This window comes from Streptomyces africanus (assembly GCF_030816955.1).
Taxonomy (GTDB): domain Bacteria; phylum Actinomycetota; class Actinomycetes; order Streptomycetales; family Streptomycetaceae; genus Streptomyces; species Streptomyces africanus.
This window is the reverse complement of sequence record NZ_JAUSYP010000001.1, coordinates 1-54,292: the sequence shown is the minus strand read 5'-3', so window position 1 is coordinate 54,292 and position 54,292 is coordinate 1. Positions and strand designations below refer to the sequence as shown.

Here is a 54,292-nt window from a genome sequence, read left to right as displayed (position 1 = left end):
GCGTCGATGAGGACTTCGCGAGTCGGGAAGTGCCGGTAGAGCGTGCCGACACCGACGCCCGCCTGCCGGGCGATGGCGGCAGGCGCGGTGTCCAGCCCCTGTTCGGCGAAGACCTGCGCGGCGACCTCCAGCAGGCGCTCCCGGTTTTGCAGCGCGTCACTCCTGGTGCGGCGGGGTGTGGCGGGCACGCGGGTTCCTCCGAGGCCTGACTTCTGGTTGATTTCCGGAACGTGTTCCGCTTAAGTTCTAAGCGGAACAGATTCCGGTATTACTCTACTCCAGGGAGACTCCCATGCCCGCCCCCTCCGACAAGGCCTCACGTCACTGGTTCGTCACCGGAGCCTCCGGTGGCCTGGGCCGCCATCTCACCGAGCACGCCCTCCGCAATGGCGACCGCGTCACGGCGACAGTCCGCCGCCCCGCGGCTCTGGAAGACCTGCGTGAGACGCACGGCGACCGGCTGACTGTCGAGATCCTCGACCTCACGCGGCCGGCCGACATCGACAAGGTGGTCGGCAGGACTCTCCGGTCCGGGCCGGTGGACATTGTGGTCAACAATGCCGGATACGCGGTGGTGGGCGCCGCCGAGGAGATGACCGTCGAACAGATCCGCGACCAGATCGAGGTGCTCCTGCTCGCGCCGATGATGATCACCCGAGCCTTCCTGCAGCCGATGCGCGAGCAGGGCGGAGGCCGGATCATCCAGATCTCCAGCATGGGCGGCCAAGTCGGCATCCCCACGCACAGCTCCTATCACGCGGGCAAGTGGGGTCTGGAAGGCTTCACCGAGAGCGTCAGCCGCGAGGCGTCCGACTTCAACATCCACCTCACGTTGGTCGAGCCCGGCGGCACCCGCACCGGCTTCGCTTCGGCCCTGCAATACACCACCGAAAGCGCCGTCTACCGCGACAACGCCGTCGGCCAGACCCGGCGCTACCTGGAGACAGCCGACGAGAGCGTCTTCACCGGCGACCCGGCCAAGATCGCCGCCGCCATCTATGACACCACCCGCCACCCGAGCCCGCCCCTGCGCCTGACTCTCGGCTCCGACACCTACACCGCAATCCACGCCGCACTCACTGAACGTCTCACCGCGCTCGAGGCCCAGAAGGACCTCGCTGAATCGATCGCCTTCACCCACTGATCCGCCCCCGGCGCCGCACGCGAGCGCCAGATGGCGAAGTTCCGGGAGCCCGTCGATTCCGGCAAGAGACATGCCCTCAGCCATCTGCCGCAGGGAGAGGAAGGTGATTCCGAGGCCGCGCGGTGGGACGAGACCGGCCACCGGGGGAGGGGCCCGCAGGCCGCGCGGCAGCTCACCGTGCACCCGTCGTTCCCGGCACCGGTGTCGCCGGCTTCGGCAGCGGCCGGACCGGATCGCTCACCAGCCCCGCGCCGGGCTTCGGCGTCAGCAGGGACGTCGCCAGGGCAGAAGCCACCGTCACCGCAGCGGGTTCGCCGGGTGGGCCTGCTGAGGGCACGCTGGGAGGCGTGAGCAGCGCGCCGATCGTCGTACACCCGCCCTCCGGCACGGCCGCCGGAGAGTCACCGTGCATTCCCAGGGCCGGGACGAGATCCTCGGCACTGCCTACAGCGATCACGATCTGGTGGTGTTCCTCGAGGGCGCGGGCGTCCAGGATCCCGACAGCCTCCTGGACGACGACCGGTGGATCGAGTGGCGCGGCGGCCGCGCGCACCAGTGGAGTGCTGCCTGAGCTGTTCTCTGGCACCGGTTGGCACATAGGGGCATCAACCTCAACGTCCACAAGGCCGCCGACCTGCGGCAGTGGGCGGCAGCCCGGGAGTGGCTGACCATGTACTGCCTGCCGCCCTACGCACCCGACCTCAACCCCGTCGAAGGCATCTGGTCTCTCCTGCGACGCGGATGGCTCTCCAACGTCGCCTTCAGCACCCCCGAACACCTCGACCAGCGCATCCGACGCGGCTTACGCCTCATCCAGTACCGCAGTCACCTCATAGACGGCTGCCTCGCCGAGACCGGCCTGACCATCGGACACCCGCCTGATCAGCGACACGACACCACGAGTTCAACCTCAAGTAGAGGAGTTCGAGAGGCCGATGGAGAAGCAGCCGACCGAAGTCCATGCGGCCCGAGGGGCCCCTCAGGCCGCCATCAGCGCCGCTAGGGCGCGGTCCATTGCGGCGTTGAATTCTTCCGGCGTCAGTGGCAGACGGGACTTGATGTCCCGACTCCACTGGTCGGCGAGGACCTCGGCGGAGCCCGCCTCGACACCGTCGAGCGCCGCGTCGGCCAGGTCCGACGGCGCGATCTTGGCCACGGGCCAGCCCGCGGCCATGTCGGTGTCGGCCAGGCCGAGGTGTACCGCTGTGACGAGGGTGCCCTGCTCGGCGAGCTCCAGGCGGACGCCGTTGGTCATGGCCCAGGCGGCGGCCTTGGTCAGGTGGTAGGCATTGGCGCCCTTGCCCCCGAACCACGACATGGCGGAGAGGACGTTGACGATCGCGCCCCCGCCGTTCCTGGCGAGCGCCGGCGCGAACTCCCGGATCATTCCCAAGTGGCCGAACATGTTGGTTTCCAGCTCGTGCCGCACCGCGTCCAGCGAACCGGTCACCAGGTCGGTCCCCGTACTGATTCCCGCGTTGTTGATGAGCAGCGAGACGTCCGGGGCGGCCTCGGCGGCGGCCCTCACGGATGCGGGATCGGCGATGTCGAGGGGCAGCACCTCGACCCCGGGCAGGTCCACGGTCTCCGGTCGGCGAGCCGTCGCGTAGACCGTGCGGGCGCCCCGTTCGAGCAGGCGCTGGGCGAAGGCGCGGCCCAGGCCGCGGTTGGCTCCGGTGACAAGGGCGACGGAGTTGTTGATATCCATGTCGCGTACGCTAAAACCTGACGCTAGCGTCAGAGGCAAGCGCTGGTCGTCAGGCCCAGGGGGGAATCACCATGACTGTCAAGGTGGCCGCGGCCGAGCGGTTGATCCGCATCGGCGAGGTGGCACGGGGTGCCGGCGTCTCCGTGCGCGCCGTGCGCTACTACGAGCAGCAGGGGCTGCTCGTCGCGGAGCGCAGCCCATCCGGCCAGCGCCTCTACCGGCAGGATGCCGTCCCCCTGGTCCGTTTCTTCCAGCAGATGTTCGCCGCCGGCCTGACCAGCCGAAGGATCGCCGAACTCCTTCCGTGCTGGGACTCCGGGCACACCGACGCCGAGCAACGAGCCATGCTGCGAGCCGAGCGCGAGCGCATCCAGGCCAAGATCGACGACCTGCAGGCCACCCTGGACCACCTCGACGAGGTCATCGCGATCACGGACACGCACCCGTAGGCGCGGTCGGCCAGACGTCTCATCAGCGATCTTGAGCCGTCATCACGACAAGAACGGGTGTCAGCAGCCCAGCCGCCTCACTGACTCCGAGCCCTTGAGCGACGAGGTCGAGCTGTCCCGTCAGGACGTATTCGGCGACTCCGGCCGTGAACGTTGCACAGCTGAGCACGGCAGTGATCAGCGCGGGAAGGTGTCTTCCTGGGTTTCCAGGATTGCGCATGGTGCTCAATTTCGTTTCGCTGAGAAGTGCTTGAGAGCGCCCGCCGGGCGCTGGTGGGGTCGAGGGGGCCTCGTGGCTGTGCGGAACCAGATCGTTCGTTTCAGGCACGAGGCCCTCGCCGTGCCGGGCCGCTTCAGATCGCCGACCTCGGCGGCCGGGTGCGGTTACTGGTGCGTGGCCAGGAACGGCAGGAGGACGTCGGCCATCTCCTCGGGTACTTCCTCTGCGAGGTCGTGGCCGGCGTCGAAGGTGTGTCCGGTGACGTCGTGGGCCATGAGTCGCATCTGGGACTCGTTGCGGTCGCCGATGAACGCGGATCCGCCGAGGGCCAGGACCGGGACGTCCAGTTTCTTCTGTGCGGTCTGCCGGTTCTGTTCGGCGTTGACGAGCATGGCCCGGTAGATGGAGAGCATCGCGCGGATTCCGCCGGGCATGGAGTAGCAGCGCACGTATTCGTCGACCGCGTCGGGGGTGGCGCTGTCGGGCCGGCTGCGCTCGTACTTGATCATGTAGGTGATCAGCTCGCGCTCGTGTCCGGCGATCAGCATCTCGGGTATGTCCGGCTGGAAGTAGAAGCCCAGGTGCCACAGGTGCATGCCGCTGGAGATGTTCTCGGGGGTGAGGGCTGTGTGGTCCTCGAAGCCGAATCCGGGGAACAGGGCCTCGGCGAACACGAGAGCGGTGACGTGGTCGCGGTGGCGGGCGGCGAGCTGGTAGCCGATCACCGCTCCCCAGTCCTCGCCCGCCACGGCGTATGTCTCGTGTCCGAGGTGGTTCATCAGCTCGGCGATGTCGTCGCTCATCGTCGCGGAGTCGTAGCCGTCCGACGGGCGGGCGGAGTCGCCGAGACCGCGAAGGTCCGGGACGACGACGGTGTAGTGGGGCGTCAGCTTCGGGACGAGGTGGCGCCAGTGGTAGCTGGTCTTGGGCACGCCGTGCAGGAGCACCACCGCGGGGCCGGACCCGGCTGTGCGGTAGTGCAGACTCGTTCCGTTGACGGCGGCTCGGCCCGTGCGGACGGGTGTGCCGTCATGGTCGAACATCATGTTTTTCAACCTTCTCGGTGTACGTCGCGATGCGGGTGTCAGTGGGCTTGCGCGGGGTCGACGAGGGTCGCCAGGCGGCTCGGTCCGGTGCCGTCCGCGGTTGTCCGGGCAGCGGGACGGCCGGCTGGGCGCAGGGTGACGTTCTCCGGGTAGAGCCGGCCGAGCAGGGCCAGTACGACGAGGTCGTCCTGACCGGTGGCGTCCAGGGTGACGTCACCGCTCCGCGTCCACACCAGCCTGGCCGCGCACGTCCTGCACTCCCGCCGCGGCCGTGACGCGAGTGCCGTACCCCTCGCGCAGGTGCGCGCCGAGGCCGTCCTGTTACAGGCCGCGCGGTCGGTCGCGGCGGACCACGGCCGTCTCGACGGTCCGGTCGGCCGCCTGGCGCGCGTCGACGAGCAGCAGGGATCGCAGCTGGTGGAGACGCTGCGGTGCTGGCTGGACGCGTTCGGCAACACCGCGGCAGCGGCGGCACAGCTGCACGTGCACCCCAACACCCTGCGGCAGCGACTGCAACGCGTCCGCGCGGTGAGCGGCCTCGATCTCGACGATCCACAGCAGCGGTTCGCCGCCGAAGTTGAGCTGCGCCTGCTGGAGACCCCGGCCCCATAGGGCCTTCGACAGCCGCTTTCCGCACACTCTTCCCGGCCGAAGAGTGTGCGACTGCCCATGCCGCCGGTGCACGGGCGAGGCGAATCCTTGCGCACACGGGGAGTTGTGCCGCGCCCCGTCACGCACCAGAGAGAAGGCCGTGCCCATGTCCCTTGACGCACCCACCCGCGACGCCGGAGTCGGAGTCGATCTGTCCGGCGTACCGCAGCTGGACGATCTCCAGCTCGGCCATCTGCGCCACTTCGAGAACCTGTCGCTGCTGCCGGACGGTGAGTGGAGGCACATGGGCGGGATCGACCCCGGCCAGGAGGCGATGGACGCCTACCGCTACCAGCTGGCGTACCTGGCGTACTCGCTCGGCCTGGCGCACTACCACCACCTGCCGGCCGCTCCCGCCGCGGTGAAACCGGCCTTCGAACGGATCGTGGCGAAGATGCTGCGCCGCGAGGTGTGGGCCTACTGGAAGGAGACCAGCCGCAGCGGCCCCTTCCTCGACCCCGACCTCACCGAACTGCGCGAGGGCTGGACCGACCCGGTAGCGCGCGAAAACATCATGTACAGCGGTCACCTGTACGCGATGACCTCGATGCACGCGGCCCTGTTCGACGACGACCGCTACGACGAGGAAGGCGCCCTCACCTTCGAGTGGCGGCCGATGTTCTACGGCATGGGCCCTCAGACGTATCGCTACTCCCGCTCCTCGTTGGGCGAGGCCATCCACTGGCAGTTGGTGGAGAACGGCTACCTAGGCGTGGCGTGCGAGCCGAATTGCATCTTCATCGTCTGCAACCAGTTCCCGCTCATCGGCTTCCGCTTCGAGGACCTGCGCAAGGGCACCACGTGCGCGGACGAGGCCACGGAGTCCTACCGGGCGGCCTGGGAACGCAAGGGCATGTTCGACGAGAGCGGCTTCCCCATCCAGTGGTGGCGCATGCGGCAGGACACCTTCATGCTCAACCCGTACGACCTCGCCAACGCTGGGTGGACCGCGTCCGCGATGAACACCTGGAACCGTGACGTCGTCCGCGAGGTCTTCCCCCGCATGCTGCGCGGCGCCCTGCGCAAGGGCCCGGCGGGCACCTTGATGCCGTACTCCGCCGAAGTGCTGGCCAAGGTGCAGGCCGCCCTCGACGCGGGCGAACCGGCCGACCTGCCGGACAACCCCGAGTACCGGTGGGCCCTTTCGACCTTCGGCTACCTCGCCACCGGCCTGTCCGAACTCGGCGACGAACGCCTGCCGGGCCTGCTGGCCCACGCCGACCGCTTCATGCACCCGACCTGGGAGAACGGTGGCCTCTACTACCCCCGCAACGACGCCTCCTGGGACGCCGACGGCAACATGGTCTACATGGACCCGCTGACCGGGAATTCCATGCTCGGATACGCCTGGCTCAATGTCTCCGACGGCCTCTGGGCCCTCTACAACAAGCCCTGGCAGGCGGACAACTTCGCCGAACCCCGGCTGACCGGCATGGAGGGCGCGCTCGACGTACGACGGGCCTTCTACGACCGCGACAGCCGCACCCTGCTGCTTGGACTGCGGTCCCGCGAGGCCGCCGGCGTCGACGCGCGGCTGCATGTCACCGGGGTGCCGGGAGGCCGGGACTGGACCCTGTACCGCGACGGAGCCGCGATCCGGACGGGCACGGCGGACACCGAAGGCACCCTGCGTATCGCTCTCCCCGTAGAGGGAGAGACCACCCTCGCGCTGCGCTGGCAGTAACCCCTTCGGCAGGAGTCGCCATGAGCACACCCACCGCCGCCCCCGGCGGCCACTTCGACGTGACCGACCACCACGGCGACAGCGTCACGCCCGAGACCTACCGGGGCCGGTTGCTGCTGGTCTTCTTCGGCTTCACCCACTGCGCGGAGGTCTGCCCGCGCGTCCTGGGTCGCAACACCCGGGCGCTGACCCTGCTCGGCACGGACGCCGACCGCTTGCAGCCGCTGTACGTGAGCGTGGACCCCGAACGCGACACCCCCGAGGTGATGCGCCGGTATCTCGCCGACGCGCACCCAGGGCAGGGATCCTGCTGCTGTTGACACGACCCACCCCATGCACGAGCTGATGGCCTTCACGATGATCGGGCTCGGCCTCGCGAACCTCATGGCGGCGATCGCCGAAGCCCGGCGCGGCGCTCCCCGTCACCGCTGGGTTCCCCATGCGGCGATGGGAGTGGCCATGGCCGGCATGCACATCGTGAACCCCACCCTGCTGTGGGCCGGTGGAGCGGTGCTCGCGGCAGTCGCCTTCTGGGCCAGGGCCTGCCGCACCGACCTCGCGTCGTGCGCGGTTCTCCTGTGCGCATGGGCGGGTCGGCAGAGCGCGGAGGGAATGCCGATGGCCATGGGCACCCGCCACGAGGGAAACGTCCACAGTTCCCCGGCTCTGTACGCCGTCCTCTCCCTCGTCGCGGTACTTACCATGTTGGCGTGGAGCGTGACTCGCTCGGTCCTCCATGTCCGCCGCTGCGATGCCCCGGACCCCGCTCCCCTCGTCGTACGAACGATGGGAATGGTCATGGTGCCCTTGATGGCAGCCATGGTGCTCTGGGGCTGACGCGGCCGCGGTCTACGCCCGCTTGAGCAGCGGCGGAACGGAGGGAACCTTCAAGGCGTCCCGCGATCTCCTGGGCGGTCAGCTTGAAGTGGTCGGGATGGGCATCAGCCCGCACGCGGCGGGCGGGCTCGGTGGTGCGGTACGTGTAGCGGCGGGGGCGACTTCCCGTCAGGGAACCGGGAGCTGGGGCGGTTCGCTGTGGGTGGCGGCGTCGGCCAGACAGGAGCGTACGATCTTCAGCACCGCGCCGCCGGGGTCGGCGAGCCCTGCCACGGTCGCTGAGCGGGTGAGCAGGCCGCCGAGCACCATGTCGACGAGACTGGCGCCGACCTCCTCGGCCGTGTGTGGTCCGGACGGGTCGAACCAGGTCCAGGCCCATTGGGCGGAGCCCATCATCAGCAGGCTCTGGAGGTTGGGATCACCCTGACGGAACTGGCCGCTCTCCATTCCCTTGCGCAGGATGCCCCGTACGAGCCCCAGGTACTCCCCGCGCAGGCGCACACCCTCGCTCAAGGTCTCATGGTCCGCGAGCCTGGAGATCTCCCGTTGGAAGGCGACCGTGGCGTCGCGGTCGTGCTCCTGGTACAGCATGAAGGCGAAGAGCATCCCGCAAGTTGCTCCGACTGCGAGGACAGCCGGTTCGTGATCAGGTACGCCTCGGCTAGCCTGCGCCGCATGTAGGACTCGTGCAGCGCGGCGAGCAGACGGTCCTTCGTGCCGTAGTGGTGGACGATGGTGCCTTTGGAGATGCCCAGTTCCGCCGCGATGTCGCTGAAGTTGGTGCCGTCGTAGCCGGACTGGGCGACTCGGCGGGTGAACGACTCGAGGATGTGGCCCGACCTGCCCGGGACGCCCGCACCCGCGCGCCTGCTCGGCCGGGTCGACGGTCAGGCCCCACTGGAGTTTCATGGCGGTCCAGTTGGCCAGGTAGTGGCAGCGTTCGGCGGGGTTGTCGGGCACGAGCCAGGTGGTGGGGTCCTGGTCGGCTTTTTGCCGGTTGGAGCGGGCGCTGACCGCCTCGAGGTGGCGTTCGTCGTCGAGGTGGTTGGCGTAGGTGACGCGGCGTTGCCGGGTCCAGGCGGAGGCGCCGGAGTCTCAGGCTTCGGCGAGCGGGACCAGGTGGTCGATGTCGAGGCCGTGGGGGCCGTCGATCCAGGTGTCGTACCAGGAGTACCAGCGGCCCCCTGCCAGGGTGCACCGGCCGGTGACCGCCGGCGCCTCCACCGCTTCTGCGAGGAGGACTTCCATGCGGGTGTTGCAGCCGTCGCGGTCGGTGTCGATCCAGCCGCCGAAGGACTGCTCGCGGTCGTAGCCGGTCCGGTCCTCCGCGGCGACGGGAAGCTGGGCCACCGCTTCCGTCAACGGCAGGGTTTCGGCGGCCTGCGCGGCCTGCGCGGCCGGAGCGATCGCGGTAGGCAGGACGGCGAGAAGAACGGCGGCCAGGACGGTGAGGGCAGGGCGCACGGCGGCTCCTTGGCGAAGAGCACGAGCAGGTCGTGACGCTTCGTAGCGAGCCCGCGCTGCGGCGCGCCCGGGAACTGGGAGCACCGTCCCCCTGACGAGCGGTAAGTCAGATCGTCACGGCCGCCAAGGCCACCAGCAGTAGACGTTTCCCCGTAACCAGCACGTCCGCGAGCGATCACCAGTGGTCAGTCGAGGATGTGGAGCTCGATGTCGGGATGGCAGTGGGGGCAGGAGGCTAGTCCGGAGGCCAGGAGTCGGCGGGCTTCGTCGCGGTCGACGGGGCGGCGGCGGTTGCCTGCGGCGTGGCAGTCGCCAGCATGGGACCTGGACGGCCGGGCGTCCGGTGCCGATGCCGAGCTGGACGATCCACTCCACAACGGAAGGGGGCGCAGACGACCGACTACGCTTCCCCGGTGCTGTGGAGATGGGTTCAGCCAACCGGCCGGAAGGCTGACGTCACAGGAGGGGGAGTGCCGACGGCGGTGAGAAGCCCGTCGGGGGCTGGGTCCGTAGCGCCGTCGAAAGTCACCTTGCCGCCGGAGAAGGTGGCGGCGTTGAAGGCCACTGTGCCGCCGGAGAACCTGGCGTTGCTGAAGTACACCCTGCGCCGTCTTCGACGGCGCCGTCTTGGGGGCGGTCTTCTTCGCGCCCTTCGAGGCGGGCTTCCGGGCCGTCTTGCGGGCCTTGCCTGTCTTTTTCTGCCGCGTAGTCGCCGCAGGCGGCTCTTCGGTCACCGCGATCTCCTGGCCCTCGGTCGTCGCCTTCAGGCGGTGGCAGAGGACGACGCCGCGTATGAGGCAGGCCTTCGGCGCGGCGGTCACCGCGTCGAAGAAGCTGCCGAGTTGGCCGCAGATGCTGTCGGCCGCCGTACTGCGGAGTTCCGCGCGTCGTCCGGCTCACCGTAGTGGCGCCTTTGACCGACTGCGAGTCCACGATCAGCGTCACTGGATAGGGGCAACGCCCAAGGCCAGTACGCAGACGACGGCGGAGCTGGTCACGGATGAAGGTGACCACTCCGCGGCGGTTCCACCGCCAGAAGAACCCGTAAACCGTCTCCCACGGAGGGAAGTCCGAGGGCAGGGCCGTCCTTATGTGGAATCGAGCCGGGCTAGTAGTGCGGCCGATTGCAGAGGAAGCAGCCGTCCCAGAGCGGTAGCGCGCTGAGGACGCGGTGGCGCACGCACGAGGCCATCGCGGCCTCGTCCGGGCCGGGGAAGCCGCGTGCGGCGCTGCTGTCGGCGGGCGGGGTGCAGGACTCCACCATGGTCGTGAAGCGGTGCAGGTAGTCATGCACGCGGGGCGGGTGGTAGCCCAGCTCGCTCCAGCGATGTCCGCTCGCCGCGAGTGCTGTGGCACGCAGCACGAAGTCCTTCGCGCGGGCGCGTTCCCGCTCCGTCGCACCCCAGTCGAACTCCGCCAGGTCGAACCCGACGGCACCGCGCCCCATGACGTTCTGGTCCTGCAGGGTCAGCAGCGCCGCGAAGCGGAAGTCCCAGTCCTCGGAGGCGAGATCGGACACGGCCAGCATCAGCACGTCGATGAACACCGCGGTGGCGCCATTGGACAGGTCCAGGTCGTGGCTACCGCCGGAGAAAATGTTGCTCACCGACCTATGATGCGATCCCGGCCCTCCACCTGCTTGGAGAAGAGGCATGACGGATGCGAGCACCGGCAAAGTGGTCGTGAACAGGGTGATGTCCCTCGATGGGTTCATCGCCGGTCCCGGCCACACGATGGACTGGATCTTCGAGCACATGACGTCGGCGACGTTCCCGGAGGTCATGGCGGCCACGGGCGCCATGCTCATCGGCCGGGGCACGTACGAGGTCGGCAAGCGCATGTCCGACGAGAACACCGACTACGACGGCGGGGCGCAGTTCGTCCTCACCCACCGCCCGCCCGACGAGCCGGACCCCAACGTCACCTTCCTCACCTGCGACATCGAGGAAGCCGTGGCCACGGCACGCCGCGCCGCCGGCGACAAGAACCTGGAGATCCTCGGCGCCGACGTGGCCGCCCAGTGCCTGCAGCGCGGCCTCGTCGACGAGATCCTGGTGTACGTGCTGCCGGTGCTGCTCGGCGACGGCGTCCGCTTCGCGCCGCCGGGCCTCGACCGGATCGACCTGGAACCGTTCAGCAACGTCCAGTCGGGCGGGGTCACCATGCTGCGCTTCCACGTGCGCAAGTAGGCACGGTCGCAACTACTAGCCTGCTGTCATGGCCCCCATCCCGTGGGGCAAGTTCCCCACTCTCGCTGAACATCAACTGGCCCGACGGTGGCTGCAGTTCATGGCGAACATCGGTCGGGCTTCCAACACGATCGACGCGTACGGGCGGGCGGTCGAGGACCACCTGCGGTTCTGTGCAGTTGAAGGCACAGATCCCGTACTGGCCGGTGCGGACACGGTTGCCGCCTGGATCGGGGACATGATCGACCGTCCCCGCCAGCGATCAGCGAAGGCGCCGCTGCATCCGGAGACGGGACTGGCGAACGCGACCGTCCAGCAACGTGTGGTGGCCGTGCGGTCCTTCTATGAGTACCTGGTGGAAGACGGGCTGCGCGAACGGAATCCCGTACGTCGAGGGCAGTCGAGCCGCCGTGGCCGTCTCCTCGGCAGGGGCTCGTGCGGCGCCTCGAGCAGGCACCTTGGATCCCCAACGAGGACGTCTGGCAGCGGATCCTCTTTGCGTGCGCCGAGCAGTCACTACGGCACTGTCACGTTGGCTGACCGGTGGGATGATCTTCGGATTGACAACCTGGGAAGGGTCGTCCGTGGGGAGCGCGTCGCCGTCGTACAAGGGGCACCGGTATCCGGTCGAGGTCATCTCCCACTATGTGTGGCTGTACTTCCGTTTCCCGCTGTCGTTCCGCGAGGTCGAGGAGCTGATGCTCGAGCGCGGGATCGTCGTCTCCTACGAGACGATCCGCCGCTGGTGCGGCAAGTTCGGGCAGACCTACGCCAACGCGCTGCGCCGCCGGCAGCCCCAGTTGGGGGACAAGTGGCTCTACCTTCTTGAACGGGTTGGTCCTCCCGTTCGTAGGGTGAGGACATCCAGGGGAGTCGGGTGTGGCTGACAATAGGCTGCCGTTCGTGGCTTCAGGTGCTTGGCCGCCCGGCTCCCCACGACGACTCGGCCGCCGATTGGGAAGTGCGAACAAGTCGCTGTGTAGAGCAATGCCGGCGAGGTCGTCCGTGGTACGCAAGGCAAGTACGACGACTGGAGCACAATGAGCCGGATATGGGCGGGGACCGACTGCGGCAAGACCCACCACCATTGCCTGGTCCTGGACAGCGAGGGCGACACGCTGCTGTCGCGTCGGGTGGCCAACGACGAGCCGGAACTGCTGAAGCTGATCGGTGATGTTCTGGACCTCGCCGACGGTGGCAGGACAACCTGGGCGCTGGACATGACCGGCGGCGAGCCCGGCCTGCTGATCGCCCTGCTGGTCAACCATGGCCAGGAGCTCGTCTACATCCCCGGTATCGCGGTCAACCGGGCCACCGACAGCTACCGGGGCCAGGGCAAGACGGACGCCCGTGACGCCCGCGTGATCGCCGATCAGGCCAGGATGCGCCGCGATCTGCAGCCGATCCGCCCCGGCGACGAAGCCACGATCGAGCTGCGGCTGCTGACTGACCACCGCGTCGATCTGGTCGCCGACCGGACCCGCACCACCAACCGGCTCAAGGCCCTGCTGAACAGTATGTTCCCGGCCCTGGAACGGGATCTCGACCTCGGTAACGTCGGCCCGCTGGTGCTGCTGGCCGGATACCAGACACCGGCCGCGATCCGCCGCGCCGGCAGTCAGCGGCTGCCCGCTTGGCTGCGCAACCGCAAGGTCTGCAACGCTGCTGCCCTGGCCGACCAGGTGGTCGAAGCCGCCGATCGCCAGCACACCGCCGTCGTGGGTGAGAAGGCCATCGCGAAGATGGTGCACACTCTCGCCAAGGAGGTGATGGCTCTCAACGAGAAGATCGCCGAGACCGACAAGCTCAGCGAGGGCCGGTTTCGTGACCACGAACTCGCCGAAGTGATCGAGTCCCTGCCCGGCATCGGCACAATCCTCGGTGCCGAGTTCCTCGCCGCCGTCGGCGGCAGCATGGACGCCTTCCCCACGGCCAACCGGCTCGCGGCCTTCGCCGGCGTGGCACCCGCCCCACGCGACTCCGGCCAGGTCAGCGGCAACGACCACCGACCGACGAGATATCACCGTCGCCTGCAGCGCGTCTTCTACATCTCCGCGCTGGTCAGCGTTCAACGCGACCCCAACTCGCGAAAGTTTTACGATCGCAAGCGCGCCGAGGGCAAACGCCACGTCCAGGCTCTCCTCGCGCTCGCCCGCCGCCGCGTCAACGTCCTGTGGGCCTTGATCCGTGACCGACGGTGCTATCAGGTCACACCCCCAGCCACAGCCGCGGCTTGACATCAGCATTGGGAATGCACCTGGACGAGGTCTTCATCAAGATCAACGGGTGGCGGAACGCGCCGGGCAGCGCGACCCGGCCGCCGACGACTACGGCGTCCCCATCGCCGCCGTCGCCCGCCACCGCGGCGAACTCCTCGACACACCCGTCTACGACGGCGCCTACGCCCGCGCCGCCGCCCTCCTACACAGCCTGGGCCGCTGCCGCTGGCTGGAACGCGCCAACCTCACCGTCGCCTGTGCCGTCGCCGTCATGTATCTCGAGGCCAGCAACATTCCGGTCAGCCCCACCCGCGAACAGCTGACCGCACTCGCCCACGAGCTGAGCAGCCCGCGCTGCACTGCCGCCCGGATCGCCTCCTTCATGCGCACCTGGAAACCCTGACCTCGGGCCGGGTGGTGATCGCCACCCGCGACCGCGTCCCGCGCTTTGCCGGAAATCTTCGCAGCGCGTACGAGAAGGCCCTCGCAGGCCGCGAGGAAGGCGGACGCCCTCGTCCGTGGGGCATGAGCAGGTCAGGGACGGCGGGCCAGTAGGACGCCGAATCGGGCCTGCTCGGTGAGACTGCGGGCGGCGGCTTGCTCGGCCGGCAGAGCCAGCGCCCCCTCGGCACTCCCGGCAGCCTGCTGCATGCGGGCAAGGGAGGCGACGTACTGCGCAGCGGCGGCTCCGACTACTACGCTCACGTCCGCCTCGAACTGTGGTCGGCCCGCCTTCGCGGGCCTGCCGGTCGGTCAGGTCCGCGACGAACCGCAACACCAGCAGCGCGAGGCGGCGCGGTGACCAGGGGTTCTCCCGTTACCGGCGGGACGACCTGGACTCGGCGCCGCACATGATGACGTCGGTTGTGGTCAACCCGTACTTCGACTGGGGCGAACAATCCTGCGCTCCCTCGTCCCCATCACCGCGTCGCAGCGAGAGTGCTCATGAGGTCGGCCTTGATGGGCCAGGTCACCTCGCGAATACGTAGATCGGGGCGCCGTCGGGCCGGGCGCCGCCGCGATCCGGGCCCGGGTCACGGCCGTGGTCGACGTCGCCCTGGCGGCCTTCGCCGTCACCGCCACGGTGTTCGTGATGAACAAGGACGGCGGCTTCCACCGCCGTCACCTGCTCGCCGAAGCCCGCCGCCACCTCGCTCTCGTCCAGCGCGGCCGCCGCCGCGAACCCGGCCTGGACGAGACGATCGTGGATACGGCGCTCGCCGCGCACTGCACCGACATCACTGAGGCCCGCAGCGAGCACGGTGAGGAACCCGGCTGCCGTCTCTACACCGCACGCTGGGCACCCGCCGCCCCGCCGCGCTCCCGGACACCGGCCGCCGTCCTTGTCCGGGGCCGGAGGCCGGCCGCCGACCCGGCCGCGCCCTTCCTGCCGCTGGAGCTGGGGGAGTGGGCGATCCCGCGCGTGCCGCTGCGCCACGACCGAGCCGTCATCGCCACCCGCGTCCTCACCGCCCAGCTGCGCACCGCACGCCGCACCGGCCGATCCTTGTACGGCACAGCCGCGCGCACGCCGACCACGCCAGCCGAGCAGCTGCTCCTCACATGCTCCGTCAGCAGCCGGTTCACCTCGTCGGCGACGGGGATGTCCGTGTCCTCCAGCGCCTCCGGAGTCACCGGGCGCAGCGCCTGCGCGCGGTGGTCGTCGATCAGCAGGTTCCGTACGACCGCGAACAGCCACGGCCGCATCGTCTCCGGCGCGGTGCCCAGTGCCACGGCGTGACGCCAGGCCCGGACGACGGCCTCCTGCAGGATGTCCTCGGCCCGGTGCCAGTCGCCTCGCAGCCGCCGGGCCGCGTACTGCAGCAGCACCCTGCCGTGCTGTGCGTACACCGCCCGGATGAACGTCTCGGCGTCCGCGCCGCTCCGCTCCCGGGCCGCCAGGACCCCGCCGCCCACGGTCGGCGTTCCGGCCGACCGGGCCTCTTGCAGCACGGGTGCACGCCCGTGCAGTCGCTCCGTGCGCGCCTTTCGTGCTCCGCGTCCCACGGCACCGCGACCACGAGCGGTGCTGTGGGACGCCGGACGGCTCAGCCGAACAGCGCGTCGTACACGTCGCTCTGCCAGTAAGTGACGTAGGCGGAGCTGTTGAAGTACGTGCCGCCGTTGGGCAGGTTCAGCGTCGCGGCGTTGCCGACCGCGCCGTTCGCCTCCCTGTTGGCGAAGGACACGCCCAGGGTCTTGGCGGTGTGGCCGCTGTGGCCGTCGGGGGAGAAGGTCCCGATGCCGGCGTACCCGGACTCTCCGGGAGCCAGCGTCACGACGGCCTGGGGCTTGCTTGACTCCAGCCACTGGATGGGAGCCTGGGCGCCGGCGCCCAGGTAAGGCGCGTAGTAGAGGTTGCAGGGCTTGGTTCCGGTGTTGGTGGCCGTGAGCAGCAGGTGGTTGATGGGCCGGCGGACGTCCTCGACGGTCAGCTTCGTGTTCTCCGTGGTGCAGGCGGCCTTCGTCGGGGTGGCGGCCGAGGCGGTGTGGGCGGTGGCCTGGACACCGACGAGTGCGAGGGCGGCGGCGACCAGGGAGGAGGCGGCCACGCGGGTGGCGGAGCGACGTGCGATACGCATGGGTGAACTGCTTTCTTCTGAGATCGAGTTCCGGAGTGAGGTATTCCAGTTGATGGTTGTCGGCCAGTCAGGTTCGCGGCCGAAAAGGGAAGTTGCGATCCGCATCACCGCCCTTGAGCCGGGCGGCGTGCTTGGATGACCCAAGCCTGTGCCACGCTCCGTCCCAGCCGCCATTCCGACCAGACCTTTTGGAACGCTGGGATGGCGGCACTGGCTCTGAACAGGGGGAATGTCCCATGCGTGGGATGTCGAATGAGATGGAGGACCGGTGGGGGGCGGCTGAGGAGACAGCTGATTTAGCGGCGCTTCTACGCGAGTTGAAGCAACGATCGGGGCTCAGCTACGAAGCTCTGGCCAAGCGGGCGCACATGAGCACGTCGACGCTGCACCGCTACTGCAAGGGGGAGGGGGTGCCTGCCGACTACGCGTCGCTCTCGCGCTTCGCGCGGGTGTGCAAGGCGACTCCGGAGGAAGTGGTTGAACTGCACCGTCGGTGGGTCATGGCCGACGCGGCACGGGAGCGCTCCCGGCGAGCCGGGGCGGACAGGGCGGAAGGGGCGCCGGCGGCCGCGGGACGGGACCGCGTGGCGGAACCCGGCTCCGAGCCGGAGGGTGCATCGGGAGCGAGAGCGGGATCCGGAGCGGGAGCTGGGGCCGACTCCGAGTCGGTTGCCCTGCCCGGGTCTGGGGCGGCTGTGGTGCCGGGGTCGGGGGCTGGAGCCGTGCTGGTGTCCGGGGCGGCTGTGGAGCCGGGGGCCGGGTCCGGAACCGTGCCGAAGTCCGGGGCCGGAGCCCTGCCGGAGTCCGGGGCCGCCGATGCGTCGGAGCCGGGGCTGGCGGACGTGCCCGGGCCCGTATCGGGGGCCGGGGACCTGACCGGATCCAGGGCGGAGTCGCCGGCGGAGGTGGGGGTGCCCGCGCGGTATTCGGTACCGCGCCGCTCCTTCTTCCGGAAGCGGCGGGTCATGGTCGCCGGGAGCACCCTCGCCGTGGTCGCCCTGACGACGGCGGTCCTGGAGACCATCGACGCCGACGCGTCCCCGAGCGGCCGACCGCGGGCCGCGACCCTGGCCACCGATTCCTGGGAACCGAGCGAGGCGGCGTCCCCGCCAACGTCCCCCTCCGCGCGGCCGAGCCGGTCGTCCGCCTTGAAGTCGCCGAGCGCGAAGCCGTCGGCGTCGGCGGCGGCGCCGACGGGCGGCGGTGCCGCCGCGGCCCAGGACCGCGCACCGGAGGCCGCCCCGGACGATGACTCCGTGCCGCTGACCGTGAGCGCGCGAGCCCACGACTGGGAGGACTACTGCGGGACGCACTACCTGGTCGACCGGCCATCCTCCCAGGTCCCCCTGCCACCGTCGACGCTGCAGGACGCCGCGAAATGGGCGAGCGACGCCGGCGCCGTCTCCTCGGGCAGGCATCGTGTGTCGCTGACCGTCCAGGGCACCGGGGACAAGGCCGTCGTCATCACGTCGCTGCATGTCCGCGTGGTCGGCTCGGGCGCGCCCTTGGACTGGAACGCGTTCGTGATGGGGGTGGGCTGCGGCGGAGGGATGGAACCCAGGGAGTTCGGGCTGGACCTCGATTCGGCACGGCCCACCGTGCGGCCGAAGGGGGGCCAGCGCGGCTTCCCCTACAGCGTCAGCCAGTCCGACCCGGAGGTGCTGTACGTCACCGCCCACACCAGCAGCCGCGATGTGAAGTGGTACCTGGTGCTGGAGTGGAGCAGCGGCGGCCGCCAGGGAACGATAGAGATCAAGGACGGCGGAAAACCCTTCCGCACCGCTTCCATGACGGGCCGTCCGCTCTACGGCTACCTGCCCGGCAGCACCGAGTGGGAGAAGCAGCAGCCGTAGCCGTAGCCGTCAATCGGGCACGTCGGCGCCAAAAGCCGTGGGCCGGCCGGACTTGGGAAGTCCGGCCGGCCCACTGGCGTGCTCGCGGTCCTCAGGAGAAGGGCACCGCGTCCGCGGCGGAGGTGTGCCAGTTGGTGACGACCGGCTTGTCGACCGTGAACGGGCCGACCCGCAGCGAGACCGGGTTCGGGTCGTCGTCGCCGACCGCGACGATGAGGCTGTCCAGCTCCTTGCCGGAGTTGTTGTTGGTGGTCTTCGGGTTCACTCCGGCGTAGGCGGCGACCCCTGCGCGCAGGGTGATCGCCGGGCCCACGGCCTGCTCCGCGGGCCCGGCCTCGGTTCCGTCCGAGCCGAAGGCCACCATCGGCAGGGCGGCGGGCAGGGTGCAGGTGATGCCGGACTTGGCCTTCGCCTGGATGAGGAAGTAGCCGCCGGCCTGGGTTTTGGACGCCACGCTCCAGGAAATGTCGTTGGCTCCGCAGACCTGCCCGTAGCTCTTGTCACCGGCGCTGCCGTTCTTCCCCGCACCGGACGCCCCGCCCTGCTTCCCAGACGTACCGCTCGACGTCCCGTCCTTCCCGGACGCGCCGCTCGACGTGCCGCCTCCCGCGGCCCCGCCGCCGGAGGGCTCCGCAGCCCGGGAACCACCGCTTGCGCTCCCCTCGCCCTTGCCGGAGGCCGTGGTGGCCGAGGAGCCGGGCGCCGCGGACGACGGGCCGCTGCGCGGGGTCGACGTCGTGTCGCCGCCCCCGCAGGCGGTCATCAGCAGACCCACGCTGAGCAGGGCGGAGGCGGCGAGGGCGGTGCGCGGACGACGGTTCATGACGGTGATTCCTCTCCGAGGTGCGGATGGGCGGCACCGAAGGCCCGGTGCCGTTCGTTGCCGATCCGCCCTACGGCCGGGAACCGCCGCCGGTTCGATGCCGTCATGCGTCCATGACATCGCCGTGACGCGCCTGTGACGCGGATCGATGACCGTAAGACGCTGCAGGGTGTGCTGTTCGTCCTCTGCACCGGCATCCAATGGGAGTACCTGCCGCAGGAGTTGGGATTCGGTTCTGGTCCCACCTGCTGGCGGCGGCTGGCCAAATGGCAGGAGCCCGGGGTGTGGGAGGAGCTCCAGCGGGTGCTGCTGGACCGGTTGCGGGCGGCGGGCCGCCTGGACTTCTCCCGCGTCACCGTCGATGCCTCGCATGTGCCGGCAAAGCGGGGGCGTAGCAACCCAAAAAGTCGGTCCGAGTCCGGTTGACCGTGCGAGGCCGGGCTCGAAGCATCACGTGCTGACCGACGCGCACGGCACCCCGCTGCGGGTGTCCCTGACCGGCGGACACCGCAACGTCACCCAGCTCCTGCCGCTGGTCGACGGGCTGCCGCCGGTGCGGGGGAAACGAGGCCGGCCCCGGCGCAAGCCCCGGGCACTGTATGCCGACCGCGGGTACGACCACGACCTGTACCGCCGCCGGCTGCGTGAGCGCGGCATCGTCCCGAAGATCGCCAGGCGGGGGCATCCGCACGGCTCGGGCCTGGGCCGCATCCGGTGGGTCGCCGAGGCCGCCATCGCCTGGCTCCACGGACCGCGCCGCCTACGGACCCGCTGGGAAACCCGGGACGACATGCACGACGCTCTCCTCCAGCTTGCCCACTGCATGACCCTCGCCCTCAAGATCCCGGCTTTCTGAAAGCACCCCTTAGAACTCCTAACGAAATGATCTCTAGGTGGTCGGATCGCTCCGGGACTGTTGATCCGGGGGTGCGGGGTGGCCCGGCCGAAGCCGTGGGATGTCGATGACGAGTTGTGGGCGGTGGTTGAGCCGTTGTTGCCCAAGGTTGCGGCGGGCTCGGCATCCAGGAAGGAAGCGGCATCCGGACCCCCTGGTGTTCCAGGGCCCTGCAACATTGCAGGATCGTCGAGATCGCAGGGTCGTGGAGACACTGTGGACGGCCACCTGAGCCGAGCGGCAACTGCTAGCGTTCGGGCCGATCATTACTGGGTCGACCTGGGGGAGTAACCCGCGATGAAGCGTCCGATGGCCGTTGTCGGCGTCGCCACCGCCGCCGTTCTACTGGCAGGTTGCGGCGGCAGCGACGACAAGTCCGACTCGAAACCCGAGAGCGGCGGCAGCACCGCAGCCGCCACACCGTCGGCGCCGACAGCCGCCTCCTTCGAACCGCCCAAGGCATTCGTCGCGATGTCGGCGTTCGGCGTCGAGCGCACGGACAAGGACAACCAGTACACACTCAAGCCCGGCATGGTGGGCCAGAGCTCCCTGATCGCGGGACTCACCGGTGTCACCGGCCGCAACATCGCCGCGCAGGGCGAGCCGTGGACCGTTCCGTCCGCTGCGGCGCCCACCACCGAGACGCTGGACGTGACCGCACCGATGGGCGTCCAACTGGACGGCAAGGACGTCGTAGCGATCGCTTACGTGCAGAACGACAAGGGCAACGGCACTCAGAAGGCCAAGGGCCAGGTGGTGTTCCAGTGGCTCAACGCGACAGACGGCAAGAAGGTCGCCGAGGTCACCGCGGACCTCACCCCGGCCCTCGGCGCCGGCCAAGGCGGCGACAACGTGGTGAGCCAGGCGTACGACGCCGCCACCGGACAGATCGTCGTCGGTGTCGGGGCCGACGGTGAGGAGGCCGCCAAGAAGGGCGGCGAGGTGTTCACCGTCTATGCCGATCCGAAGACCCAGAAGTCGAACGTCATCCCGTTCGTCACCCCTGCGGGCGTGCTGAACGGTGTCGTCGCCGGTGCGAAGGGCAGCAACCGGGAGGGCGCGGCCGACGGCACGATCGTGATCGCCGATGGCCCCACCGGCAAGATCACCAAGCAGACCCCGACCAAGCAGGACTACCTGAAGCCGACAGGCAGCGGCTCCAAGCGCGCCTACCTCGCCTCCAACTCGTACACGGGCAACGACAAGTACAACAACGTCCTCTACTCGGTGGACATCGCCGACGGCGCCGTCGTGCAGACCAAGTCACAGGTCGTGGACGAGCAGGTGAGCACCTTCACCTGCTGGGGCGACCAGGCCAAGGCCGTGGTCTGCACGTCCGGCGAATCCGGCGGCAAGGAGATCATCGGCTTCGACGACACCACCGGCAAGAAGGTCTGGGGGTACACCGACAAGTCGGCGAGCCGGGACGTCCCTGCGGTCACCGCGGCGTACCACGGCATCGTCTACGCCCAGTCCGAGGTCCAGCCGGTGCTGATGAACGCGGCGACCGGCGCGGACGTCAGCACGCCAACCGCGACCTCGATGCCTTCGCGCAGCAAGGACCCGAGCACCACGAACGGCTCGGACATGTCGCTGTACGACGGCAAGCTGAAGTCGCCGACGGCGGTCACCAAGTACGGCGGCGCCTACCTGCAGGCCCCAAGCGGCAGTAACTACGACTTCGAGTCCATCCTGATCGCGCTGGCACCCACCGCCTGATCACCTGAGAACGGGCCAGAACGGCCGGGTGACCCGGCCCTCTGGCCCGAACCGATACGGCGGCTTTAGCCGTGAAACCGGAATGGGACGGCGGCCGGCCGCCGGACCCGGATCTCGGTGCCGTCAACGATCCCGGTCTTTCCTGCTGTGCCGAGATGGTCGACGACCTCTGCCAGGGTTCGCAGCCGCACGTCGGGGTTGATGGAAGAGCCGGCCGTGGAGCCTGCGCTGGAGGACCGAGTGCTGATGGTCGCCGCGTATAGGCGGACGAATCTGACACTGCGCCAAATCGCGCTGCTGTTCGGGGTGTCCAAGTCTGCCGCCGACCGCATCATCTGTGGTCAGTACGGGCATGGTTCTGCGCTTGATGGGCTGGTCGAATCAGGTGATGAGCTGCCGATGGCGCCGTCGGCGTGACATCCGGCCTCCGCTGCAACCGGCCCGGGCCTTACGCGGCTCTGACGCTACAGATCTGCAAGCTGCCGGTAAGGAGACCGACGTGACCTCTATCGCCTTCGAGTGCTACTCGCCTCAGGCCTTTGGCGACCCTTACGCCGTCGACGGCACCGAGCCCGTCTGGCCGGCCGCGGCGGGGGAGCAGCAGGACACGGACTACCTGCTGCCGCCGCCCAGCCCCGCGCAACGCCTGAGCTACACCCTCGAGCCACGCGACCGGCGACGTCTGGAACTGCACGCGGCCCTGACGGCAGCAGGCATCCCGCCCCTTCCGGAAGACCGCGACGCCATCGACCAGCTCAGCGCCCTGTCAGGCAGCATCAACGCCACCCTCCAGCGCTGGCTGCACCACACCACGGCATGCTGACGTAGGGATTCCCCCAGCCTGAGCCCGCGGCGGGGCATCGGTTCGCGGCCCCGCCGCGCTCGCGGCCGGCAGGACGTCAAGGCCGGCGTGGACACGGTGGCACGAGCGAGCGTGGGCCGGCGAGCTCGAACTCGCCGAGGTTCTCGCGGGCGGCGCAGGCCAGCACGCGGGGCGCTGGCGTGTCGGTTTGCGGGTGCGCCGCCGCCCCGGCCTCGGCGGGGCGCTGGCGTGCCTGGAGTACCAGCGGCCCCCGGCCAGGATGCACCGGCCGGTGACCGCCGGCGCCTCCACCGCTTCTGCGAGCAGGACCTCCATGCGGGTGTTCCAGCCGTCGCGGTCGGCGTCGGTCCACCCGCCGAAGGACTGCTCGCGGTCGTAGCCGGTGCGGTCCTCCGCGGCGACGGGCAGTCGGGCCACCGCTGCGGCCAGCGGCATAGTGTCGGCGGCCGGGGCGGCCTGCGCGGCCGGAACCCGCCAGGCCGAACGTCACTGGCCGCCGGAGCGGCGCGGTGCTGTCATGGGTAGGGAAGACGGCGTGGACGAGCCGGCAGGGGCGCGGCCGCCCCGTCGTACAGCGGAGGAGGCCGATGCCATGCTGTACCGCCGCACGGTCGGTGACGTGATGACCGAGGATGTCGTCACCCTCCGCCCCAGCACACCGTTCCAGGAGGTCGCCGCCCTGCTGGACGCGAACGACATCGTCGCGGCCCCGGTCGTCGACGAGGACGGCGCTCCCGTCGGTGTCGTGTCCGCGTCCGACGTGCTGCGGCACGAGACCGGCATGCCCGAGCCGCAGAGTCAGGACGGGAACGACGAGCGTGCCTGGGGCAAGGCCCGGGCCCGGACCGCGGGCGCGCTCATGAGCAGCCCCGTCTTCACCGCCCGCGCCGACTGGACGATCCCCCGGGCAGCACGGGAACTCCGCAGGCGGCACGTCAAGCAGCTGCCGGTGGTCGGCGACGACGGGCTCCTCACCGGCATCGTCACCCGCAGTGACCTGCTCGACGCCTTCATCCGCTCCGACGTCGAGATCCGCAGCGAGATCGAGCAGGACGTCCTGGGGCGCATCCTCGGCCTGGACGAGGGCACCGTCGCGGTCGAGGTCCGGGACGGGGTCGTCACCCTTCGGGGTCACGTCCCGGAACCGCGCCTCGTTCCGGTGGTCGTGGGCCTCTGCCAGGGCGTCGACGGTGTCGTCGCCGTGGACGCCCACCTCGCCGCCGCCCGGGCCTCCTGCTAGTAGTGCTTCGTTAGGTTCTGGCTCTGTGTCTGCGTGTGGTGAGGGGTCGGCCGCAGGTGGTGCAGGTGCCGGTCCAGCACCTCAGCAGGTCTTGGAGGGTGTCCAGGACTTGGTAGAGGGTCAGGCCGGCATCGGGGCTTTTGGGTCGAGCCGCCGCAGGGTGAGGAAGGCCTGGGCGGCGGTGACGAGGGTGACGTGGTGGTGCCAGCCGCGCCAGGTGCGGCCTTCGAAGTGGTCCAGGCCCAGGCCGTGTTTGAGCTCGCGGTAGTCGTGCTCGATGCGCCAGCGCATCTTCGCCCACCGCACCAGGTCGGCGATTGGGGTGGTGGCGGGCAGGTTGGTCATCCAGTAGCCGGTGGGCTCGGCCGCGTCTTCGGGCTGTTCGATCAGCAGGGTCCGCAACGGCAGCACCCCGTTCCAGCGGCTGCGTCCGCCGGCCGCTTCCTGCGCGGTTCGGGTGGCTTCCTTGCCCGAGGGCCGCACCTCGAGCACGGTGAATCGCGAGGTCATCGTGCCCTTGCTGCCCTGGCGCCAGGTGACCGACTCGAAGCGGGTGTCAGAGTCGACAATCGAGGTCAGTGGCCTGGCAGCCTCGCGGTAGCGGGGCAGGGTGGGCGGCCCCAACCCGCCGTACTCGGGCAGGTGCGGCTCGGCCGCGGCCGGGCGGGCAATCTCCTTGGGATCGACCGCCACCACGTAGGACCAGCCGCGTTCCTCCAGCGCAAGCCGCAAGGAGACGCTGCGACCGTAACCGGCATCGGCAACTATCACCGGCACTGCCAGCCCCTGGCCGGCCAGCCGGTCCAGCAGCCCCAGAGCCAAGCGCGTCTTGGACACATGCCCGACCTCGTCGGGCACCTGGGCCCGACGACGCCGCTGCTGGTCCTGCATCCACTCCTCGGGCAGAAACAACTCCCACTCCAGTGGGCAGGACGCGGTGTCGGTGGCCGCATGCACGCTGACGGCGACCTGGCAGTTCGCCCGCTTGCCCAACGCCCCGCAGTACTGCCGGGCCACTCCCACCGACGCGGTGCCGCACTTGGGAAACGACACGTCGTCGATCACCCACACCTCAGGGCTGATCGCCTTGCACAACCGCTCGGCGATCCGCCGCCGCACAGGCAGCGGATCCCACGGCGACTGGTTCACGAACTGCTGCAGGGCCTGCATGTTGCCATCCGGCAGCCGCTCGGCCATCGGCTGGATCGACTTCCGACGGCCGTCCAGCATCAGACCCCGCAGATAACACTCGCCCCACCGCCGCTGATCCCGCCGCGGCATCGACCCGAAAACATCGGCAACAAACTCCGATAACTCACCCCGGAGCCGTTCCACCTCCCCCAGCCTCATACGAGGAAGATGCCCACCACCAAGCGAGATCGCTCAACGTAACGAAGCACTACTAGGACCTGTCCGCCCGATCATGTGACTGTCTGACTGTTGTCTCGTTGTTTCAGGCATGGGGCGCGGCGACCTGACGGACATGGAGTGGGAGCGGCTTCAGCCGTTTCTGCCGGTCAGTAACGGCCGTTGTGGCCGATGGCGGGATCACCGGCAGGTGATCGATGGGATCCTGCACCGGGTGCGGACCGGGGTGCAGTGGCGTGACCTGCCCCAGCGGTACGGGCCGTGGAAGACGGTGTACGAACGTCACCGGCTGTGGTCGGCCGACGGTGGGAACGGCTGCTGCAGGAGGTCCAGGCCGCGGTCGACGCCGCGGGTGAGATCGACTGGGACATCGCGGTGGACTCCACCGTCGTGCGGGCCCATCAGCACGCGGCCGGCGCCCGCACCGATCCGCCGCCGGCTCTGGCGGCGTCAAAGAGGGCCAGCGACGCCGAACATCAGGCCGAGACGCCCTGGCAGAGTCGGCTCGCCCGCCTGGCGGAGGTGGTGCAGGAGGTGAGGGCCTGGGTCGATCGCGCGGTGGGTTCACCAGCAAGATCCACCTGAGCGCCGACGGCCGCTGCCGCCCGCTGTCCTTGGTCGTCACCGGCGGCCAGCGGGCGGACTGCACCCGGTTCACGGCCGTGCTGGAGAAGATCCGCGTCCCCCGGACCGGGCCGGGCAGGCCCCGCAAGAAGCCCGACAGCCTCGCGGCCGACAAGGCCTACAGCAACAGCCCATGCCGCACCTATCTGCGTCGCCGGGGCATCCGCCACACCATCCCCGAGAAGTCCGACAGCCAGGCCGTCCGCCTGCGCAAGGGCTCACGTGGTGGACGGCCCCCCCGGCTTCGACGAAGAGCGGTACAAGAAGCGCAACACTGTCGAGCGGGCGATCAACAAGCTAAAGCAGTCCCGGGCGGTGGCCACCCGCTATGACAAACGTGGCTACGTCTTCCATGGCACAGCCACCGCGGCAGCCCTGGTTATATGGCTCCGCACATGATCGCCCTCGACGTCCTAGTCCTGCGGAGGCAGTGCCGGGGCATGCCGCTCACTGCGTGACCTGCAGGACCGCTTTTCCGGAGATACGGCGCCCGCGGAGGGCCTCGGCGGCCTCGGCAAAGCGGTCCCAGGATCCCTGCCAGCCGATCTCGACAGTGAGGGCCCCCTCAGCGGTCAGCTCGGTGAGAACGGCCAGGTCCGGGCCGGCATCGCCCTCGATGACGAAGGACGTCAGCGACTTGGTGGGGCCGACGGTCGCATATGGAGGGAAGACCGCTGGCTCCCCGGAAGTCCAGCCGACGCTCTGCACGCTGCCCCCGGGAGCGAGCAGGCTCCATGCCGCCACCAGTTGGGGGCCGCCGACGCTGTCGATGACCACGTCGACGGCTCGCTCGAGTCCCTCCAGGCCGATCAGCACCTCGTCGGCGCCGAAGTCGACCAGCCCCTCACCGCGGGCCGTCGAGCCCACGGACGCGATCACGTGGGCACCGGCCCGCGCCGCCAACTGGACGGCGAACCGGCCGACCCCGCCGGAGGCGCCGGTGACCAACACCCTCTTGTCCGGCGCGAGCCCGGCGGCCCGCAGCGAGCGCAGTGCAGCCACTCCGGCGACCGGCAGGGCGACCGCCTTCGCCAGGTCCAAGCCCTTGGGCACCTCGGCAAGCGCACCCACATCGATCGCGACGCGCTCGGCGAACGCCCCCGAGGTCAGGGCCACCACCCGGGTGCCCACCGCCGGGCCGGTTCCGTCGGCGGCAGCCTGAACCACCACCCCGGCGGTGTCCGAACCGAGCACCGCACCCGCGGGCACCCGACCGGAGCGAGCGTCGTTGAGGTCGCCGTAGTTCAAGGAGGCATGGGAGACGTCCACCAGGACCTGGCCCGGTCCGGGCGCGGGGTCGGGAACCTCGGCGAGGCGGACGGCGGCGGGTGCGGACGGATCGACGACGAGAGCACGAACAGACATGTCTTCCCCCTTGGTTCACGACTAGTAACAGCAGTCATCATCGGTAACCTTGCTGCCCAGCGGAAGGAGGCACATTTATGTCACGCAGTCACACCCGTGTTGCAGAAGCGGTGAAAGACGAAGCCTGCCCGGTCACCGAGGTGCTCGACCGCGTGGCGGGCAAGTGGAGCATCGGGATCCTGATAGCCGCCGCCCACGGCCCGGTCCGCTTCACCGAACTCGAACGCGCCATCAACGGCATCAGCCGGCGAATGCTCACCATCAACCTGCGCCGACTGGAGCGGGACGGGCTGCTCATCCGCACCGTCTATCCGACCGTGCCACCCAAGGTCGAGTACAGCCTCACACCCATGGCCCGAGAACTCCACGCCTCACTGACCGGACTGGTGGGCTGGGCCGAGCGCCACCGGTCCGCCATCGCCGAGGCCCGCGCCGCTTACGACACCGCGGCGGAGCAGAAACCTGACGCCGACTGAACCAGCCCGGACTGGCTCTCGAGCTCCCGTGATTCCACGACAGCCGGAGAGGAGCAAATGGCTCACCACCGGCATCACGAGCCCCGTACATGATCGCCCGGAGGTCCTAGTGCTACCGGATCATGCTGACCGCTGCATGGCGCGCTGCTCGGTTGCTGCAACCCGCTCGCTACGCGGCCGACCGCTGCGTTCACACGCCTCCAGGGTGCAGTCGAAAACAACACCGAAGTCGGTCTCGGAATCGCGACGCGCGACTTCGCGAGCGCCTTCAGATCTGCCATTGATCTGTTGCTGGGGCGGGCCCACGAGGTGGGGGTCCGCCCCAGCTTTTCAGCCCCTGGTGCGGTGGGGGACCTCCCCGTTCATGCCAGCAGGATCGCCAGCACGCCAAGGGCGATCGTCATCGATCCGGCGAAGGTGCCGGCACCCCAGCCCACGGCTTGGTGCCCGCCGCCGCCTGAGGCATACGAGAGGAGCGCCGCGGACAGCGACGCAGTGAGCGAGAGAAGAACCGCGACCACCACGAGTAGCACCCTCGTGCGAAAGTCCCAGCGCATGAGTCCGTCCTCTTCAGGGCTGCCGCCCTGAAGGGGGCTAAGCAGCTAGGGTCATGGTCGTTTGGTCGGTCCATGACCGGATGCCTGGTGCACCGGGGACGATCGGCACGGCGAGCCGCAGCACGCCACAGGGCGAGGTGTCGTGTTGCGGCACAACGCCCAAGAACTCGTAATGACGATCAACGTGCAGGTTCAGGACCTGCCGGTCCGTGGCCGTGATGTCGCGGATGGCTTGCTCGGCCTCCGCGAGAGCCTCCCTGACCTGGGCGAGCTCAGCCGTCGAGCGAGGCCCCTTGACCTCGATGATCGCTGAGAGATGCTGAAGCGTCTTGCTAGCGCCCTCGTATGAGTTCGTAATGATCAGTAGGTCGGCCCAGTGGCGAGCACGCTCAACCGACGGGACCAAGGGTGCGTGAAGCCCGTAGGCAAGCCCCGACGCGATGGACGGCAGCCCGGTGTGCTCCTCAACAGAGGCCAGCAGCTTGTGCGTCAGTTCCCGAGAGGCCTGCGCCTCCCTGGCGATCAGCTGGTCAATAGTGGCGAACTCAGCCAGCAACTCCTCTGCCGTGAGTGCGGCTGTCAGGTGACGTTCGAGACGCCCGGACTTCTGTAGGACGAGGTCCGGCGCGGGGGCAAGAACGTGGGCGGCGGTGCGTACCACTCGGGGAGCCACCAGGAAACCAGGCCCCTCTCCGGGGGTTGATGCGACGAGCTGTCCCTGTGGCATGGCACCAGGCTAATTGCTCGTGAGCCCCCATGTGCCCGGATTGAGGAACTGTGCCAGGGCCTGCGCCGCAGTTCGCCACTACGAGCGCAGTGCCCAACACTGAGCATCGGCTCTGAGTTTAGAAGTGGCCTCCCACGCGGCGGTCTCTGCCAGGGTCGGCGCTTGACCGTGGTAGTCGAGTGCTTCTGCCAGGTAGATGGCGAATCCGAACTGGTAGGCGCAGGCTTGCTCCACCTCCCGCTCCCGGCAGTCCGCGTGGCGAGCAGCCTCAAACCAGCTGGCGGCCCTTTCCAAGCCCACGGCGTTGACGACGATCGTGAAGAACGGCGCGAGCTGCTGGGTGCTCGCGGGCCAGCCCTCGGTGAGGAAGCCGTAGCGCTTGACCATTTCGCCGGTGAAGTGGAGGCCGTAGTTGTACCTCATGCCCCACTGGTACCGATCACTTCGAAGCGCTACCCGGGCGGCACGCAGAGCCAAGGCCGGAGAACGCCCGTACGGGGCCTTCCGCCTGCGCGTTTCCCCTCCAGGGGAACGATGTGCGCGGCGACTGAGAGAGCTGTGGAACATAGCAGTTCTGCGATGTTACGCAGCAGATCCATGCAGGTTGCTGCGGCGGTTGAACTACGCGTTTCCCTTCTGGGGAACGGTGTATCGCCCTGGGCGACGACAACGGCGCCGGCCTCCGGGGAGTGCAGCGCCGTTACGACGGAGTCGGAGGGCCGGGTCAGGACACGGCCTTGAGGTTCTGGCGCCGCTTGGCGTCCTCGCGGCGCCGGCGCTTCTCGGCGAGCTGGTCCTGGTAGGCCGTGACGGCCTTGCGGTAGCGCTCCACGAAGCCTGCGGAGTTGAGGCGTTCGTTCTTCGGCATCGCCTTGACGGCCGCGATGACGTCCTCGGGGGAGAGGTAGGCGGCGAGCATGGGGTTGAGCTGTTAGACGCCGGCGCGCTGCTTCTTCACCAACTGCGCCAGGTCCAGGTCGCGCAGGGCCGCGTTCACGGCGGCCCTGCTCAGGCCGAGCATCTGCGCGAGGGTGACCTGGTCGATCTCGATGCGGCCGCCCGGCTCGCTGTGCGCGCGCAGCTTGAGCAGCACGCGGTAGGCCGCAGGCAGCAGATCCAGGTCGGCGACGATGCCTACTGCGTTGACCGCGGCGAAATGCAGACCGCTCACTGTTCGACCCCCTTCTGCACCCGCTCACGGCGGCGCTCAGCACGCATCTTCGCCCGGCAAGGAAGGCCCCGGACGCCCGCACGCGGGCGCACGTGCTGCTGCGCAAGCTGACCGACGCCATGAGGGTGGAATCCGTCCTCGTGGTCACCCAGGTGTGCCGCGACATCGCTGCTCGGACCGGCGTGGAGGGGGAGCTGCAGGATCAGATGGCGGCCGCCGTCGCGGACGCGGAACGCTGGCTGGAGGACCAGACCCAGGTGCGGCGAGAGCTGTTCTACCGCTTGGAAGATGCCCTCGCCGCGCGCGACACGGTGCAGGTCCGTCAGCTGTTGGCGCGCGTCAACGCGACCGCGAGCCACGACCGCACCGCCACCGAGATCACCATTGTCGACGTGGCGGCCGGGTACCTCGCGGAACAACAGCAGGCCTACGCCGAGCAGCTGCAAGCGGAGGCTGCGGCGAAGCTGGCCGAACAGCAGGACGCCCGGGCGCGGCGGGCAGCCGACCGAGTGCGGACGCTGCTGGCGACGCTGCAACGCCGCGGGGACACCGGGTCCCCGAAGGTGATGCGCAAGCTGGTGCGGGAGCTCCTGCACGCAGCATCAGATGCCGGCGACCACGTCGACGCCGGCCAGCAGGAGCAGATCAGCGTCTGGAAGGCGCGCGCGGACACCGGCAGGCCGCTGGCGCAGACCGCCCGCCCTGCCCCTGTGCTGGGGGCGGTGCGGCACCAGCAGGTGGCCCGCCGGTACTGGATCAAGAAGAATTGCCCGTGCTGTGGGGCCGTGGCAGGCAAGAACTGTGTCACCAACGCCCGGACCGGTACTGGCGCCGTGTCGAAGAGCCCTCACTACGAGCGGATCGAGCCCATCCTGGTGGAACGCCAGGCCAAGGCGGACCGCCGACGTCGGGCACCGGGGGTGTACGACATCGCCTGCCCCGACTGCGGAAGGCCGCCCGGTGCACGCTGCACGTCGATCTCAGGTTCGCCAACGACTCCGGCAACGCCATCTACGTCCAGGCCGAGTCCACCGACACCTCGGTGACCATCACCTTCCTCGGCACCAGGAATTACGACCGGATCACATCGGTCAAGGGCCCCGCAGCAATGTGAAAGAGCCGGAGCAGAAGGTGAGCGCCGACAAGAAATGCGTGCCGCAGACCCCGCTCGACGGCTTCGACGTCACCGTCGAGCGGGTCTTCCGCAACGACGGCAAGGAAGTGAGGCGGGAGCCGTTCCGCACCCACTACGCCCCACGTGACGAGATCACCTGCGAAACGCCCCGGTGATCCGAGAGTGGCCGGCCTGACCCCCGGCGGTGAAGCTGCTCTGCGTCAATGTCGGCAGGCCCCGCCCCAACCCTCGGAAGAGTCTCAGCGCGACAGGCATCGACAAGCGGCCCGTCGACGGCCCGGTCGCCGTCATCGCCCCCGGCCCCAAGGGCACCGGCGCGGTCGGTCTCGTCGGAGACCGGGTCTACGACGTGAAGCACCACGGCGGTTCCGACCAGGCCGCCCGTCCACGGCAGCCGGCGACTTCGTCGACGTCAGGTGAGGGTGCCGGACCTGCCTGCGGTTTGCCCCGATACGCCCGGTAGAAGACTGGCTGTTCTGACGGCCGGGAATTGCTCGGAGTGAGGCGACGGCTGCGGTCGACTTTGCTCTCGCATACGATAGTCCACATATAGGGTAAAGAGGCAGTCATGGCTGAGAAACCGATCAACCCGCCCGTATCGGATGTGACCTCGTCAGGACCCGAGAAGGCCAGCGTCGGAATTCACGGCATCACCGAATCCGCGCGGTATTCCATGGCCGAAATGGGGCCGAAGCGGAGTCTGCAGACGCTGTTGAAGGTGAACCACGTCGACGGTTTCGACTGTCCGAGCTGTGCGTGGGGCGACCCCGATCCCGACCACCGGAAGATCGCGGAGTTCTGCGAGAACGGCGCGAAGGCCGTCGCCTGGGAGGCCACGCGCAAACGCGTCGACGCGGCGTTCTTCGCCGAGCACTCCGTCGCTGACCTGCGGGAGCGGGACGGTCACTGGCTGGAGTCGCAGGGCCGGCTGGCCCAGCCGATGCACCTTGCCCCCGGCGCGACGCACTACGCGCCCATCTCGTGGGAGGACGCGCTCGCGCTCGCCGCCGATCGCCTGCTCGGCCTCGCCGATCCGAACCGTGCCGTCTTCTACACCAGCGGCCGGACGAGCAACGAGGCCGCCTTCCTCTACCAGTTGCTGGCGCGCAGGCTCGGCACGAACAATCTGCCCGACTGCTCGAACATGTGCCACGAGTCGAGCGGCGAGGCCCTGAGCGCGACCATCGGCGTCGGAAAAGGTCTCATCACGATCTCCGACATCACCGATTACGCGGACTTGATCATCATCGTGGGCCAGAACCCCGGCACCTGCCACCCCCGCATGCTCAGCGCGCTCGAACAGGCCAAGCGGCGCGGCGCCCGCATCATCGCAGCCAACCCGCTCCCCGAAGCCGGGTTCGGCCGCTATCACAACCCACAGACCGCGCGCGGCCTGGTCGGCCCGGGCACGCAGCTCGCCGACCGCTGGCTCCCGGTGCGCATCAACGGCGATCTGGCCCTTTTCGCAGGCCTGAACCGTACCCTGGTCGACCGGGAGGACTCCCAGCCGGGCTCCGTGCTCGACCACCACTTCATCGACCGGTACTGCGACGGCTTCGAAGCGGCCGCAACGGCATGGCGTGCCCTGGACTGGTCGCAGATCGAGACGATGGCCGGCCTGCCCCGCCGCCTGATCGAGGACTGCGCGGCCGACGTGCTCGCCGCGGACAGCGTCATCGTCTGCTGGGCGATGGGCCTCACCCAGCACCGCAACGCCGTGGCAACCATCCGCGAGATCGTCAACTTCCTCCTGTTGCGCGGCAATATCGGGCGCCCCGGTGCCGGGCCTGCCCCGATCCGCGGGCACAGCAACGTCCAGGGCGACCGCAGCATGGGCATCTGGGAGAGGATGCCGCAACCGTTCCTGGACAGGCTCCGCGACGAGTTCGGGTTCGATCCGCCCCGTGCCCACGGCCTGGACACCGTCGGCTCGATCAAGGCCATGCGCGACGGTGAGGTCGACGTGTTCATGGGCCTCGGCGGCAACTTCGCCGCGGCCACGCCGGACACGCAGGTCACGGAGACCGCGCTGGCCAACTGCGCCCTCACCGTCCACGTCGCGACCAAGCTGAACCGGTCCCATCTGTGCCACGGCACCGAGGCGTTGCTTCTGCCCTGCCTCGGCCGCACCGAGCGCGACCGGCAGGTCTCCGGTGAGCAGTTCGTGACGGTCGAGGACACGATGGCCATGGTGCACTCGTCGCACGGACGACTCCTTCCGGGATCACCGCACCTGCGCAGCGAGGTCGCGATCGTCGCCGACCTCGGGCACGCTCTCTTCGGCGACGACCTCGGCTGGCGCGGCATGCGCGACGACTACGCCGTGATCCGCCGCCACATCGAGCACGTCTGCCCCGGATTCCACGCATACGAGGAGCGCGTCCGGCAGCCCGGCGGCTTCATGCTCCCCCGGGCACCGCGCGACTCCCGCACCTTTCCCACGTCGACCGGCAAGGCGCAGTTCACGGTCAACCCACCGACCGCGCCCGAAGTTCCGCCGGGACACCTGCTGCTGACGACGGTACGGTCGCACGACCAGTTCAACACCACCGTCTACGGCCTCGACGACCGTTACCGCGGCATCAAGGGAGGACGGCGGGTCGTCTTCCTCAACCGGAAGGACCTCCGCGACCTCCACCTCCACGACGGCGACCTGGTCGATCTGATCAGCGTCAACCCGGACGGTGAACGCCGCGCCCCCGGCTTCCGCGCCGTCCGCTATCCGACGCCGCGCGGCTGCGCCGCCGCCTACTACCCGGAGACGAACGTGCTGGTCGCCCTGGACTCCACGGCCGACACCAGTAACACGCCGGTGACCAAATCCATCGTGATCCGCATCGAACCCTCCGACGGGGGAGCTTCGGTGTGACGGTCAGATCAGAGGCGGGACTCACCCTGCTGTGAGGTCGGGGCCTCGGTCCTGGCGGCCCGGATCCGGAGACCAAGCCCTTGGTGGAGGTCCTCGCGGCCGCCAACGACGGGGGGTTCCTCACCGAAGGCTCTCAGCCCGGCGAAGTTGCCACGTTCCATGAACTGCCGTGGCGTCAGCGGGCATTCGTCTCCGGATTCGTCGCGGACCCGGCGCTCGCCCGGGCCCTGTGCGCGCGGGCCGCCGAGGCCGGGCTGGTCGTACGGGGAGGCTGGAGGCAACCTCGACTGGTCCGCCGCCTCCTTAGAGCCTGTTTCTAAGCCCGGCCACGGCGCAGGGCAGCAGGCCAGTCACTTGGTCCGTCGCAAGATCGGTCGTTGAGCTGTGCTTCTCGTCTCGTTGGCAGCCCTCAGCCGGACGTGGGAGGGGCGGCGTGGTGGAGAGGTTCCAGGTCTCCGTGCAGGGCGGCGTGGAGTGCGGCGCGCAGTCATGCGAGGGCCGGTCTTCCCCCGCTGGCGCCCCCGCCGCTGACCGACCACCAGAAGGCGGAGGACCCCGGCGAACACATCTCGCCGGGGTCCTCCAACTTCGAGATCAATCTCACCGATGACCGCTGTACCGATGTTCCCCAAGGCCGGCGACCGCCTCATGATGGCGTCGCTGCGCGTCGCTGATCGCGAGTCTGCGGTGCTGCTGCCCGGTCCGGAGCAGTTGCCGGTGCGCTTCGTCGAGCACCACCTCGTCGTCCGGGCCGCGCATCCGCCCCGGCGTCGGTCGCTCAGGCGGCGAGGGCGGTGCGGCCTGCGGCGTAGACGCGGGCGACCTCGACGACGCGCAACACCGCCGACGAGGGCATGGGCCGCATCGCCTTCCTGCTGCTGGCCCTGTTCGCTGAGATGGAACGCACCTTCACCGCCGAACGCGCCGCCCACGCCCGCTCCGTCGCCGAAGCAGCAGGCCGCCACATCGGCCGCCCCGTCGCCCACCCCGCCGACAAAATCGAGTACGCACGCCTGCTCAAGGCCCAGGGCAGCAGCCTACGGGGAGATCAGTACCAAGACCGGCATCCCGAAAACCTCCCTGCATCGCTACCTGCAGGAGTAGCCGCGCCGGAGGCGCTGAGATGGTCAAGGCCGGACGGCGCCTCCACCGGAGGCCAGCGAGCCTCGACGGCCCGCTCTGGCGGCTTCCGCAATGCGCGGCCGCGGGGCCAGCGCCGCGCACAGTACCGGGACGAGGATCTGGCGGGTCTCGGCCGGGGTGAGGGCTGCGGGGGTGGGGAGGGGGTTGAGGTAGCGGGTGTAGATGAGGCCGCCGAGGATCGTCACCACGGCCGTAGCGCGGGCGGTTGCGTCACGGCCGCCGAGAAATTCAACAAGCCGGGCCAGCAGCTCGTGTTCCAGATATTCGCGGATCACCTCAGCAGCCTCGTCGCCCTGGGTGGTGAGCTGTCGGAAGTCGGCGTTCTCCCACAGGTCCGTCACCGCGTCGATCAGGCGGTCGGGCAGGGTGGCCGGGTCGCCGCCGAGGACGTCGTCCACCGCCAGCGCATTGGCGCACTGGAACTGCATCACGTCCGCGAACAGGCCCTTCTTCGAGCCGAAGTGGTACGCGATCAGCGCCGGGTCGACCCCGGCGGCCCCGGCCACCGCGCGCAGGGTGGTGCGCCGGTAGCCGCGCTCCAGGAACAGCATGCGGGCCGCCGAGACGAGCGACTCGCGGGTCGGCGGGTTGCCGCGGGGACGGCCTCGGGTGCGGGCGGGTGCAGGGGCAGCGTTATTCATCAGCGTTGAGCCTGCGTTTCGTGATCGGCACAGTCAAGGGCGTTCCGCCCACCACTCGAAGGGATGTCCCGACATCATGCGTGTCGCAGTCTTCGGCGCCAACGGACCGACCGGCCGCCACCTCACCGACCAGGCCCTCGCAGCCGGCCACGAGGTCGTCGCCGTAACCCGCCGCCCTGGCTCACTCCCCGCGCGGCCCGGCCTCACCGTGGCCGTCGCCGACGCCACCGACCCGGCGGCCGTCGACGCCGCGCTCGGTGGGACGGACGCCGTCCTCTCCGCGCTGGGCTCGCGCTTCAGCAAGGAGACCATCACCACGTACTCGGCGAGCGCCACCGCAATCACCGGGGCCATGGCCCGCCACGGCATCAAGCGGCTGCTCACCGTCAGCTCCAGCATCGCCGACCCGGACTGGCGTCCCACCGGCGCGCACTTCTTCAACCATGTGCTCGACCCGCTGGTGAACCGACGCCTCGGCCACACCCTCCACGAGGACATGCGCCGCATGGAGACCGTGATCCGTCAGACGAACCTCGACTGGACCCTAGTCCGGCCCTCGGGCCTCTTCGAACACCCCACTGTCACGGACTACCACACCGCCGCGACCAGCGCCGACGGCGTCTTCACCGCCCGTGTCGACCTCGCCGCGAGCATGCTGCGCGAGCTGGAGGAACGGCGGTACATCTGCACGGCCATGGGCGTCATCACCACCACCGTGAAGCCGAACATCGCCAAGCTGATCTGGAACGAGGGCGTGAAGAAGAAGTGAACCGGACGGCCACCGAACTTCCGGTCGACACGCGGGCGTTCCTCGCTCGCCCCCGCACGGCCACCCTCACCACCCTCCGCCCCGACGGCACCCCGCACGTCACCCCCGTCCGCTTCACCTTCGACGCGTCCACCGGTCTGGCCCGGGTGACCACCAGGGCCGGGGCCCGCAAGGCCCGCAACGTGGCGGCGGGAGGCCCGACGGCCCGTGTCGCGCTCTGCCAGGCGGACGGCTTCCGCTGGGTCACCCTCGAAGGCCGGGCCGCCGTCACCGACGACCCCGAAAGCCTGGCCGAGGCGGTCCGCCGCTACACCGCCCGCTACCGCGCGGCCCCGCCCGCTCCACCGGACCTGGTCGCCATCGAGATCGCCGTCGAACGCATCCTGAGCCTCAACCTCTGAACCCCCCCGTACTGAAAGCGACGTGACACCGCGATGCCCACCCTCCCCGTCCTCGACTCCACCCTCCACTACCGCGAGTCCGGCGACCCCGACGGATTGCCGTTCGTCTTCCTCCACGGCAACCCCACCTCCTCCTACCTGTGGCGGAACGTCCTGCCGGGCGTGGCCGCGCCCGGCCGGCGCCTTCTGGCCCCCGACCTCATTGGCATGGGCGACTCCGGCAAGCCCGACCTCGCCTACTCCTTCGACGACCACGCCCGCTACCTCGACGCCTGGTTCGACGCCCTCGGCCTTGCCGAGGCCGTCCTCGTCGGCCACGACTGGGGCGGCGCGCTCGCCTTCGACCGCGCCGCCCGCCTGCCGGGCAGCGTCCGGGGCCTCGCCTTCACCGAGACGATCATCAAGCCGCTGGTCGGCGACGAATTCCCGGCGGCCGGGCGAGAGCTGTTCACCCTCCTGCGCACCCCCGGGGTGGGTGAGGAGATGATCCTGGAGAAGTCGCTGTTCATCGAGGGGCTACCGGACACGCTCGCCACCCCGCTCGACCCTGCTGACCTGGAGGTCTACCGCCGCCCGTTCCCGACCCCGCACAGCCGCCGCCCAGTACTGGCGTGGACGCGCATGATGCCATTGGACGCCGAGCCCGCTGACATCGTGGCCCGCGTCGAACGCTACGACGCCTGGCTGGCCGCCAGCCCCGAAGTCCCCAAGCTCCTCACCGCATTCGAACCGGGCCCGGGCGCAATGACCAACCAAGGGGCCGTGACCTGGTGCGAGGAGCACATCGCGGGCCTGGAGGTCTCCCGCCACGGCCTGGCCGGCCACCACTCCCCGGAGGACCGGCCCGAGGAGCTGTCCGCGGCGATCACCGCCTGGGCCGACCGCCACGGGCTGGCGCGCCAGTAGGTGTCCTCGATCACGGCGGTGCCGGTCGCCCCGGGGCCAATCAAGCTGCTACCGACGGGTGTGCGCCGCGCGATCGCCGTCACCATCGAACAGGAGCCCTCGGATGCCGCCTCCCGGCCAGCGCCTGGGAGCCCTGCGCCCAGGACGGCAACGGCACGATGCCGAGATGACTGCTCAATGAAGATCCACCAACTTCGAATCCGCAGGTCGTTGGGGCTGGCGTGAGTGAGCGATCGTGTGCTCGTACTGGTCCGGGGCGGTTGTCCGTGCCCAAGATCGTCTGCCGGGCCCGTCAGCGTGCGACTTCGGTGTTGGTCAGCACGAGCAGGGCCCGCAGCAGCGTGGTCGCGTAACGGGGCGACATCCCAGCTTGGTGAGGAAAGGTGTTCTGTCCACGGAGGTTGGTGACAGTGATCATTGACGTGCGATCTTGAAATGGGTGAGGGCCTTCTGGCCTGGTGTGGATGACCTGTTGACTGCACTTTCTCGCCCGCCGGGCTGGTGGCCTCGCTACCGTTCGCCGTGCGCTTGGTGGTAGGAGCGCGAGCGCCGTGACGAGCTCTGCGTGGTCGTCGAGTACTGCCTCGCGTGGGCGGCAAGCGGTCGCGCTCCCGGATGGAGTGCCGCCGTATGCCGTAGTCGACGGATCCGGCGCTGAGGTGCAGCCGGCCAGCGACTATCTGTGCGATCGGGTACTGGGCGATATCAGCCCGCTGACGTGCCGCCGCCAACAGCGGCCAGGCCCCCAGGCAGCGGATCGGGCTTCCGGGCGGCAGAACGATGATCGATCGACAACATATGCCGGTCGCTGATATATATAGGCGGCATGAATGAGCGACCGCTTCAGGAGCCGACGCTGCTCCTGCTCACTGCCCTGGCCGACGAGCCCAGGCACGGCTATGGACTGATTCAGGAGATCGACGCGATCTCCCAGGGCCGTGTGCGGATGCGCACCGGTACTCTCTACGGCGCGCTGGACCGGCTGGTCCAGCAGGGCCTGATCCGGGTCGAGCGCGAGGAGGTCGTGGACGGTCGGGCGCGCAAGGTCTACGCCCTCGCCGAGGCCGGCCGAGACGTGCTGGCCGCCGAGACGGAGCGGCTGCGTACTGTCGTCGCCGAGGCGGAGCGTCGACTGGCCGCCCGTCGCGCCCACGCCATCCGCCCGAAGGGGGCTCTGGCATGACGCAGCAGCACAGCTCACTCGCGTTCCGCTGGGCGCTGCGCCTCCATCCGGCCGCCTACCGCGCTGAGCACGAAGCCGAGTTGACCGCGATCTATGCTGAGGCGACGCAGGATGCCGGCCCGCTCGGTCGGCTGCGCGAGGCGCTCGACGTCGCCGGCCATGGCCTGCGGCGGCGCACCGGCCTGGGCTCCGACCGGATGGCGGGTCAGGTCCTGGCGCAGGCGGCCCCGCTGGCTGTCGCCGTGGCGACGGGTAGCTTCGCGGCGGGCCTGTTGTGGCTCTTCGCCCCCGGCGTCCGGACCTTGCCGGCGTCCTCGCTCCCGAATGTGCTGAGCCTGGCCAACACGGGCCTCACGCCGCTGCTCTGGCTGGCGGCGCTCGCGGCTGTCTGGACCGGGCGCTGGACCGTGGCCCGTGCACTGGTCGTGCCGGCGATGGTGCTGTGCCTGGCCGACGTCCTGCTGGCCGCGTTCGCCTCCTCCGGCTTCCACGGCACCCCCTCGATCGCAGTGATCCGACTGGCCGTGCCGCTGCTCACCGGCGCCGTCGTCCTCGCCGCACCCAGGGATCTGCTCGGCCCCTCCCTGCCACAACGCCGCACGATCATGGGAACCACCGCCCTGGCGGCCGTCCTGGTGTCGGGCGTGCAGCTCGTCGACATGTACTACCCCTTCACGCTGGGCGTTCTCAGCGACATCGGCCCGCTGTGGGCCGGGGTCCTGTGGGCCGGGGTCCTCGCGATCGCCCTGCTCTTCGGCACGCGTAACCGGTTGACCGTCGCTGGCGTGGCGGTGGCCGTGCTGCCCACCACGCTGCAAGTGACGGTCCAGCTCACCCCCGCGGGCGTGGTTGTCCTGCTCCTGGTCCTGCTCAGCAGCACGGTGCCCTTCCTCCGCGCGCGCCGGCGCCACTTCCAGTCAACCCCGCCGAGCGCGGCATAGCTGGCTCCGGGACCCCGGGCCGCACCCCGGATCGGCCCGGCGCTTCTGCCGGGCCTCCTGCTAGCCGGAGACTTCGCACATAGGGAGTTAGGTCCCCAGCCAGTGGGGTCGCGTCTCGTCGACGCCGAGGAGTTCAAGCAGGTGTGCTTGAACTCCTCGGTCGCCTCGAAGGGCGACCACCAGGAACTGCCCATGGCCTACGCCCCCGCCCCGGCCTGGTTGCGACCCTCGGTCGCCTGGAAGGACGACCGCCAGAGCCAGCGGTCTACGGTGTGGACCTGGAGTCCGGGTGGTTGCGATCCTCGGTCACCCCGGGGGCGACCGTCAGCAGACGGTGTTGGTCGTCCGGTCGAACGTCCCGGGGCGACGGTCCTCGGCCGCCCCGGAGAGCGGCCGCCAGTCGGAACGTTCGGTGATCTCCGCCCTGGGCACGTAGTTGCAATCCTCGGCTGCCCCAGAGGGCAACCGCCACGGTCCTTCTTTGGCTCCTGCGGGTCCTTACACCCGGGGCTGCGATTCTCGGTCGTCCCGGAAGGCGCCCGCCAGGCAGGAGAACCAGCTCGCGCGTGGTGGCCTGCGTTATTAGTTACGGTCCTCGACCGCCTCGAAGGGCGACCGCTAATGGTTGGACGACTTCGATCTTCAGCCCGGCTCGGAGTTGCCATCCTCGGTCATCTTGGAGGGTGGCCGCCAGGTGAGACCATCTCGTCAAAAACCCAACCTTTCCAGTTGCGATCCTCAGTCACCCCAAAGGGCGACCGTCAGCAGCTTGGGCCCAATATGCCAGCCTACGCGGACCCAGTTGCGATCCTCGGTCGCCCCGGAAAGCGACCGCCAGCTGAACCTCCAGGTCCCAGAGGCGGTAGAGGATCTGGTTGCGATCCTCGGCCGCCCCGAAGGGCGCCCGCCAGCTCGCTGTTCAACGCCTTGCTCACGAACGCGGTGATCTTCCACAACGCCCTGGACATCGGGAGATCGTGCGTCAGCTACTGGAGGAGGGATGGGAGATCGACCCGGAGGACCTGGCGCACATCTCGCCGTACCTGACGGAGCACATCAACCGGTTCGGCGAATACTCCACGTACGAACTCGGCATCCAGCCCGAGGCGTACGACCCGAAGCTCGATGTCGACTTCACCCCGCTGCGGAGCAGGACCTGACCGCCGTCGGCCTCGGCCAGGCCGCCTGACCTGCCGGAGCCTTCGCCGTGTCGTGCTGGCCGTACAGTCAAAAGCGGCGCCCGAAGCCACCTCTTATGGCTTCGGGCGCCGCTTTTTCGTGGTGCGGTGTCAGGCGTGGGCGGAAGCGATGTAGCGCCGGACGGCGACCATGAGGCCGAAGGCCAGGATGAGACCGGCCAGATGGGATCTGTCGAGGACGGTCAGCATCGAAAGGGCCCTGCCTTCATGTGCGTACCCCCGGGAAGCTCACCCTGGCACCCTGGCGGCAAACCCGTTTGTCCTGCACGCTCCATAACGGGTTGGGACACGAACTCCGGATCACGTTCAGCAGCTGGGGATCGTCCCGGAACCGACCTTGACGTTGCCGGAGTAGATCCAGCCCCTGGCCCAGCTGGCCTCGTTCGGATCGGTGTAGTACCAGGTGTTGCCCGAGTCGGGGTTGCGGTACTTACACACAGCCCACAACAGCGTGGGCACATCCATGTCATCCCACCCGATGAACGGGCAGCTCGCAGCCGGCCCGTACCTCAGGCTGATCTCTTTGGTGGTCGTGAGGCTCACGCCGGTGGTGCTCTTGGTGGGGTTCCAGTCGCAGTTCACGGCTGCGGGAGCCGGGGGGGCGGACATGGTGTCCGCCTGAGCCGCTGCTGACGCTGACGGCATCATCGCGAAGGCTGCCGCGGTCGCAGCGATGGCCATTCCGAGTCCTTTGAACAGTTGCAAGAGCTCCTCCTTCATAGTCCTGCTGGCGTCCGCCAAGCAGGACAAAACGGATGTCATCCACACGTCGCGGATCGACGGTTGTAGGTCAGGATCAGCCCGCTGTGTGGAGAGTGATTCATCGACGCAGCGGGCTGTGGCGACCGTTTGGCCAGCCAGACACCACACAGGCTGCTGGCCATCGACACGTGAAGGAATGAGAGCCGGCTGTCCCGGACAGTTCGCCGACTGTCCGGGCTGGTCCGGGCCTTGTTCGGACCTTGTCCCGGACAGGGCTGCCGCAGGTTCCGCCAGCTTCGGTGTCCAGCCGTGTGGCGGTCTTGTCGTGGTAGCCCCGGGGCTATCGCGATAACGGTGGCTGGGGCCTGAAGGACCAGTTGGCGGACTGCGGAAATCCTTCAGCGCTGTGTAGGGACGCCGATCTCGCGTAGGCGGCCTGGGGCTGATCGGGTTCATCGGCTGCCCTGGCCGGCGGCCAAGGAAGCGCTACCGGGTACTTCGGCTGCTGACGTAGGGCAGGTGCCGACGGGGACGAGACCGACGACGGCAGGGATGAGTGCCGCAGGCCCTACGGTCGAACGGGGCGTCCGAAGCCACCTCTTAGGGCTTCGGACGCCCCTTGTGCTGACCGGGAGTCAGGCCCCGGCTGGGTTACGCGTCCGTGCGATCCCGCTGTACCCGGGCGGCGCCGGAGTCATCCTCGGCGGCACGGACAAGAGGCGGGCCGGGTTCAGGTGGATGCAGTGAGTTGGGTCACAATCGTGCAATTGTACGGCCATGGCGTGTTTGCGCAAATCATGGCGGATGTTGGCGTACGCCGGAGCGCCGCAGGTGGTGGGGGGGCCCTTCAGACCATGGCGTTCGAACGCGCCATACGCGCGGCTTCCGCAACGCCGTCGACGTCAGGTGCCGTCGCGGCCACTCGCACTCGTTCTACGTGGACAGCTGGGATGGGCGTCAGGCCATCCGTCCAGACTTCTGCGGCACCTGCAACAAGCTGGCCAAGTTCGAGGAGCTCTCCGAGAGAGCCAAGGACCTCGGCATCACCGTGCTCGAGTCACAGTGGATAGCAGCGTCACGCCCTCACCGGGCGGTCTGTTTCGCCGGGCACGAGTTCGGCCTGATCCCGAACAAGATGAAATGTGGGTGCCCCCAATGTCCCCCGGGGATGTACGGCGGCGCTGTCCCACCCCACGACGTGTACTACGTCGTGAGCGGACTGGACACCGCGACTGGTGAGGACACAGTGAAGCCCGGCATCAGCTCCGGGAGCGGCTATAACAGGCTCCGGCAGCACGCCGAGGATGGACTGACCGCGCAGCATCTACGGATCACAGGGTTGCCCGTCGGTATGGCGAGAGCGCTGGAGAAGTTCGTCCTGGACGGACTCGACATGGAAGGATGGCTGTCCACCCGGGGGGTTGAGTACTTTCCGCTGGCGGCTCTGCACGACGTCATGGACCTGGTGGGCGAATGGTTCACGGATCAGCCCGGGCTTTCCTCCCGTCCGGTCGTCGTTGACGTTGACGATGTGTACGACGCTGTCGAAGCGCCCGCGGTACATGATGTTGTGGACGTGGACGTGGACGTGGACGTGGACGTGGACGTGGACGTGGACGTGGACGTGGACGTGGACGTGGACGTGGACGTTGATACCGCCGTGATATTCGACTCCGATGACGTGAGAGCTAATGCGGCATCGATGCGCTGAGCGGTTGCAGGATGCCGGCGATACCGCTGGCCGCCAGAAAAGGGCCCCAGAGGGTTTCTGGACGCCCGGAGTTTTTTGAACACCCTTTCGGTTGTTGAACGCTGCCAGAGCACGGCCACGGTGGGCGGTTTACGTGGCTTGCGCGCTGCCGTCTGCGGCGGCTCGGTTGTGACGGAGGACAGGCTGGCTGCGGAGGGGGTGGGGGAGGGGTGCCGGGCCGTGTGCCGTCGAGCCGGCCGAGGGTGGGCCGCTCGCCGTACTCCCACCGTCACGGATGCGGCAGCGTGAGGAGACCGCACTGCCCGGGAGTCGTCGAGGGGGAGCAGCTGCTGCCGCGATGTGGCCGGGCCCGTCGTGGGCGCTCCGCTCAGCGCGGCGCCGTGGGGAGGCGCCGCAGCATGGCTGAGCACCCGTGCCGGCTGTGTCCGGCACGGCCCCTCGCGCGGCAGCCTCCCATGCGGCTACGCCTCCGCCCAGTCGAGTCCCAGGGCGGCGAGCTGCTGGTGTCCAGGAGCGGTTTTTCTGATCAGTGGGTCATGGGGTGGGCCTGGGCTGATCAGTTTGGTGTCTGGTGGTGGTAGCGCTCCAGGCCCCGGTGCTGCGGCTCGGTGATGGAGGGAACGGGGGCTTGGGCTGCGTGCTGAGCTGGTGCTTTGTCAGGTGGGATGAGTGTTGGTCAGCTGCGGTCAGTTTCATTGCGTGCTGATCAGGTTCGTTGAGTGTTTCTATGCGCTCGTTGTGGTGTCGGTGGGGTGGTTGAGCCAGTAGAGGGCGGTGTCCATGTCGCGTGGGGTCCGGTTGCGGATGGGGGTTGGGGCGGCGGCCAGGAGCTGGTCGATCGTTTCGATGTAGCGGCTGTAGCGGCTGTAGCGGCTGGGTGCGTGGCTGAGGGTGATGCCGAGAGTGCGCAGTCCGCTGTGGGCTCGCCGGTCGTAGATGGCCATGCGGTCGGGTGCGGTCCCACCCGGTGCTCGCCGTCCGGCCCGACGGTCGGTCAGGCGGGCCACCACCCATTGTTGTGCAAGCGACGGATGGACGGGTACCTGCGTTCGGCGGCCCGTCGACGAGGGGCGTCCGAGCGGTGCGAGTGCGCGGAGTGGGGAGATCGAAAGTGGGATTGCGCGAGGTGCGGGGCGCCCGGGCCTTCCAAGGCTGCACCCGAGTTCTGGCGGGCCGCTACCGTCTGGATGCGCTGATCGGTTCGGGTGGCGCCGCTGACGTACACCGCGGATTCGACCTGCGGCTGCGGCGGCCGGTTGCTGTGAAGGTGTTCCGCGCCGGTACCGGCTTCGACACGGAGGATGCTTTCCGCAGCGAGGCTGTGATCCTGGCCCGCTTGCAGCATCCGGGGCTGGTGACCGCCTTCGACGCCGGACACCATGACGGCGATGCCTTCCTGGTCATGCAGCTGATCGACGGGCCCACCCTGAAATCTCGCATCGCCGAGGCTCCCCTGTCGTGCGAGGCTGCTGCAGCGCTCGGCGCGGCATTGGCCGATGCCCTGGCTCACGCCCACGAGGCGGGGATCGTCCACCGGGATGTCAAACCGTCCAACATCATCCTGGACTCCTCCGGCTATCCCCATCTGACGGACTTCGGCATCTCCCGGCTGCTGGACGCGACTACCCGCACCGCCACAGGCACCCTGACCGGCACGGCGGCCTATCTCTCTCCTGAACAGGTCTTGGGCCGCTCCGTCGGCCGGCCCGCAGACATCTATGCCCTCGGCCTGGTCCTCCTCGAGAGCCTCACCGGTCGACTCGAGTACGACGGCGGCCCCCTCGAGTCCGCCATAGCGCGCCTGCACCGCCGGCCCGCCCTCCCGGATTTCCTGCCCGGCGGTTTTGCCACCCTCCTGCGGGACATGACCACTCTGGAAGAACAAGATCGCCCCATGGCGCGCCACTGCGCTCAAGCCCTGACCCGTCTCGCCGGAACGAGCACGGCAAACCCTGCCGCGCCCGGTGCCCGGCCCGCGCTCAGCGTCACACCGCCCGCAGCCGAGGACCACGCCGACACCACACACCAAAGCTCGTCCCCCGCCGCGAAAGCGCCCTGGAGCTCGAGCGCCTCAACAGATCTCCATGAGGAAGGGTGTCGGTCCCGGACCGTCCGCGGCCGCCTCCGAACGCGTGGGGCGGCAGCTGCACTCACCGCGCTCGTCGCCGCAGGCCTGATCGTCACCGACGGCCTCTCACATCCCGACGCCGCAGACAAGGCAGGGCCAGAAGCGGCCCCATCCGCCCCTGATCAGGCCGCCCCTTCCACCCCTTCGGACACCCCGGCTCACAACGATGACGCGCTCTCCGCATCGGCCGCCCCGCCCTCGCACGGCCCCTCCGCGCCCGCTCAGCCGCTGAGCGAGCCACTCCCAACACGCACACGGCCCGCCACCCACCCCGCCTCGACGCCCCACACTTCTGAGCAGGCAACGCCCATCGCAGCAGGGAGGGGCAGGGCAAAGGCTCCGACCGGACCGCCGGGTCAAGCGCGGAAGAACCAGATGGGCAAGAAGGCAGCACAGGCCAAGTGAGGAGCAGGAAGCGCCGAGATGGCGGTCGTACCAGCATGGCGGGCTCGGCGGGGAAGCCGGGCGGCCGACCGCGGTTCATCGACCCAGCGCCTTCAACGGGCATGTGCGTGCGACGCGTGCAAGACCCGGGACATCGAGGCGGCGTGCCAGGCCGAACAAGACGCTGCGCGAGCGCCAAGAGAAGCCGGAGGCGCCGCCCGCGTCGAAGACCGGCGGCTGGCTCGGGCGGCGCTTCGCAGCTGACCCGGCAAGCGGTCATGAGATGTCGCGGTGGCAGGGCAGCGAGGCCCCCGTCCGGACAGCCCCACAGTGCACTGCCGACGCAACTGCCCTACGTTGATCTCGAGAGGTGGTCGCTGCGGCGGCTGCACTCCCGCGTTGGTCGTCTAAGGAAAGACGTCCCGCTTCCTGCGGGGAAATGCAGGTGCAAGGCCTGCCCGGCGCTCCACACACGCCCCGATGCATCTTCGGCACAGCGGAGACTGCCGTCTGCGTGCCCCTCCACCCGAGGTACGAGGACCTGGCAAGGAGTCTCACCGGCTCGCCAGCGCCAGGGCCGGTCCGAGTAGACGAGACGCGCCCGGCCGGGGAGGCCGGGCGCGTCATTGTTCTATCGGTGCGTGGGTGCGGTGTTCAGTTCACGCACGCGGTGTCGGGGCAGCGGTGGTGGCGGCCGCCGTGGCGGTGGTGGCCTTGGCCGGCCGCGGACGGTGGACCGCCGCCTCGGCCCGGCCCGCCCGCTGGACGCGGACCCGTGGTACGTCCCCCTCTTCAGCATCAAGGTCTCAGGCGTCGGTCGGAGCAACCGCGCAGAGTACACAGCCGCGTCGCCGGATTCTCCGCGAAGTCCAGGGCCCGCTGCACTGAAAGCTGAGCCGACGCGCCACATGCAGCGCAAACAGAAACCGCGATCAAGGACCGGCCCACGCCGTCCGCGCACCCATCGCTCGGCCTGGTGCTCAACTCTGTAGTGCTGTTGCTGGAGGGCGCGTATCGGGGTACCTGCGTCGCCATGACACCGGAAACTGATCACGCTGAATCCGTACGAGCCCTGCGGCAGCTGCGCAGGATCCGCACCTTTTACGCCGGGGGCGCCGCCTTGTGGGCTGCTTCGGCTGCATCGGCGGGATGGGACGACCTTGGAAGCCGGCAGATGTGGATAGCGGTGGTGTTCCTGATGGTCTTCACCACTTTGCTGTCCATGACGTCGCTGTGGCTGTGGCGTCAGCAGGCTGCCCGTTCGGATGAGCCCGGGCACCATGCCCCTCCGCGAAAGACGGCCTGGCGCCGCCACGCCAACGCCTAACAGGACATCTCAACGGCGCGGGAAAACATCATGTGCGCATGGCTGATCCCTCTGTTCGTGGGATCGGTCGCCACGCACCGGCACCAGGACACGCCGTATGCGTTCCTGGAGAGCTGGGTGCGGTGTGTGTGGGCCTGTCCGCAGATGCCAAGGAGAGGCCGGCACTCGTCATGTGAGGATGCGGCTGAGGTAGGAGGGGGAGCAGCCGGCGATGCGGGCCACTTCGTGGAAGGCAGGTCGGGAGCTCGGTCGACGCCTGGGGGTCGAGGAAGTGGACGGGGTGAGTGCCGCCAGGGTTACGACGCCCGCGCCAGCCGCACGATCGCCGCGATCGACTGGTCGACGTCGGCCTGTGCCGTGTTGTGGCCGGACACCGAGATGCGCATCAGCCGCCGGCCGCGCCAGGTGGTGGCGCCCATCCAGCAGGTGCCGTCATTCTGCACCGCCTGCACGACGTGGTCGGTGCGGGCGTCGTCGCCGAAGCTGACGAGGACTTGGTTGAGCGTCACGTCGTTGACCACCTCGAAGCCCGCCGCCCTCAGGCCGGCCGCGAAGCGGCGGGCGAGCAAGCAGCAGCGGTCCACGAGTTCGGCGACGCCGTCACGGCCGAGTTCGCGCAGCGCCGCCCAGGTGGCGAAGCCGCGTGCGCGGCGGGAGGACTCGGCGGTGTAGTCGGCGCCGCCGGCCACCGGGCCGTCGGCGGGGGTGAGGTAGGAGGCGGTGTACGACAGAGCGTCGGCGTGGACGGCGGGGCGGGAGCAGAAGGCGTAGCCGCAGTCGTAGGGCACGTTCAGCCACTTGTGGCCGTCGCAGGCCCAGGAGTCGGCCAGCTCGACGCCGTCGAGGAGAGGGCGGGTCGCCGGGCTCGCGGCCGCCCACAGGCCGAAGGCGCCGTCGACGTGCACCCAGCCGCCGTGGGCGTGGGTGAGATCGCAGGCGGTACGCAGGTCGTCGCAGGCGCCGGTGTTCACGTTGCCCGCCTGCGTACAGACGATCGCCGGCGTTCCCGGGTCGGACGCCAGCACGCGCCGCAGGTCGTCGGTGTCGAGGGCACCGCGTCCATCGGTGCGGACCGTCTCCAGGCAGTCGGTGCCCAGGCCGAGCAGCCGCAGCGAGCGGTCGATGGTGGCGTGGCGCTCCTCGCCCGCGACCACCCGCAGGCGCGGGGCGCCGCCCAGCCCCTTGTGCCCAACGTCCCAGCCGGCCTCGGTGAGCAGGTGCTGCCGGGCTGCCGCGAGCCCTGCGGTGTTGGCCGCCTGCCCGCCGGTGACGAACCCGGTGGAGGCCGTGTCGGGGATGCCGAGGAGGTCCTTCAGCCAGCCGCCTGCCGCCTCCTCCGCGGCGAGGGCGGCGGGCGAGAGCGCGGCGTTGAAGGCGTTCTGGTCCCACCCGGCGGCGAGGATCTCCGCGGCGGTGGCCGCGGGCAGCGCCCCGCCGACGACGAACCCGAAGAACCGCGGCCCCGCGGTGGCGACGAGCCCCGTCTCGGCGGCGGCCACCAACTCGTCGACCACCGTGAGCGGGTCGGCGGGCGAGCGGTTCAAGGGGCGGGAGAACGCGGCGCGCAGGGCTGCGTAGTCGACGGGCCGCGCCACCGGTCGCTCGGGCAGCGAGCGGCGGTAGGCGGCGGCGTGCTCGGCGGCGTGATGAAAGATCCTGGTCAGCTCGTCCATGGCCGGACCGTAACCGCCCGTCCGAGCGGCCGGGAACGGCCAATGGGGGGAGATTGGACTGCCTTCCGATCCCTCAGCCCCGGCGGCGGGGGCGTGGAAAAAGTTAAAGGCGCTCGTAAACAGGCCCCAGCGGCCCCCGGGGTCCTGCGTTTCCCCGGGGGCCGCTGGTCACCGGCTGGTCACCGGAGAAGGGCGCGGTCGAGCCTGTACGGGGGAACAGGCCTTCGACCCTCTGCGCGTTGCCAGTGTCGCCGGTCAACGGACGACGCTCAGGGATGGGCATCGGCCACGACGGGACACACGCTTACCCGGGCGGCCTACGGCCGCGTACCGCACTGAGGGTCCGTGCCAGCTACTGTGTCTGGCACGGACCCCGCTCAGCCTTCCATGCGGCGGTATGCCGCCGCCCACTCCAGTCCGAGGTCGGCTAGCTGTTGGAGTTTGTCGGGGGTGAGTTTGGCGCGGCGTCCCTTCTGGTTCATGATCCACACACCTAGCCGTACCTCTGTGCCGTCCGGTAGAACCTCGGTGTGTGAGCGGCTGATGGGCCCTACGGAGCCGGTGCGGGCTTTGTACTGCGCGAGGGCCGCAATACCCCGTTCGAAGGCCCCAGAGCCGCCCTTGCGGGCCTCGGCGGGCGTCTCCTGCTCCGGTGGCAGCGGCGTGATGCCGATCTGCTCCAGGAGTTCGCGCTGTCCGTCCGTCAGGCCCGTCCAGATGGTGTGCTGGCGTTGTCGGGCCAGCCACTTCCCGATGTCCATGCCGTGGATGGTGACGCCGGGCAGGACGTCGGCCTGGTCCTCGTCGCGCAGCAGCTCGCGCAGCGCGGCGTAGTGGCGTTGCCAGTTGGCCGGCCATGCCGGGTTCCAGTCCGGGTCGATCTCCTTGAGGGCGGTCTTCCATTCGGGGTGGTCGTCGAGGGCGCCGGGTCGGCGGAGGTTGGACAGCCATTGCCCTACGGGCCGGTCCAGCATCGTCGCGGAGCGGGGTGCGCACAGTGTCCAGTGCTGCTCGTAGTACGCGCGGGCGGCTTCCAGGTTCTCCTGGAACCGCTCGTCCGCGAGTGACCAGACCATGCCGAGTTTCTCCAGCCGCGCCGCGCGCTGGCCGGTCATCTGTCCGGCCCCGTAGGTCCTTCGCTGTTCTGCGACCCACTGTCCAAGGGGGTAGGGGCCGGGGGGTTCCTTGTGGCCGTACGGCACCCGGGCGTGCCCCTCACGGTCAACGAACCGCTTGAGCGCCGCCCAGCCGCGGGCCCAGTCCTGCCGTTCGGGTGTCGATCACGTTGAAGTTCACCCAGTTCGCGACCATCACCGGGTCCCTGGGGGCGGCGAACCGGAGCAACAGGCGGGATTCTTCCTGTCCTTCCTCGGGCGGCGGACCGATGAACGTGGACGGCTGCGCGACGTCCTTTTGCGCTTCCTGGGGGATCGCGAGCAATTCCACGGCCTCTTCATCGTGAGCTCGCAATCCCTCAAGTACCTTCACCAAAGGGCGATACGATCCCGAGGTGAACATGTCCTCGGGTCGTTCTTCGGGCTGGAGAAATACGGGCACGATCAGAGAAGCGAGCTTGCCTTGTCCGGGCTTTTGCCGCAGGGCGCGGCCGATGGCCTGGACGATGTCGTGGGGGGCGCCTTTCGGGTCCAGCAGGGCGACGGAGTCCACGGCCCGGATGTCCACACCCTCGCCCAGCACACGGCAGTTGGAGAGCACGGCCCGTTGTGCGGCGGTCCCGAACGAGCCGAGTACCTCCCGCCGGTGCTCGGGGGCGTGCTCGCCGCACAGCCAGTCGACCCAGATCCGCTTCGGGTACTTCTCCGGCTGGTCCGCGTGCAGTTTGGCGGCGACCCGCTCCAGGCCCTCCGCGTACGCCTGTGCCTCTATCGTCCGGTGGTGGAAGGTGATGCACGTCTGAAGCCCATGCTGCGCCATCGTGTGCAGCAGCGCGGCCTGAGCGCCCCGAGCCGCTGCCCGCGCACTTCCTCGCTGTACCGCTCCTCGCCATAGAGCCGCTCGGGGGTGAGGACCGGGTCCTGGAGCTCCAGGACGATGATCTGGTACCGCGCAAGCAACCCGCGCGACACGGCAGACGCGAGCGAGAGCTTGTAGAGCACGGGCCCGAAGATCTTTTCGTCATCCATGCTCGCCGCCCTCTCCCTCGGCAGCGGGTCGCGCACCCCCTCCGCGACCTCCCGACTCAGCCTTCCTCCCAGATCCGCGGCGTGGCCGTCAGGTACAGCCGCCGGTGGGCCGGGATGACGGTCTGGTCGTGGATGTCCGCCCACGCCTTTCCGAGCGATCCGGAAGTACGGTGAGCCTCGTCCACGCACGCAAGGTCCACCGGGGAAAGCTTCTGGCCGTAGGCACCCTCGAAAGCCTCCGCCAGCACACCCAGGGAGGCGTGGGTGGCGTAGATGGTGACCGGCCCCTGCCCGTGCCACAGCGCCGGCTGTACGGGGTTCGTGGTGGAGCGCACCTTCATGCTCCACAGCTCGGGGTCGTCCTGGAGCGAGCAGACGGCCACGGCCGGCCCCTTGTGTCCGGCGTCGTGCCACGCCTTCACCGTCTGCGCCAGCAGGTCCAGCGTCGGCACCAGCACGAGAATGCGCCCATTGGGCACAAGCCGTTTTGCCGACGCGGCAGCAATGATGGTCTTTCCCGTTCCGCATGCGGCGTGTACCTGTCCGCGGAGGCCGTTGAAGGGAATACCGCCGGGCGGAATGTCGAATCCGCGCACGATGGCGTCAACTGCCTCGATTTGGTGGTCACGCAGTTTCACGGCCATTTCCGGTGTTCTCCTTTTCGCGGAATGTGGCGCGTAGTCAGAAAGGTGATGGGCGTCAGTGTTTTTTCACTGTGCGGGCGTCATCTGTTTTCACCACTTGCGGGGTCCGGGGGTGGTGGGCAGTTGGTGTTGGTGGTGTCGTCGGGTTGGTGAAGGGCGCTGTCGTTTCCCGGGTGGGGCGGATGTCGCCTGTGTGGGCGTGAGTTGGTTGATTCTGGAGTGGGGGAGTGAGGGTCTGGCTACGCTCGGTGTGTGCCTTCGTTTGCGGGTGACCCGCGTCATGAGCGTCTTGTCGCCGTCCTCACTTCCCGATGTCCATGCCGTGGATGGTGACGCCGGGCTGGACGTTGGCTTGGGCGGCCTGGCCGTCTTCGTCGCGTACGAGCTCGCGTAGGGCGGCGTAGTGCCGCTGCCAGTCGGCCGGCCACGCCGGGTTCCAGTCCGGGTCGATCTCCTTGAGCGCCGTCTCCCATTCGGGCTGTCCGTCCAGGGCGCCGGGACGGCGCAGGTTCGAAGCCACTGCCCCACCGGCCGGTCCAACGCCCGCGGAGCGGGGTGCGCACAGCGTCCAGTGCACTTCGTAGTACGCGCGGGCCGCTTCCAGGTTCTCCTGCAACCGCTCATCCGCTAGTGCCGTGACCCGCGGGGTTCACCGGTTTGAGGGCGGCGAAGGTCCACGTCCGGGCCTTCGACTCGGCGAGCAATCACGGTCACGGCATTGGCGGCCTGCGTATCCAGGAAGAGACCAAGCTACGCATCCTGCCATGAGGATTGGGTCAAAGTCTTCGCGGTGAGAGGAGTCAACCAGTGGATCTCCAGGTCCTCGCGCAGGTAGTCCATGCGAGTCTTCTGAAACTGGACAAGGTCGGGCTGGGCAAGGTGATTGCGTAGATCGTCCCCGGAACGCCACAGCTCGTAGAAGACCAGCGTGGTGGGATCGGAGGCATCGCGATGCACCTGGTACTGCCAGGCGCCCGGCTCGGCACGAGTCGGCTCGACGAAGGAAAGCAGCAGACGTTCTAGCTCCTCGGCACGTTCCGGGCGGGGGCGGGCGAATCCATAGAGGCCGATGGGGCCGTTCCCCTCATCAGGTATGACGATGTTCATACCTGGGAGGCTAGCCGTGCACCGAGGTACGATGCAAGTCGTACCTGAAGGAGGATCGTGGACCTGAGCAAAGTGTTCGCCGCGCTCGCGGACGACTCCCGGCGGAAGGTGATCGCCGAACTCGCGACCGACCCCGAGGATCAAGAGCGCGCCTGCGGGTCGTTCGACCTACCGGTGAAGAAGGCCACACGCACTCACCACTTCCGAGTTCTGCGGGAGGCGGGCCTGGTAGTGCAGCGTGATCACGGCAACGGAAGCACACTGAGGCTGCTCAGGACGGACATCGAGGAGAGTTGTCCCGGACTGCTGCAGCTGCTCGTGGCCGAACTCAGCCAATCGAGCGAAGGTAAAACCAAGTCGTGACCTGGGCGACCGATCCCGGGCACTGGGCGGCAGATGACGGGCGAGCTGCGCCAGTTGCCCGTCAGGCGATGAGCGGCGGGGACAGACGGGCCGCGAGGCCTTTCAGGGCCTGGGGTTCGGCGCCGCGCCAGGCGTAGATGGCCTGGTCCGGGTCACCAACGAGGACCAGCAGCAGGCCGGCGTCGTGCAGCAGCTGGAGGATTTGCAAGGTCGGCGGTGGAGCTGGGCCTCATCGACGATGACCTCTGCGAACCGCGAACGCAGCGGGGTCAGCAGCCCGGCTGCGGCCTCGGCGTGGGACGCTGGGCACACCGTGCAGGACTCCACCGGCGCCTGGTGGCTGTGCACCGCCGCGGGCACGCCCGGCACCTGGCAGACCCCGGCCGCCCCCGGCAACGAATGGACGCCCGCAAACCGGGGCCTCGCTGGGTGGACCTTCGATCCCGCGTCCTGCACCACCACTGACACCACCCTCAGCGCCGGATTCATCTACCTCATGCAGATCGTCCTGCGGCACCCGGCCACGCTTACGAAACTGCACGCCGTCATCGGCACCGCCGGCAGCGGCCTCACTTCCGGCCAGTGCCTCGCCGGGGTCTACGACACCGCGGGCAACCGGGTGGGCGTCACCGCGGACATGTCGACGACATGGAACTCCGCCAGCAACAAGGCCATGAACCTCACCGGGTCCGTCCCGGCTACGGCGGGAAAGCTGTACGTGGCGTTCCTCTTCAACGGCACCACCTCGCCGACGTTCGCGTGCGGCAGCACCCTGGGCGCGACATTCACCCCGGGCAACGCCAACCTCGCCGCTGGCGCCTACCGGTTCTGCCGTTCCGCGGCCGGGCAGACCGCCCTCCCGGCCACCATCACCCTGTCCGGGTACACGCCGGACGCGAACAACGTCTGGTCGGCACGCTTCCTCGTTCGCCATCAGGCCCATTCGACTCCGAGTTCGGCGAGTGCGGCGCGCTGCTCCGCAGTGAGCTTGTCTCGCCTCGCGCGAGTGTTGGAGATCCAGACGCCGAGCTTGTGCTGGTGTTCCTGGCCGTTGATGACGACGGCTTCGACGTGACCGCGCGGCACTG

General features: G+C 69.2%; 59 protein-coding genes and 10 pseudogenes (1 of these 69 cut by a window edge). 37 read left to right on the top strand and 32 right to left on the bottom strand.

Annotated elements, in window-relative coordinates; translation table 11 throughout:
- Positions 1-188, bottom strand: the beginning of a protein-coding gene (locus tag QF034_RS00335) for a TetR/AcrR family transcriptional regulator (protein WP_307172980.1). Its footprint begins 388 nt before the window's first position; 188 of the gene's 576 nt are visible here — the first part of the coding sequence; its start codon is at positions 186-188; the stop codon falls past the left edge of the window.
- 104 nt (positions 189-292) lie between these two features.
- Here QF034_RS00335 and QF034_RS00330 point away from each other — a divergent pair, with 104 nt between their 5' ends.
- The 3 genes and pseudogenes from QF034_RS00330 to QF034_RS00320 all read left to right on the top strand — a co-directional run.
- Positions 293-1,144: an SDR family oxidoreductase gene (locus QF034_RS00330; RefSeq protein ID WP_307172979.1), complete on the top strand. Its 852-nt coding sequence runs from the start codon at positions 293-295 to the stop codon at positions 1,142-1,144.
- Positions 1,145-1,550: 406 nt separating this feature from the next.
- A complete protein-coding gene (locus QF034_RS00325) occupies positions 1,551-1,715 on the top strand; it encodes a hypothetical protein (RefSeq protein ID WP_370880749.1) in 165 nt (54 codons plus the stop codon).
- Between the two features lie 36 nt (positions 1,716-1,751).
- Positions 1,752-2,015, top strand: a pseudogene (locus tag QF034_RS00320) (transposase); the annotation flags it as partial.
- 108 nt (positions 2,016-2,123) lie between these two features.
- On the opposite strand, the gene QF034_RS00315 reads toward QF034_RS00320, so the two are convergent.
- The gene (locus QF034_RS00315) at positions 2,124-2,852 is read right to left on the bottom strand and encodes an SDR family oxidoreductase (protein ID WP_307172978.1); all 729 of its coding nucleotides are present in this window, start codon (positions 2,850-2,852) and stop codon (positions 2,124-2,126) included.
- A gap of 71 nt (positions 2,853-2,923) precedes the next feature.
- On the opposite strand from QF034_RS00315, the gene QF034_RS00310 reads away from it, so the two are divergent.
- On the top strand, positions 2,924-3,301 hold the full coding sequence (locus tag QF034_RS00310) for a MerR family transcriptional regulator (protein WP_307172977.1): 378 nt from the start codon (positions 2,924-2,926) through the stop codon (positions 3,299-3,301).
- A 384-nt stretch (positions 3,302-3,685) separates the two neighbouring features.
- On the opposite strand, the gene QF034_RS00305 is transcribed toward QF034_RS00310, so the two are convergent.
- Complete coding sequence (locus QF034_RS00305) at positions 3,686-4,567, bottom strand: alpha/beta fold hydrolase (RefSeq protein ID WP_307172976.1); 882 nt, start codon at positions 4,565-4,567, stop codon at positions 3,686-3,688.
- Between the two features lie 38 nt (positions 4,568-4,605).
- Positions 4,606-4,800, bottom strand: a complete 195-nt coding sequence (locus tag QF034_RS00300) for a hypothetical protein (protein WP_307172975.1) — start codon at positions 4,798-4,800, stop codon at positions 4,606-4,608.
- On the opposite strand from QF034_RS00300, the gene QF034_RS00295 reads away from it, so the two are divergent.
- The 4 genes from QF034_RS00295 to QF034_RS00280 all read left to right on the top strand — a co-directional run bounded on the left by QF034_RS00295 (position 4,775) and on the right by QF034_RS00280 (position 7,739).
- Positions 4,775-5,179: a helix-turn-helix domain-containing protein gene (locus tag QF034_RS00295; RefSeq protein WP_307172974.1), complete on the top strand. Its 405-nt coding sequence runs from the start codon at positions 4,775-4,777 to the stop codon at positions 5,177-5,179. The two genes, QF034_RS00300 and QF034_RS00295, sit on opposite strands and share 26 nt — an antisense overlap.
- Before the next feature lie 145 nt (positions 5,180-5,324).
- Entirely contained in the window at positions 5,325-6,902 is a 1,578-nt protein-coding gene (locus QF034_RS00290; protein ID WP_307172973.1) for a linalool dehydratase/isomerase domain-containing protein, read from the top strand.
- 20 nt (positions 6,903-6,922) lie between these two features.
- Entirely contained in the window at positions 6,923-7,222 is a 300-nt protein-coding gene (locus tag QF034_RS00285; RefSeq protein ID WP_307172972.1) for an SCO family protein, read from the top strand.
- A 13-nt stretch (positions 7,223-7,235) separates the two neighbouring features.
- Positions 7,236-7,739, top strand: a complete 504-nt coding sequence (locus QF034_RS00280; RefSeq protein WP_307172971.1) for a hypothetical protein — start codon at positions 7,236-7,238, stop codon at positions 7,737-7,739.
- Between the two features lie 168 nt (positions 7,740-7,907).
- Here QF034_RS00280 and QF034_RS00275 read toward each other — a convergent pair whose 3' ends face one another.
- The 5 genes from QF034_RS00275 to QF034_RS00260 all read right to left on the bottom strand — a co-directional run bounded on the left by QF034_RS00275 (position 7,908) and on the right by QF034_RS00260 (position 10,809).
- Positions 7,908-8,345, bottom strand: a complete 438-nt coding sequence (locus QF034_RS00275; protein WP_307172970.1) for a TetR-type transcription factor C-terminal domain-containing protein — start codon at positions 8,343-8,345, stop codon at positions 7,908-7,910.
- Complete coding sequence (locus QF034_RS41345) at positions 8,249-8,488, bottom strand: hypothetical protein (protein ID WP_370880925.1); 240 nt, start codon at positions 8,486-8,488, stop codon at positions 8,249-8,251. Before QF034_RS41345 ends, QF034_RS00275 begins: the two co-directional genes overlap by 97 nt.
- Before the next feature lie 346 nt (positions 8,489-8,834).
- A complete protein-coding gene (locus tag QF034_RS00270) occupies positions 8,835-9,203 on the bottom strand; it encodes a hypothetical protein (protein WP_307172969.1) in 369 nt (122 codons plus the stop codon).
- A gap of 185 nt (positions 9,204-9,388) precedes the next feature.
- The gene (locus tag QF034_RS00265) at positions 9,389-9,937 is read right to left on the bottom strand and encodes a DUF6233 domain-containing protein (protein WP_307179758.1); all 549 of its coding nucleotides are present in this window, start codon (positions 9,935-9,937) and stop codon (positions 9,389-9,391) included.
- Positions 9,938-10,311: 374 nt separating this feature from the next.
- Complete coding sequence (locus tag QF034_RS00260) at positions 10,312-10,809, bottom strand: hypothetical protein (protein WP_126395006.1); 498 nt, start codon at positions 10,807-10,809, stop codon at positions 10,312-10,314.
- A gap of 46 nt (positions 10,810-10,855) precedes the next feature.
- On the opposite strand from QF034_RS00260, the gene QF034_RS00255 reads away from it, so the two are divergent.
- The 4 genes and pseudogenes from QF034_RS00255 (at position 10,856) to QF034_RS00240 (ending at position 14,014) form a co-directional block, all read left to right on the top strand.
- Complete coding sequence (locus tag QF034_RS00255; RefSeq protein WP_093903461.1) at positions 10,856-11,392, top strand: dihydrofolate reductase family protein; 537 nt, start codon at positions 10,856-10,858, stop codon at positions 11,390-11,392.
- A gap of 584 nt (positions 11,393-11,976) precedes the next feature.
- A pseudogene (locus tag QF034_RS00250) lies at positions 11,977-12,207 on the top strand (IS6 family transposase); the annotation flags it as partial.
- A 225-nt stretch (positions 12,208-12,432) separates the two neighbouring features.
- On the top strand, positions 12,433-13,629 hold the full coding sequence (locus tag QF034_RS00245; RefSeq protein ID WP_307172968.1) for an IS110 family RNA-guided transposase: 1,197 nt from the start codon (positions 12,433-12,435) through the stop codon (positions 13,627-13,629).
- A 49-nt stretch (positions 13,630-13,678) separates the two neighbouring features.
- Positions 13,679-14,014, top strand: coding sequence for a fic family toxin-antitoxin system, toxin component (locus tag QF034_RS00240; protein WP_307172967.1), 336 nt, complete (start codon positions 13,679-13,681; stop codon positions 14,012-14,014).
- 131 nt (positions 14,015-14,145) lie between these two features.
- Here the strand turns inward: QF034_RS00240 and QF034_RS00235 are convergent, their stop codons facing one another.
- The 4 genes from QF034_RS00235 to QF034_RS00220 form a co-directional block, all read right to left on the bottom strand.
- Positions 14,146-14,316, bottom strand: coding sequence for a hypothetical protein (locus QF034_RS00235; protein WP_307172966.1), 171 nt, complete (start codon positions 14,314-14,316; stop codon positions 14,146-14,148).
- 265 nt (positions 14,317-14,581) lie between these two features.
- Positions 14,582-14,839, bottom strand: a complete 258-nt coding sequence (locus QF034_RS00230; RefSeq protein WP_307172965.1) for a hypothetical protein — start codon at positions 14,837-14,839, stop codon at positions 14,582-14,584.
- 56 nt (positions 14,840-14,895) lie between these two features.
- Positions 14,896-15,564 carry a sigma factor gene (locus QF034_RS00225; protein WP_307172964.1) on the bottom strand — a complete coding sequence of 223 codons (669 nt, stop codon included), beginning with the start codon at positions 15,562-15,564 and terminating at the stop codon, positions 14,896-14,898.
- Positions 15,565-15,659: 95 nt separating this feature from the next.
- Complete coding sequence (locus QF034_RS00220; RefSeq protein ID WP_307172963.1) at positions 15,660-16,193, bottom strand: DUF4232 domain-containing protein; 534 nt, start codon at positions 16,191-16,193, stop codon at positions 15,660-15,662.
- Here QF034_RS00220 and QF034_RS00215 point away from each other — a divergent pair.
- The 3 genes and pseudogenes from QF034_RS00215 to QF034_RS00205 all read left to right on the top strand — a co-directional run bounded on the left by QF034_RS00215 (position 16,192) and on the right by QF034_RS00205 (position 18,046).
- A complete protein-coding gene (locus QF034_RS00215) occupies positions 16,192-16,332 on the top strand; it encodes a hypothetical protein (RefSeq protein ID WP_307172962.1) in 141 nt (46 codons plus the stop codon). The two genes, QF034_RS00220 and QF034_RS00215, sit on opposite strands and share 2 nt — an antisense overlap.
- A gap of 97 nt (positions 16,333-16,429) precedes the next feature.
- A pseudogene (locus QF034_RS00210) lies at positions 16,430-16,666 on the top strand (helix-turn-helix domain-containing protein); the annotation flags it as partial.
- A 255-nt stretch (positions 16,667-16,921) separates the two neighbouring features.
- Positions 16,922-18,046, top strand: a complete 1,125-nt coding sequence (locus QF034_RS00205) for a transcriptional regulator (RefSeq protein WP_307180109.1) — start codon at positions 16,922-16,924, stop codon at positions 18,044-18,046.
- A gap of 91 nt (positions 18,047-18,137) precedes the next feature.
- Here QF034_RS00205 and QF034_RS00200 read toward each other — a convergent pair whose 3' ends face one another.
- Positions 18,138-18,869 carry a DUF4232 domain-containing protein gene (locus QF034_RS00200; RefSeq protein WP_307172961.1) on the bottom strand — a complete coding sequence of 244 codons (732 nt, stop codon included), beginning with the start codon at positions 18,867-18,869 and terminating at the stop codon, positions 18,138-18,140.
- A gap of 144 nt (positions 18,870-19,013) precedes the next feature.
- On the opposite strand from QF034_RS00200, the pseudogene QF034_RS00195 reads away from it, so the two are divergent.
- The 6 genes and pseudogenes from QF034_RS00195 to QF034_RS00170 form a co-directional block, all read left to right on the top strand.
- Positions 19,014-19,725 (top strand): annotated as a pseudogene (locus QF034_RS00195) (IS5 family transposase); the annotation flags it as partial.
- Between the two features lie 78 nt (positions 19,726-19,803).
- Positions 19,804-19,933, top strand: a pseudogene (locus QF034_RS00190) (IS5/IS1182 family transposase); the annotation flags it as partial.
- Positions 19,934-20,073: 140 nt separating this feature from the next.
- A complete protein-coding gene (locus QF034_RS00185) occupies positions 20,074-21,483 on the top strand; it encodes a hypothetical protein (protein WP_307172960.1) in 1,410 nt (469 codons plus the stop codon).
- Between the two features lie 205 nt (positions 21,484-21,688).
- A pseudogene (locus QF034_RS00180) lies at positions 21,689-21,819 on the top strand (helix-turn-helix domain-containing protein); the annotation flags it as partial.
- Positions 21,820-21,982: 163 nt separating this feature from the next.
- Positions 21,983-22,306 (top strand): hypothetical protein, encoded by a 324-nt coding sequence (locus tag QF034_RS00175; protein ID WP_307172959.1) that lies wholly within the window; start codon positions 21,983-21,985, stop codon positions 22,304-22,306.
- Positions 22,307-22,898: 592 nt separating this feature from the next.
- Positions 22,899-23,546, top strand: a complete 648-nt coding sequence (locus tag QF034_RS00170; protein WP_307172958.1) for a CBS domain-containing protein — start codon at positions 22,899-22,901, stop codon at positions 23,544-23,546.
- A gap of 120 nt (positions 23,547-23,666) precedes the next feature.
- On the opposite strand, the gene QF034_RS00165 is transcribed toward QF034_RS00170, so the two are convergent.
- Positions 23,667-24,896 carry an IS701 family transposase gene (locus QF034_RS00165; RefSeq protein WP_307172957.1) on the bottom strand — a complete coding sequence of 410 codons (1,230 nt, stop codon included), beginning with the start codon at positions 24,894-24,896 and terminating at the stop codon, positions 23,667-23,669.
- 109 nt (positions 24,897-25,005) lie between these two features.
- Here QF034_RS00165 and QF034_RS00160 point away from each other — a divergent pair.
- Positions 25,006-25,937 (top strand): annotated as a pseudogene (locus QF034_RS00160) (IS5 family transposase).
- A 48-nt stretch (positions 25,938-25,985) separates the two neighbouring features.
- On the opposite strand, the gene QF034_RS00155 reads toward QF034_RS00160, so the two are convergent.
- Positions 25,986-26,903, bottom strand: coding sequence for a zinc-binding dehydrogenase (locus QF034_RS00155; RefSeq protein ID WP_307172956.1), 918 nt, complete (start codon positions 26,901-26,903; stop codon positions 25,986-25,988).
- A gap of 77 nt (positions 26,904-26,980) precedes the next feature.
- Between QF034_RS00155 and QF034_RS00150 the strand changes: the two genes are divergently transcribed.
- Positions 26,981-27,379: a winged helix-turn-helix transcriptional regulator gene (locus QF034_RS00150; protein WP_307172955.1), complete on the top strand. Its 399-nt coding sequence runs from the start codon at positions 26,981-26,983 to the stop codon at positions 27,377-27,379.
- Between the two features lie 362 nt (positions 27,380-27,741).
- On the opposite strand, the gene QF034_RS00145 is transcribed toward QF034_RS00150, so the two are convergent.
- The 5 genes from QF034_RS00145 to QF034_RS00125 all read right to left on the bottom strand — a co-directional run bounded on the left by QF034_RS00145 (position 27,742) and on the right by QF034_RS00125 (position 29,834).
- A complete protein-coding gene (locus tag QF034_RS00145) occupies positions 27,742-27,936 on the bottom strand; it encodes a hypothetical protein (protein ID WP_307172954.1) in 195 nt (64 codons plus the stop codon).
- Between the two features lie 37 nt (positions 27,937-27,973).
- Positions 27,974-28,663: a hypothetical protein gene (locus tag QF034_RS00140; RefSeq protein ID WP_307172953.1), complete on the bottom strand. Its 690-nt coding sequence runs from the start codon at positions 28,661-28,663 to the stop codon at positions 27,974-27,976.
- 78 nt (positions 28,664-28,741) lie between these two features.
- Positions 28,742-29,086, bottom strand: a complete 345-nt coding sequence (locus tag QF034_RS00135) for a hypothetical protein (RefSeq protein WP_307172952.1) — start codon at positions 29,084-29,086, stop codon at positions 28,742-28,744.
- A gap of 301 nt (positions 29,087-29,387) precedes the next feature.
- Positions 29,388-29,582 carry a hypothetical protein gene (locus QF034_RS00130; protein ID WP_307172951.1) on the bottom strand — a complete coding sequence of 65 codons (195 nt, stop codon included), beginning with the start codon at positions 29,580-29,582 and terminating at the stop codon, positions 29,388-29,390.
- Positions 29,583-29,594: 12 nt separating this feature from the next.
- Positions 29,595-29,834 (bottom strand): helix-turn-helix domain-containing protein, encoded by a 240-nt coding sequence (locus QF034_RS00125; protein ID WP_307172950.1) that lies wholly within the window; start codon positions 29,832-29,834, stop codon positions 29,595-29,597.
- A 92-nt stretch (positions 29,835-29,926) separates the two neighbouring features.
- Between QF034_RS00125 and QF034_RS00120 the strand changes: the two genes are divergently transcribed.
- The 5 genes and pseudogenes from QF034_RS00120 to QF034_RS41335 all read left to right on the top strand — a co-directional run.
- Positions 29,927-30,880: a hypothetical protein gene (locus tag QF034_RS00120; protein WP_307180108.1), complete on the top strand. Its 954-nt coding sequence runs from the start codon at positions 29,927-29,929 to the stop codon at positions 30,878-30,880.
- Between the two features lie 85 nt (positions 30,881-30,965).
- A complete protein-coding gene (locus tag QF034_RS41340; RefSeq protein WP_370880748.1) occupies positions 30,966-31,124 on the top strand; it encodes a hypothetical protein in 159 nt (52 codons plus the stop codon).
- Positions 31,125-31,153: 29 nt separating this feature from the next.
- Positions 31,154-31,348, top strand: a pseudogene (locus QF034_RS00110) (MOSC domain-containing protein); the annotation flags it as partial.
- Positions 31,349-31,537: 189 nt separating this feature from the next.
- Entirely contained in the window at positions 31,538-33,838 is a 2,301-nt protein-coding gene (locus tag QF034_RS00105) for an FdhF/YdeP family oxidoreductase (protein WP_307172949.1), read from the top strand.
- A 65-nt stretch (positions 33,839-33,903) separates the two neighbouring features.
- Positions 33,904-34,158, top strand: a pseudogene (locus QF034_RS41335) (DUF6919 domain-containing protein); the annotation flags it as partial.
- A gap of 458 nt (positions 34,159-34,616) precedes the next feature.
- Here the strand turns inward: QF034_RS41335 and QF034_RS00100 are convergent.
- Both QF034_RS00100 and QF034_RS00095 read right to left on the bottom strand, forming a co-directional pair.
- Complete coding sequence (locus QF034_RS00100; RefSeq protein ID WP_307172948.1) at positions 34,617-34,745, bottom strand: hypothetical protein; 129 nt, start codon at positions 34,743-34,745, stop codon at positions 34,617-34,619.
- 220 nt (positions 34,746-34,965) lie between these two features.
- On the bottom strand, positions 34,966-35,622 hold the full coding sequence (locus QF034_RS00095; protein ID WP_307172947.1) for a TetR/AcrR family transcriptional regulator: 657 nt from the start codon (positions 35,620-35,622) through the stop codon (positions 34,966-34,968).
- Between the two features lie 76 nt (positions 35,623-35,698).
- Here QF034_RS00095 and QF034_RS00090 point away from each other — a divergent pair, with 76 nt between their 5' ends.
- The 6 genes from QF034_RS00090 to QF034_RS00065 all read left to right on the top strand — a co-directional run bounded on the left by QF034_RS00090 (position 35,699) and on the right by QF034_RS00065 (position 40,982).
- Entirely contained in the window at positions 35,699-36,391 is a 693-nt protein-coding gene (locus QF034_RS00090; RefSeq protein ID WP_307172946.1) for an NAD(P)-dependent oxidoreductase, read from the top strand.
- Positions 36,388-36,792 carry a pyridoxamine 5'-phosphate oxidase family protein gene (locus QF034_RS00085; protein ID WP_307172945.1) on the top strand — a complete coding sequence of 135 codons (405 nt, stop codon included), beginning with the start codon at positions 36,388-36,390 and terminating at the stop codon, positions 36,790-36,792. The genes QF034_RS00090 and QF034_RS00085 overlap by 4 nt, the downstream gene beginning before the upstream one ends.
- A 33-nt stretch (positions 36,793-36,825) precedes the next feature.
- On the top strand, positions 36,826-37,698 hold the full coding sequence (locus QF034_RS00080; RefSeq protein WP_307172944.1) for a haloalkane dehalogenase: 873 nt from the start codon (positions 36,826-36,828) through the stop codon (positions 37,696-37,698).
- 826 nt (positions 37,699-38,524) lie between these two features.
- The gene (locus tag QF034_RS00075) at positions 38,525-38,881 is read left to right on the top strand and encodes a PadR family transcriptional regulator (RefSeq protein WP_086855123.1); all 357 of its coding nucleotides are present in this window, start codon (positions 38,525-38,527) and stop codon (positions 38,879-38,881) included.
- On the top strand, positions 38,878-39,822 hold the full coding sequence (locus QF034_RS00070; RefSeq protein WP_307172943.1) for a hypothetical protein: 945 nt from the start codon (positions 38,878-38,880) through the stop codon (positions 39,820-39,822). Before QF034_RS00075 ends, QF034_RS00070 begins: the two co-directional genes overlap by 4 nt.
- Before the next feature lie 977 nt (positions 39,823-40,799).
- On the top strand, positions 40,800-40,982 hold the full coding sequence (locus QF034_RS00065) for a Tn3 family transposase (RefSeq protein ID WP_307172942.1): 183 nt from the start codon (positions 40,800-40,802) through the stop codon (positions 40,980-40,982).
- A 345-nt stretch (positions 40,983-41,327) separates the two neighbouring features.
- Here the strand turns inward: QF034_RS00065 and QF034_RS00060 are convergent, their stop codons facing one another.
- Positions 41,328-41,630: a hypothetical protein gene (locus tag QF034_RS00060; protein WP_307172941.1), complete on the bottom strand. Its 303-nt coding sequence runs from the start codon at positions 41,628-41,630 to the stop codon at positions 41,328-41,330.
- A gap of 1,030 nt (positions 41,631-42,660) precedes the next feature.
- Between QF034_RS00060 and QF034_RS00055 the strand changes: the two genes are divergently transcribed.
- Positions 42,661-43,434, top strand: a complete 774-nt coding sequence (locus QF034_RS00055) for a hypothetical protein (protein WP_307172940.1) — start codon at positions 42,661-42,663, stop codon at positions 43,432-43,434.
- A gap of 725 nt (positions 43,435-44,159) precedes the next feature.
- On the opposite strand, the gene QF034_RS00050 is transcribed toward QF034_RS00055, so the two are convergent.
- The gene (locus tag QF034_RS00050; protein WP_307172939.1) at positions 44,160-44,378 is read right to left on the bottom strand and encodes a hypothetical protein; all 219 of its coding nucleotides are present in this window, start codon (positions 44,376-44,378) and stop codon (positions 44,160-44,162) included.
- Between the two features lie 167 nt (positions 44,379-44,545).
- Here QF034_RS00050 and QF034_RS00045 point away from each other — a divergent pair, with 167 nt between their 5' ends.
- Complete coding sequence (locus tag QF034_RS00045; protein ID WP_307172938.1) at positions 44,546-45,967, top strand: serine/threonine protein kinase; 1,422 nt, start codon at positions 44,546-44,548, stop codon at positions 45,965-45,967.
- 1,602 nt (positions 45,968-47,569) lie between these two features.
- Here QF034_RS00045 and QF034_RS00040 read toward each other — a convergent pair.
- The 4 genes and pseudogenes from QF034_RS00040 to QF034_RS00025 form a co-directional block, all read right to left on the bottom strand.
- Positions 47,570-48,946 (bottom strand): pyridoxal phosphate-dependent decarboxylase family protein, encoded by a 1,377-nt coding sequence (locus QF034_RS00040; RefSeq protein WP_307172937.1) that lies wholly within the window; start codon positions 48,944-48,946, stop codon positions 47,570-47,572.
- Positions 48,947-49,323: 377 nt separating this feature from the next.
- A pseudogene (locus QF034_RS00035) lies at positions 49,324-51,734 on the bottom strand (helicase associated domain-containing protein).
- A 301-nt stretch (positions 51,735-52,035) separates the two neighbouring features.
- Positions 52,036-52,350, bottom strand: coding sequence for a hypothetical protein (locus QF034_RS00030; protein WP_307172936.1), 315 nt, complete (start codon positions 52,348-52,350; stop codon positions 52,036-52,038).
- A gap of 134 nt (positions 52,351-52,484) precedes the next feature.
- Entirely contained in the window at positions 52,485-52,841 is a 357-nt protein-coding gene (locus QF034_RS00025; RefSeq protein ID WP_307172935.1) for a putative quinol monooxygenase, read from the bottom strand.
- Positions 52,842-52,898: 57 nt separating this feature from the next.
- Between QF034_RS00025 and QF034_RS00020 the strand changes: the two genes are divergently transcribed.
- Positions 52,899-53,204: an ArsR/SmtB family transcription factor gene (locus QF034_RS00020; protein ID WP_307172934.1), complete on the top strand. Its 306-nt coding sequence runs from the start codon at positions 52,899-52,901 to the stop codon at positions 53,202-53,204.
- Between the two features lie 61 nt (positions 53,205-53,265).
- Here QF034_RS00020 and QF034_RS00015 read toward each other — a convergent pair whose 3' ends face one another.
- The 3 genes from QF034_RS00015 to QF034_RS00005 all read right to left on the bottom strand — a co-directional run bounded on the left by QF034_RS00015 (position 53,266) and on the right by QF034_RS00005 (position 54,290).
- Positions 53,266-53,412 (bottom strand): UvrD-helicase domain-containing protein, encoded by a 147-nt coding sequence (locus tag QF034_RS00015; protein ID WP_307172933.1) that lies wholly within the window; start codon positions 53,410-53,412, stop codon positions 53,266-53,268.
- A 389-nt stretch (positions 53,413-53,801) separates the two neighbouring features.
- On the bottom strand, positions 53,802-53,939 hold the full coding sequence (locus QF034_RS00010) for a hypothetical protein (protein ID WP_307172932.1): 138 nt from the start codon (positions 53,937-53,939) through the stop codon (positions 53,802-53,804).
- A gap of 198 nt (positions 53,940-54,137) precedes the next feature.
- Positions 54,138-54,290, bottom strand: coding sequence for a helicase associated domain-containing protein (locus QF034_RS00005; protein ID WP_307179757.1), 153 nt, complete (start codon positions 54,288-54,290; stop codon positions 54,138-54,140).
- Positions 54,291-54,292 lie beyond the last annotated feature (2 nt).

Excerpts from the sequence above, each read along its gene's own strand:
- QF034_RS00330 (WP_307172979.1), top strand. The coding sequence starts at position 293 with ATGCCCGCCCCCTCCGACAAGGCCTCACGTCACTGGTTCGTCACCGGA.
- QF034_RS00200 (WP_307172961.1), bottom strand. The coding sequence starts at position 18,869 with ATGAACCGTCGTCCGCGCACCGCCCTCGCCGCCTCCGCCCTGCTCAGC.
- QF034_RS00130 (WP_307172951.1), bottom strand. The coding sequence starts at position 29,582 with ATGCTCGCCGCCTACCTCTCCCCCGAGGACGTCATCGCGGCCGTCAAG.
- QF034_RS00155 (WP_307172956.1), bottom strand. The coding sequence starts at position 26,903 with ATGTCTGTTCGTGCTCTCGTCGTCGATCCGTCCGCACCCGCCGCCGTC.
- QF034_RS00150 (WP_307172955.1), top strand. The coding sequence starts at position 26,981 with ATGTCACGCAGTCACACCCGTGTTGCAGAAGCGGTGAAAGACGAAGCC.
- QF034_RS00050 (WP_307172939.1), bottom strand. The coding sequence starts at position 44,378 with ATGGCCATCTACGACCGGCGAGCCCACAGCGGACTGCGCACTCTCGGC.
- QF034_RS00315 (WP_307172978.1), bottom strand. The coding sequence starts at position 2,852 with ATGGATATCAACAACTCCGTCGCCCTTGTCACCGGAGCCAACCGCGGC.
- QF034_RS00310 (WP_307172977.1), top strand. The coding sequence starts at position 2,924 with ATGACTGTCAAGGTGGCCGCGGCCGAGCGGTTGATCCGCATCGGCGAG.
- QF034_RS00070 (WP_307172943.1), top strand. The coding sequence starts at position 38,878 with ATGACGCAGCAGCACAGCTCACTCGCGTTCCGCTGGGCGCTGCGCCTC.
- QF034_RS00060 (WP_307172941.1), bottom strand. The coding sequence starts at position 41,630 with ATGTCCGCCCCCCCGGCTCCCGCAGCCGTGAACTGCGACTGGAACCCC.
- QF034_RS00245 (WP_307172968.1), top strand. The coding sequence starts at position 12,433 with ATGAGCCGGATATGGGCGGGGACCGACTGCGGCAAGACCCACCACCAT.
- QF034_RS00275 (WP_307172970.1), bottom strand. The coding sequence starts at position 8,345 with ATGCTCTTCGCCTTCATGCTGTACCAGGAGCACGACCGCGACGCCACG.
- QF034_RS00075 (WP_086855123.1), top strand. The coding sequence starts at position 38,525 with ATGAATGAGCGACCGCTTCAGGAGCCGACGCTGCTCCTGCTCACTGCC.
- QF034_RS00145 (WP_307172954.1), bottom strand. The coding sequence starts at position 27,936 with ATGCGCTGGGACTTTCGCACGAGGGTGCTACTCGTGGTGGTCGCGGTT.
- QF034_RS00305 (WP_307172976.1), bottom strand. The coding sequence starts at position 4,567 with ATGATGTTCGACCATGACGGCACACCCGTCCGCACGGGCCGAGCCGCC.
- QF034_RS00040 (WP_307172937.1), bottom strand. The coding sequence starts at position 48,946 with ATGGACGAGCTGACCAGGATCTTTCATCACGCCGCCGAGCACGCCGCC.
- QF034_RS00170 (WP_307172958.1), top strand. The coding sequence starts at position 22,899 with ATGCTGTACCGCCGCACGGTCGGTGACGTGATGACCGAGGATGTCGTC.
- QF034_RS00185 (WP_307172960.1), top strand. The coding sequence starts at position 20,074 with ATGGCCGTTGTCGGCGTCGCCACCGCCGCCGTTCTACTGGCAGGTTGC.
- QF034_RS00105 (WP_307172949.1), top strand. The coding sequence starts at position 31,538 with ATGGCTGAGAAACCGATCAACCCGCCCGTATCGGATGTGACCTCGTCA.
- QF034_RS00285 (WP_307172972.1), top strand. The coding sequence starts at position 6,923 with ATGAGCACACCCACCGCCGCCCCCGGCGGCCACTTCGACGTGACCGAC.
- QF034_RS00165 (WP_307172957.1), bottom strand. The coding sequence starts at position 24,896 with ATGAGGCTGGGGGAGGTGGAACGGCTCCGGGGTGAGTTATCGGAGTTT.
- QF034_RS00095 (WP_307172947.1), bottom strand. The coding sequence starts at position 35,622 with ATGAATAACGCTGCCCCTGCACCCGCCCGCACCCGAGGCCGTCCCCGC.
- QF034_RS00025 (WP_307172935.1), bottom strand. The coding sequence starts at position 52,841 with ATGAACATCGTCATACCTGATGAGGGGAACGGCCCCATCGGCCTCTAT.
- QF034_RS00280 (WP_307172971.1), top strand. The coding sequence starts at position 7,236 with ATGCACGAGCTGATGGCCTTCACGATGATCGGGCTCGGCCTCGCGAAC.
- QF034_RS00080 (WP_307172944.1), top strand. The coding sequence starts at position 36,826 with ATGCCCACCCTCCCCGTCCTCGACTCCACCCTCCACTACCGCGAGTCC.
- QF034_RS00215 (WP_307172962.1), top strand. The coding sequence starts at position 16,192 with ATGGGTGAACTGCTTTCTTCTGAGATCGAGTTCCGGAGTGAGGTATTC.
- QF034_RS00220 (WP_307172963.1), bottom strand. The coding sequence starts at position 16,193 with ATGCGTATCGCACGTCGCTCCGCCACCCGCGTGGCCGCCTCCTCCCTG.
- QF034_RS00290 (WP_307172973.1), top strand. The coding sequence starts at position 5,325 with ATGTCCCTTGACGCACCCACCCGCGACGCCGGAGTCGGAGTCGATCTG.
- QF034_RS00090 (WP_307172946.1), top strand. The coding sequence starts at position 35,699 with ATGCGTGTCGCAGTCTTCGGCGCCAACGGACCGACCGGCCGCCACCTC.
- QF034_RS00140 (WP_307172953.1), bottom strand. The coding sequence starts at position 28,663 with ATGCCACAGGGACAGCTCGTCGCATCAACCCCCGGAGAGGGGCCTGGT.
- QF034_RS00135 (WP_307172952.1), bottom strand. The coding sequence starts at position 29,086 with ATGAGGTACAACTACGGCCTCCACTTCACCGGCGAAATGGTCAAGCGC.
- QF034_RS00255 (WP_093903461.1), top strand. The coding sequence starts at position 10,856 with ATGACGGATGCGAGCACCGGCAAAGTGGTCGTGAACAGGGTGATGTCC.